Here is a 57,671-nt window from a genome sequence, read left to right on the forward strand (position 1 = left end):
CGACCGTTAAGCCCTCCAGCGCCGATGGTACTTGGACCGCAGGGTCCTGGGAGAGTAGGACGTTGCCAAGCAGATAAAGAAGCTGTCCCAAAAGGTCTGAATAGGCCCGAGGGAAGCTTCTTTTTTATTTGAAGAGTTATTTTATTATTAAATAAAGTGTCTAAGTTATGTTTTAGTAGGTGTTTTTTAACTCTTGCAGCTATCCATTTACAATTTCCCCACCATTAATATGGAGAATTTGACCGCTCATATAGGAAGAATCTTCACTTGCCAAATATACATAACCGGCTGCGAGTTCAATAGGTTGGCCAGGGCGCTGCATCGGAGTATTTGCCCCAAACTCACTTACCTTTTGCTCATCGAAAGTGGAAGGAATAAGAGGTGTCCAAATTGGGCCAGGTGCTACTCCATTTACCCGAATGCCATGTTTAGCTAGATTTGCAGATAAGGAACGAGTAAACGATACGACGGCTCCTTTTGTAGAAGAGTAATCAAGCAATTCTGCGCTGCCACGATACGCTGTGACAGAGGTCGTGTTAATGATAGTGTCTCCTTTTTTCAAATGAGGCATTGCTGCCTTTGTTAAATGAAACATGGAAAAGATATTAGTTTTAAATGTTTTCTCCAGCTGTTGGGTAGAAATATCCGTAATATTAGCTTGTGGATGTTGTTCTGCAGCGTTATTTACAAGTATGTTTAACCCACCAAGCTTTGTTATGGTTTGCTTAATGACTTCTAAACAGAACGATTCATCGCCAATATCCCCAGGTATAAGCAGACAATGAACACCTTCGGACTCAATTTCATTTTGGGTTAGTAAAGCATCTTCATGTTCATTTAGGTATACAACAGCGATACTTGCACCTTCCTTGGCAAACGCAATAGCTACGGCTCTGCCAATTCCACTGTCACCACCGGTAATAAGCGCTACCTTTCCTTTAAGTTTACCTGCTGCTTTGTATGTTGACCCTTCATAATTAGGAAGAGGTTTCATTTCGGATTCAGTTCCCGGTTGTTGATTTTGATGTTGTGGCGGCATTGTATGCGATGGCTGCAGCTGAGATGGCATTTACTTGCACTCCTTTTTAGTTAAATCGTACATAATCTACATTAGTGTGACCAAAATTCAAAAAAATCACCCATTCGCAGAAGAATGGGTGAAGAATAGTATAAATATAGAGGATTATGCTTTATATATTAAGAATAGATTCGTTTCTAATTTAATCAGTTTGTCTTCTGAAACCGACATGGCTGCAATTGTGGTAAACAGACGCGGTCCAATAATCCACAAGTGCCAAAATAGAAATTGCAGCGTAAAGCCAAGTGGCAGCCAAGGGCTTAAGGCACCAATAATAACTATTCCAATTAGCAGGGTAGATAATAATATTTTGCTCCAATAACGAAATCCAATAAACTGCTGCTCAAGAGGAAGGAAACCGATCCATGGTGGCTTCCACTGGAATCCCCAACGCTTGCGATAGGTATACCGATCAATTACGAAGAGTGAACGTGATATGACGTAATGAATCCAAATGAGCGTGCTCCATGCCAGGAAGCTGTATGCTATTCCGAGAATGCCGTCTGCCCAACACGCGGCAGCTGCTGCTAATAGACCAAGAAACATGTAGCTGTAGTTAACGACTTTGGAGAAACGATATTTGCGTAATAACTGATAGTTGTAAAATGTTCGTTCCTGTCTGGCTTGCATGTGGCCACTCCTTTATTCTATGAGTTTCACCAGTACGATATATATCGGTTCAAATGGTGGTAGAATGAAGGCATCATCGCAAAAAGCCGTCATGTCCTGCAAAACGTACATACACCTTTCTAAACGTAGTGCATATGATGCAATAAATATTTGAAAAGTTTCTATGAAATCGGTTTACTGTTCTATTAATCAGGACATACTACATATAAATCATATTAAAGGTGGGATTGTCATGGAGGGCCGGACGGAGCATTGCTGTATCGTATGCGGACAACAAAAAACGGAAGGCATGGTCATCGTCAATCAGTTTATTTGTTCAGGGTGTGAGCAGGAGATGGTGCACACCGATGTTAAGGATGATAAGTATCCATTTTACATTCATCAATTAAAGCGTCTGTGGCTTCAGCTGCAAGCTTAAAGTTAGACGGGTTTATTTGGGCTTATAAGGCAAGGCTTTTATTTATGTACTGGGATAGTTTATCTCGTAAAGTTCATTTTTATTTACATGACAAGAGTCCGGGTGCGGGCTCTTTTTTTGATAATGATGCAAATTATAGCACTAATGACAAAAGAGTTTCTGATAGGGGATAAACACAGGAATTGATTTGCGTTACAATAGAATTATTATGTCTTAAAAAAGGTGCAGCAAATGAATGAAATGACTCGAGAACAGATGCCGCTAGTAGAGGCACTGCTAAAATATGAACAGGCTAAGCACGTATCCATGCACGTGCCCGGTCATAAGAATGGGGCGGCGTACGAGCGTGCCGCCGCAGAGACGAACGATGCTGCGCATGCATCGTTATATCGCCGCTATGCGGCGCTGCTCGGGCAGGACGTGACCGAGGTAGAGGGCACGGATGATCTGCATGAGCCGACTGGCGCCATAAGAGAGGCGCAGCAGCTGGCCGCGCAGTGCTTTGGGGCGGAGGAGACGTACTTCCTCGTTAGTGGAAGTACGAGCGGGAACATTGCCGCTATTTTGTCCTGCTGCACTAAGCCTGGTGATATCGTCATTGTGCAGCGTAATGTACATAAGTCTGTCCTTCACGGGCTTATGTTGGCGGGTGCTCGTGCTATCTTTGTCAGTCCTTGTGCGGATAAAGACAGCGGATTACTCACTGCCCCATCGAAGGAGACTATAGCGGCGGCCGTACAACGCTACCCGGAAGCAAAGGCAGTTGTGCTGTGCAATCCAAATTACTACGGATTGGGCGTAGACCTAACTCCAATAGCGGATTTCGTTCATGCGCACGGGCTGCCGCTGATCGTGGATGAAGCCCATGGGGCTCACTACGGGCTTCATCCGAAGCTCCCTAAGTCTGCGCTGCAAGCAGGCGCAGATTTAGTAGTACAGTCCACGCATAAGATGCTGCTTGGCATGACAATGAGCGCCATGCTCCATGTTCAAGGAGCTCGTATATGCCGCAAACGTCTTGCGAAGGCGTTGACCATGATTCAAAGCTCTAGTCCCTCGTATCCTTTGATGGCATCTTTGGATATGAGTCGACATTATGTACAAACACGTGGTCCGGCAGCCTTTACAGAGGGTTTAGCAGCAGTTGAATATTTGCGTTCATGGATCGGGAGATCCAATACGTTCAGTTGTATATCACCTAAGGAATCAGTTCGCAGCGTTGATAAGGATAATGATCAATCGTCTACTCATCCATTGGTTGATCCATTTAAAGTGGTCATATATGAGCGATACGGCAATTGCACAGGATATGATTTGCTTGACCGTTTGCGGGAGAACGGTATTGTAGCGGAAATGGCTGATATAAACTATGTTGTGTTATTGTGTACGCTCGGCACAACGTTAGCAGAAGTGGAAAGAGTGGCTGCAGCCCTGGTGGATTTGGAGGATCAGCTTAAGATTGAGAGGGAGGTAGAGACAAGGTCTCATAAAGATAGTAGACACAAGGATAGAGAGTCAGCCTCGATTCGAAAATTGTCTCTCCAAGCTACTCAAATGGAAGATTTAATAGCTGAACCGATCGCTTTTTCCATTTTTGACCTTGATCAGCGTCAGGTTCGATTTATTGACACAAGTGAAGCAGCAGGTTATGATGCGGCAGAGGCTGTTGTCCCATATCCCCCAGGTATACCGCTTTTATATGCCGGGGAAACGATATCAGCTGCGCATATTAAGTTATTACAGCAATTATCTGAGGCGGGAGCGAAGTGTCAGGATGCCTCGGATAAGACGCTGCGGACACTGCTGGTGTACGAGAAATAAGAAGGGATTGTTGATTATAATGGCCTACCCAGGCTTGTTTATATCTTTAGAGGGCGGCGAAGGTGCCGGAAAGTCGACTTCGATTGTTTTGCTGCAGCGTGAGTTGGAAGCAAAAGGGTACAAGGTGCTGGTCACACGTGAACCAGGCGGTATTCGAATTGCAGAGCGTATCCGCGAAGTTATTCTGAATACTGAGTATACGGAGATGGACCCCCATACAGAAGCGCTCTTATATGCAGCAGCGCGAAGGCAGCATTTGGTCGAGAAGGTGATACCTGCATTGGAAAATGGGGTAATCGTTATTAGTGACCGCTTTGTAGATAGCAGTTTAGCGTATCAAGGCTATGCCCGCGGCTTAGGAATTGATGCCGTCTGGAAAATTAATCAGTTTGCAGTACAGACTGTGATGCCAGATGTTACTTATTGGTTGGACATTGCTCCTGATGTAGGCTTACGACGTATCGAAGCAAACCAATTACGGGAAGTAAATCGATTGGATCAAGAGGCATTGTCCTTTCACTATAAAGTGCAGGAAGGGTATCAAATCATTGCTCAGCATCATCCAGATCGCATTGTTCGTATCGATGCTGCACAGGCACCAGAGGCCATTGTCTTGCATATGATGGAGAATTTACAGCAACGCACGAGGATGATGAGGAAATGATGTATAATTAGATTAATACCGCTTTTCATTATATTATGAGGAGGATGACAGCATGAAGTTAATTGTGGCCATTGTACAAGACAAGGATAGCAATCGGCTAAGTCATGCCCTGGTCAAAGCCGATTACCGCGCAACGAAGCTTGCAAGCACGGGCGGCTTTCTACGAGCGGGTAATACGACATTTATGATAGGTGTCGAGGATGAACAGGTCGAGGATGTGCTCGAAGTCATTCGCACCAATTGTAAGGTACGAGATCAATTGGTTACTCCCGTTACACCAATGAGTGGAACAACGGATTCGTATATGCCGCTTCCCGTTGAGGTGCAGGTTGGCGGAGCAACAGTGTTTGTAATGCCGGTAGATCGTTTTGAACATTTCTAAGTTAGGGTGATGAAAGGTGAAGATTAACCCGGGCTTTCGCCCTTTTGGTAAAGATGTACGTCTTGGCGACCCTGTGGCTAAGCCTGTCACCACGAAGTCATTCGCGGATATGATGCAGCAGCAGGATGGACGTTCCTCTAATGAAGAGATGCAGCAGAGGTTGCAGGATATATACAAACAAGGCGAGCGGTTATCGAAGTCAATGACCGTACGTGAATTACGTTTATACAAGACGATGGTTAAGCGATTTTTGGAGGATACCGTTCGACGTGGTGTCGCAATCCGGGATGCAAGAGGATGGGACAGACGCGGTCGCAGTAAACGATATCGACTGGTGGAAGAGATAGATACCGCTTTGTTGGAATTAGCTGACGAATTACTCCAGAGCGAAGAGGGTAAGATTGACATGCTAAACAAAGTCGGTGAAATACGTGGCATGTTGATAAACTTGACATTTTAACAACCTATGCTGAGAGGTAGCAGGTTATTAGAAAGGATCATACCAGATGTCATTTGAGCATATCCTTGGTCAGGAAAGGGCTAAGGCGATCTTGCAGCATGGCCTTCGAGCCGACAAAGTCTCACATGCTTACTTATTCAGCGGGCCTCGGGGTACAGGACGTGTTCAGACGGCAATAACTTTGGCAAAAGCTATGTTCTGTGAGCGTATGAAGGATGATTCCTGTGATGAATGTTTGTCCTGCCGCAAGATTGATCACGGCAACCATCCGGACGTGCATATGATTGTGCCGGAAGGGCAATCGATCAAGATTGATCAGATTCGTGATCTGCAGCGCGAATTTTCATATCGTACTCACCCGTCGGGACGGAAAATATACATTATGGAGCAGGCTGACAAAATGACGGTGCAAGCGGCAAACAGTCTGCTTAAATTTTTGGAAGAGCCAACGAGCCCCTCAATTGCGATTCTAATTGCAGATAATGGACAAGCTATGCTTCCGACGATTATTTCACGTTCACAGTGGGTGCCATTTACGCCTACGAATCCTGAGCAAATTTATCATAAGCTGGTTGAAGAAGGTAGTGTGTCTACACTTGCACGTGTTGCCGTTCAATTGGTAAACGGATTGGATGCCAGCAGGCATTTATGCCAACAGAATTGGTTTGCAGAATTGAGAAACGTAATGTTACAATTAGGGAAGGAGTGCGGGGTACGACTGTCCTCAGCACTCCTACTAGCACAGCAGAAAGTATTCAAGACGGAGCTTGCGGAACATTCGGACATGTTGTTCCGATTGTTTCATCTCTGGTTTCGAGATATGTTGTATTACCAATTGAACCGACAGGACAGCCTCGTATTTCAAGATCAGCTCGAACTAATGGGCAAGATTGCGTGGACGAGAACAGCCGATGGATGGATTCGGTGCATGGAAGCTGCGGCGGAAGCGCAGAAGCGGGTACGCGCTAACGTAAACCCGCAGCTAGTGTTTGAGCAGTTTCTGGTTGGGATGCAAGGAGGTACTTGATTGTATAATGTGGTCGGCGTCCGTTTTAAAAGAGCGGGCAAAATTTATTATTTCGACCCGGTCGAATGGCCGGTCCAGAAGGACCAGCATGTGATCGTCGAAACGGCGCGCGGCATCGAGTACGGCAAAGTCGTCATCGGTCCGAAGACGGTCGGCGAGAACGATGTGGTACTTCCATTAAAGAAGGTCATCCGGGTAGCGACGGATGTAGATGGGCAACTGGTGGAGTCGAACCGCCAGGCAGCAAAGGATGCATTTGGTACATGCTTAGAGAAGATTAAAACACACCAGTTAAGGATGAAGTTGGTTGATGTCGAATATACGTTTGATCGGAACAAGATCATTTTCTACTTTACTGCGGAAGGCAGAGTTGACTTCCGGGAATTGGTTAAGGACCTAGCGAGCGTATTCCGTACCCGCATTGAGCTAAGACAGATCGGTGTACGTGATGAGGCAAAGATGCTTGGCGGAATAGGGCCTTGTGGACGTGTGCTCTGCTGTTCCTCATGGTTAGGTGATTTTGAACCGGTATCCATCAAAATGGCAAAAGACCAGAACTTATCATTAAATCCTACCAAGATTTCCGGTTTGTGTGGTCGTCTCATGTGTTGCTTGAAGTATGAGCATGATAACTATGAAAGTGCGAAGGAAGAACTACCTGCTGTCGGCAGATTGGTTGTAACCTCGTTAGGAGAAGGTAAAGTAGTCGGCTTGAATGCTGGTGAACGAAAAGTACATGTGCAGCTGTTCGAAGTTGGGAAAGTGAAGGAACTATTATTTGACGATGTGGTCGTGAAGTAATGTTGTAGGACATCTGTATGATACTCTGGGGTGGGAACTTGGAGAAGAGAGATATTTTTACACAAATTCATGGTCTAGAAACGAATATGGGTAACCTTCATCAAGAAGTCGGTGCACTGAAGCTGATCGTGAAGGAGCTGCTGGAAGAGAACCAGCGTCTGTTGATGGAGAATCAGCAACTGCGCAAAGTTCTGCAGCTTGAGCATCATGAGCAAGACCAGACAGCTTCCGTTCCAACCGGGGAATCTGCACCCGCAGCTGATATTCCTTTGGACGAAGCGGAGGCAAAAGCCAATTTAGTTGGTGAAGGCTACGACAATTTGGCACGCTTGTACCATGAAGGATTTCATATTTGCAACGTATATTATGGTCATTTGCGTACGGAAGGCGACTGCTTATTCTGTTTGTCCTTCCTCAATAAATAACCGGTGCCGTAGGTGATGGAATCTTACATTCCTCCCTACGGCTTTCTCATATACACATATTGATATCGGAACAAAGGAGATACCTGCACACATGAATGTAACCTTACATCCTTCCGAGCGTCTGGATGATTTGTTAACGCATGATTTACGTATTATTCAGAGCGACGAAGTATTCAGCTTCTCTTTGGATGCTGTTCTATTAGCCCGATTTGCTGCAGTACCTGTTAGGGGGCGTATTCTTGATTTATGTACAGGAAATGGAGCTATCCCGTTATTGCTAACGACTCGGACGAAAGCACACATTGACGGCATTGAAATACAGCCCAGACTAGCTGATATGGCTCAACGTAGTGTAGAAATAAACGGACTTACTGGACAGATTAAGATTATGGAGGGGGACCTCAAGACCTTAAGGCTTGTTGGGGATCAAAATCTTTATGATGCGATAACCGTTAATCCTCCATATATGTCAGTTGCGTCAGGTGATTTGAAGGAGAACGAACATAAAGCAATGGCTCGTCATGAGATAGGATGTACGTTGGAAGATGTAATAGCCGCATGCGCGAGATTGTTAAAGGTTGGTGGTAAGCTGTCAATGGTACATCGTCCGTCACGACTGGTAGATATGATGGCGTTAATGAGAACCTATCGACTCGAACCGAAACGTATTCGTTTTGTACATCCGAAGGCTGGATCAGAGGCAAATATGGTACTTATTGAAGCCGCACGGAATGGAAAGCCTGAAGTACGTTTGATGCCGCCTTTAATCGTTTATAATGAAGACAACACCTACTGTGAAGAACTCATGCATATTTACTACGGCGCGAAGTCGGAATTGAGGAATGAATAACATGATGGAATTTCATATACAGAACAGCTATGCGAATTCAGATGATGGTCGAGGCTGTCTTTATCTAGTCGCGACACCTATTGGAAATTTAGAGGATATGACTTTTCGTGCGGTACGTATTCTTAAAGAGGTAGATATTATTGCCGCAGAGGATACGAGAGAATCAAGAAAGCTGTTGAGCCATTTTGATATTCAAGGAAAGAAGCTGTTCAGTTACCATGAACACAATAAGCGTGCAAGCGGACCGGAGCTTGTCCGTTTTATGCTGGAAGGGCAGCGTATCGCAATTGTTAGTGATGCAGGTCTACCAGCTATATCCGATCCGGGTATGGACTTAGTCCAACTTGCCATTGAAGCAGGCCTGAACGTAATACCGATCCCTGGTGCCAATGCAGCGTTAAGTGCATTGATTGCATCCGGGCTGGCGACAGATCGTTTTATGTTTATAGGTTTCTTGCCGCGTGAACGTAAAAGAATTGATGAAGTACTCCTTCAACTTCGACATGAACGCTGCACCCTTATGTTCTACGAGTCTCCGCATCGCGTCATTAAGACATTAGAGCGGATTGAGGAAGTTCTGGGAGATAGACAGATTGTCTTAGCCCGAGAATTAACTAAACGTTATGAGCAATTTCTTCGTGGAAGCGTCGAGGATTGTCTGCGGCATTTGAATGATCAGGCACCGCTAGGGGAATGTTGTATTCTTGTAGAGGGGGTAACAGAAGATAGACTACTGGCTAACCCAGATATGGCGTGGTGGCAGTCGTTAACGATCGAGGAACATGTTAGTCATTACGAAGAAAGTGAAGGAGCTGCACGTAAAGAAGCCATGAAACTGGCAGCTAAAGATCGAGGTATATCCAAACGTGATATCTATCAAGCTTTGCTAGCAACAGAAGCTGATGTGTAGGCGAGTCCTAGAACTTATTAATTTGGCTAAAGTTTGTGCAGATTTGACGCGTAAGGGATTGATTTTACTGTAGCAGCACCTGTCAGGTGAACCAAATGAATAATTTGGGGCAAAAAAATACCTTCATGGTTGGGTTCAGTAACCATGAAGGCGTCAAGGAAGATATGAAAAAGGTTAGAATTAACATATGTAAGTAAGCCTATTATAACCTACTTTTCTTATTTTGTCACAGGTTGTGGAATTTCTGAGATACATTCGTGACAAACAATTTTTCCTTTGAAGTATGTAACGTTCTCAGCGTTGCCGCAGAAAATACATGCTGGCTCGTATTTTTTAAGCATAATGCGTTCGCCATCTACATAGATCTCAAGCGCGTCTTTTTCTCCGATGCCAAGTGTACGGCGAAGTTCAATCGGAATCACGACACGGCCTAGCTCGTCGACTTTACGAACGATACCTGTGGACTTCATCATAATTAATCGCTCCTCTTTAAACTTATAATATGTCATGTTTCGACAATATTCTATGTTCGTTGTTTTATATCGTACCAACCATTCCCATATTAGTCAACTAGAAATATTGCTAGTTTTGATGCTAATTTATGGTTTATCTTATAGTTTTAGCTGTTTTTTGTTAGATATCAACGATTTTTATCTCATTTTTGGTCAGAGAAGGAATTTTTTATTAAACACAGTTGTCAGAATAATCAATAATACCCCATTACTAGGTAGGTCTAAAAGAGCATATAATTTGTCGAAATGACAGAGTAAAACTAACAGTTACTAACTGAAATGAAAAAAGGAGGTAGGAATATGCTGCGAGAAGAAAAGGTGTTTAAAGATCCAGTGCATAATTATGTACACGTACAGGATCGAACGATCTGGGATCTCATCAATACAAAGGAATTTCAACGATTACGGCGCATCAGGCAGCTGGGCACGTCATATCTGACCTTCCATGGCGCCGAGCACAGCAGGTTCTCACACTCCTTGGGCGTTTATGAGATTACGAGACGAATCATCTCTCAATTTGAACGCAATCAGTTTGAAGACTGGCCTGAGGAGGAAGGGCTTGTCGCCTTATGTGCTGCACTGCTTCATGATGTTGGACACGGACCATTTTCACATTCCATTGAAGAGGCTTTCAATGTTCATCATGAAGACTGGACATGCCGAATTATATTGGGGGATTCCGACATCAATCGGGTACTAACACGCAGAGACCCAACGCTGCCAGAACGTATTGCTTCTATTATACGCAAAACTTATGAAAAGAAAATAGTCGTAAATTTAGTTTCGGGACCTCTCGATGCTGATCGAATGGATTATTTGCTGCGGGATGCATATTATACTGGAGTTCACTACGGCACTTTTGATATTGATCGGATATTACGCGTACTTCGCCCTTATAAAGGTCGGATTGTCGTAAAAGAAAGTGGTATGCACGCTGTAGAGCATTATTTAATGTCGAGATATCAAATGTATTGGCAAGTATACTTTCATCCGGTGACACGAAGTTCGGAATTGCTGCTGCGACTTATTTTTAAGCGTGCTACTGAACTATATCACTCGGGATATGTATTTTCTTACTTTCTGGCGCCGCTAGATTCCTTATTTGAAGGGACTATTACTTCTGCACAATATGTTCAATTGGATGAGGCCTTTGTCCAAACCGTATTTACTCAGTGGATGGGGGAGCAGGATGAGCGGCTTTCAGAATTATGTCAGCGATTCATGGAACGAAAGTTGTATAAATATGTAGAGGTCGATCAGTTAAATACGGAGCTAATGGAAGAACTTTGTCAGCAATGGAAGGCTGCAGGACTTGATCCCGCTTATGATCTATGGTTTGATTCCCCTACTGATATGCCTTATGATGTGTATCGTTCTGGAGAAGAACCGACACAAATGCACATTTTATTGCTCGATCGTGACCAACAATTGGTCGAGCTGTCAAAAAAGTCGGATATTGTTCGCTCTATCAGTGGATTGCATCGTGGTAAGCATTATATATATTTTCCGATTGATAAAATCAGACAGGCAGCCCCGCGACTTTCTGAATCAGTTGTCCGACTACTTCAACTACAAGAGGATCGAGCGTCACAGTAGGAACCTACTAGAGGATACAAGGAGAGTAATTCGACATGATATTTGACACACATACCCATTTGGATAATGAAGCCTTTAATGAAGATCGTGAGGAAGTAATTGCTCGCGCTTTAGAACAAGGCGTGACACGAATGGTAAACGTAGGCTTTAACCGGGAAACGATCCCGACGACCATGGAGTTGGCGGAGAAGTACCCCTTTATTTATGCGGCTGTGGGATGGCACCCAGTTGATGCAATTACGATGCAGAAGACGGATATCGATTGGATCGCCAAGTTGACTGAGCATAAAAAAGTAGTAGCTATTGGTGAAATTGGACTCGATTATCATTGGGATACATCACCGAAGGATGTACAGCAACGTGTATTCAGAGAGCAAATCGGACTCGCACGTGAATTGGATATGCCAATTATCATACACAATCGTGATGCACATGAAGATGTAGTTCGTATTTTGAGAGAAGAAAATGCAAAAGAGGTTGGAGGCATTATGCATTCGTTCTCAGGAAGCTGGGAGACCGCTAAAATGTGTCTGGATATGGGCTTTTATATTTCGTTCGGCGGCCCAGTCACGTTTAAGAATGCTAAACAGCCAAAAGAGGTACTTAAACAGGTTCCAATGGACCGTTTATTGGTGGAAACGGATGCTCCTTATTTGACTCCTCATCCTTATCGGGGGAAACGGAATGAAACCGGATACGTTCGGTTAGTGGCAGAGGTAGCAGCTGGATTAAAGGATATGGATTTAGAAGAATTTTGCAGAAAAACAACCGAAAATGCTCTTACATGTTTTGACATACGTTGAAAATCAACGAAAAACTAACGAAAAAAAGTTCTACACCAACATATACATGGATTTGTTTGATAAAACGAGTAAATTTGGCTTTATTTTTGTTGTTTTTAACGAAAAACGTGATTGCGGCAGTCTTTACAACTTTGTCATAAACACGATATGATTTCTCACAGAAGTTCGATTGAACTTGAATATTGTTCCAACCAACCAGTAACGCTGAATTTCCATTGATTTGGAGAGCGGGGGAACCAGAAGCATGCTGCAAGTGCCAGCAGGTGCGGAGTGTATCCTTGGGGTGAATTAAGAGCTGTCGAGCCGTGAGCCGATATGTTCTTATAGGGCGACTCTCATAGCCCGAACCCGACAGCTAACCTCGCAAGCGTACGGAGAGAGGTCCTCGTGTGAGCCCTAGACTGTTGTTTTGTTTGGGTCTTGATGAAGAAGCCACGAAAGAGAGTCCTCTTGAGACAGGCTTCTTTTGTTTTTGCATCTTACGAGACTCGCATCCTTGCATATTTTGTGGAGCGGGTTCATAGGTTGTAAGAACAAGGAGGAAGAGACGACCGTTACTGGAGTTGGTGTGAGAGATAGGCAGGCACAAGCTTATTTTTCGCAAAAATATCCAATAGTCGCGTCAGATGTATCATGCATAACTTCTCGACGGCGGGACTATGTAAGGAGGACCGAGAAATGGGCAACTTCGTGAACAACGATCCCCATGATCCCCGATCATCCAGCAAGTCACTCGCAATGCGATGGAAGCATGAAAATGTGCGTGTTGTTTCTGTAATTGCTGTAGTTGCAATCGCTATAACTTTAGTTAGTGTGCTGGTGGGATTCAGTTATTCCAAAAAGACGGTCGCCATTGTCGTAGATGGACAAGAGCGTCGTTTGGAAACTCGCCAGGAAACGCTTCGTGATGTTTTGGATGAGCACACGATAGCGGTAGGAAGTCATGACGAAGTATCTGTAGCGTTAGATACTGAAGTCAAAGATGGGGCTCAAATCACCATAGAACGTGCTAAGCCAATTCAGATTACGGTGGATGGGCTAACGAAGACGTTGTATACAACTAAGGACAATGTCAAACAAGCACTTACTCAATTAAATATTAACCTGAAAGCGCAAGATAAAATTTTCCCAAGCAAGTTGACCTCGATTGCGTCTAACATGAACATCAAAGTTGTGCGTGTGACCAAAGGGGTTGAGGAGCGTAAGGTGAAGGTGCCTTATCAAGTCGTCAAACAGGCAAACCCGGATATGAAGAAGGGTACCAAAAAGACAGTGCAGCAGGGCCAGTCAGGTCTGGTCGTACAAAAGATCGAAAAGACCTTCGAAGATGGGAAGCTTGTCACTGCCCGTATGGTAGACAAAAAAGTGCAGACCAAACAAGTCAATAAGGTTATCGCTTACGGTACGAAAAAAGAACCTGAATTAGTGGTACTGTCTGCGGATAGCGATGACGTTGGTCAGTCTTCTGGCGGCAACTCAGATTTTGATTACAAGAAAAAAATTACGAATGTGCAATTAACAGCATACACGGAAACTCCAGGTTCTGTGGGGGCCAAAACAGCCTCCGGAACAAAAGTAACCGAAGGTCGTACGATTGCGGTAGATCCGAAGGTCATTCCACTTGGCTGGTGGGTATACATCGAAGGCATTGGCTTCCGCCGTGCTGAAGACACAGGTGGAGCCGTCAAAGGCAACATCATTGATGTATATTACGACTCCTCCAAGCAAGTGCAGCGTTTCGGACGCAAGAAGGGATATACGGTTTATGTTATCGGTCCTGTGAAGCCGGAGGCGAGTTAGGAAGTCTCTAGTGTAGTGTTAGCTGTGTGGATTGCAGCTGTGTATTTATGATATAGTAATTCATATTCAAATATGTCATGCTAAGAAGAGGGGATTCCCTCTTCTTTTGTATTTTAGTTGTACTTTTTTTGGGAAAGGGGCAATTGCCTGTGATACGTGAGGTTATTGTCGTTGAAGGAAGAGACGACACCGTAGCGATAAAACGAGCGGTAGATGCAGATACTATTGAGACTGGCGGATCGGCTCTAAATGAGATGACGTTTAAGAAGATCGCGCTGGCGCATGAGCGCCGGGGCGTTATTATATTTACGGACCCTGACTTCGCTGGTGAACGGATTCGCAAAGCGATTGCAGCTCGTGTCCCTGGATGCAAGCATGCATTCCTAACCAAGCAGGAGGCGCTCGCCAAAGGCGACATTGGGGTGGAGAATGCTTCGCCCGCAGCGATTCGCCATGCACTTGATCATCTGCGAACAGAGATGCCTGCCTATGAAGGCACAGTGCTTACCTGGACTGATCTGGTCCAGGCAGGACTTACTGCTTATGAGGGATCGGCCGATAGACGCATGAGACTAGGTGAAATACTAGGCATAGGGTATTGTAATGCCAAGCAATTATTAAAGCGTTGTACGACCTTTCAGATTAGTCGAGAAGAATTTGAAGATGCTCTGCGACGTCTAGACACCAATTAAATGTAAGTGTCAATAGGACGACAGCATATATTTCGATGCTTATGATCATTAGATTTTATCGTACTAACTGAGGTATCGGGATACGAATTGGAGCATTTAAGGCCCACATTAGGTGAAAATTTGCGAATGTGTGTAAATTTATGGAAGGCGGGTAAAGAATGACGCAAGTAAGACCGGACATTGCCACACCAACACGAACCAAAGATATTATACGAAAGCACGGTTTTTCATTTAAGAAGAGCCTAGGCCAAAATTTTCTTATTGATATGAATGTTATGCGCCGTATCGTCCAAGCAGCAGATCTGGATGAGCATACAGGTGCGCTTGAGATTGGACCTGGGATCGGAGCATTGACAGAGCAGCTGGCGAAGCAGGCAAGCAAGGTCGCAGCAGTAGAAATCGACCAGCGTTTGATTCCTATTTTAGCGGAGGTCATGGAGCCGTATAACAATGTTAGCGTTGTACATGGCGATGTGCTAAAAGTCGATTTGCCGGCACTGTTTCAAGAACAATTTGCGGAGATGGATAAGGTGAGTGTTGTGGCGAATCTGCCATATTACGTGACTACTCCCATTATGATGAAGTTGCTGGAAGAGCGTCTTCCACTCAAAAATATTGTCGTTATGATTCAGAAGGAAGTAGCTGAACGCATGGCGGCCTCACCTGGCGGCAAAGAATTTGGCAGTCTGAGTGTTGCAGTCCAATACTACAGCGAACCCGAGATTGTGTGCACGGTTCCCCATACTGTATTTATTCCACAGCCTAATGTAGAATCTGCGGTTATCCGCTTAAAGGTAAGAGACAAGCCTCCTGTGGAAGTAAATGACGAATCCCGATTTTTTGAAGTCGTTCAAGCGAGCTTCACGCAGCGACGCAAGACGATTTGGAATAACTTAAAGGCACGTTATAGTGGTGATATTGGCATAGACCAGCTGCAAACCGCTTTGGAGACGGCTGGAATCAATCCTACACGCAGAGGCGAGACTTTGTCACTTGAAGAGTTTGCGCGCCTTAGTGAGGCTATAGGGTCTTCATATGACGCTTTGTAATTAGTTACATAATTTTAGCGCCTCTATTTATAACCAGCTAGCCCCCAAAAGGGGCTTTTTTTGTTTAGGCACCAATCCTGACTTCCGCCCATACGATAGGTAAGAGGTGATAAGGGCATGAAGGTGGGAGATCTGGTCATACGCAAATCTTATGGTGGGGATATTACATTCCGGATAGAAGGGATTTATGAGCACATATCGTTGTTAAAAGGAACGGATTATCGACTAGTGGCCGATGCTCCGACATCAGATCTGGTCAATGTGCCTGAGACAACGATGAAACGGCGTAAACAGCAAGCACAAATTAAAATGATTGAATCCGTGGAAGCACTGGAACGCCACAGACAGCGCCAATCAGAGCGCCGTCAAACAGAATTTCAATTTGCTGATGCTCCGAACCAGGCGGCCCATTTCGAAATGCCAGGCAAGGTGCTTCATCTGGACGGAGACCCGAACTATTTACAAAAAAGCATGACCTTGTATAACCAACTGCGGGTTCCCGCAGAAGGGCACTACGTGTCGGAGGCCAAGATGTCTGACGCTGTTTACACACTGTTGCCTCGATCGCGTCCAGATATTATCGTGATTACAGGGCATGACGGCGTGTTAAAAGGTTTAAAGCATCGAGACTTATATAGTCTGCAGAGTTATAAAAATTCACAAAACTTCGTAAATGCAGTCAAGACGGCTAGGCAGTATGAACGGAACCTGGATATGTTAACGGTTATAGCAGGTGCCTGTCAGTCTCACTTTGAGGCGCTGCTACAAAACGGCGCAAACTTTGCCAGCTCCCCGGGCCGTATTATGATTCATGCACTTGATCCGGCATACGTGGCGGCCAAAGCAGCCTACACCTCCATTCGCGACACTATTCATATTGCGGACATTGCTCCGCATACGATAACAGGTACGGAAGGGTTAGGTGGCATTGAAACTCGGGGGAGCCATCGACTAGGAATGCCGAAGTGGAAAGACCTGTCCACGCTGAACGTTACACCATCCGTTACTTAATTTTTTTAGGTCATTATGCATAAATATAGGTCTTGAATCACATCCTACAAAATTGGGTATAAAAATGAATTGACATGGTTTTAATAATATTGTTATAATTATCTGTTTATTTGACACCTCCCCTTTAATTGTTTATAATGGACAAGGAAAGAGGTGGTAGTTGAAATGGCTAAAAATGCGCTGTTTGAAATACGACGCTGTCTTGAAGCCCATGTTGGACAGAAGATTCTGCTTCGTGCGAATGGAGGCCGTCGCAAGACGATTGAACGCACGGGCGTATTGGAAGAAACCTACCCTTCTGTTTTTGTTGTAAGTTTGGATCAGGAGCAGCAGAATGCCAAGCGTGTCTCCTACAGCTATGCAGATATATTGACCGAGTCGGTAGAAGTTACCGTCTGCGCAGATAACGGCGAGTTGAAGATTGAGTATATTCGCAGTTAATGATGTGATGTAAAGCAGTCCGAGAGGGCTGCTTTTTTGTATTTCTATATTTCTTATGTCAAGCAGGCTTGGAGTGTGATGGAGTCGGCTTTTGTAATGAACTATTGTATTGGGATAGGCAAAGGGTGAATTATAATCTTTTAATCCTCCCATTTTTTTGGCTGTTTGCCTTTGCATGAAGCTCGACATATTGACTAACACTATAATTGCAATGCAATCTCTTCTAACTCTGTCTCCAACTCGATTTGTTAAGCACTATAAGGAGGTACTTATATGAGCCGCAGAAGAAGAAGTGTCATGTCAGAAGAACTAAAGTATGAGTTAGCTAAAGACCTTGGATTCTACGATACGGTTCAAAAAGAGGGTTGGGGATCCATTAAGGCAAAGGATGCCGGCAATATGGTAAAACGCGCGATTCAATTGGCCGAGGAAGCAGCCTCTCGTAAAAATTAAGGATACAGCATGACTTATAAGCGGACCTTTTGACGCCACGCAGGCGCGAGGTTCGCTTTTTATGTTAACGAAGGGAATACAAGCGTGAGCAAAGGGAAATAGCTGATATAACGCCTTTCTTACAGGGCTGCCTTTACAAACCATTCACGAATGACTTGCATGTCATAGTCTGTTATAATAACGAAAGCGATCCGAAGGGTGAGAATAACCTCTATATGAACTTGTTAGAGTTCACAAGGAGGAGCGATTGATAAAGTTAGCCGAGCAGTTGAGCATTGCAGGCTCTGGTGTTTTTATCGCGAATCAGAATGAAGGCATTTTCCTTTCCATCTGCGGATTCTTATATATTCTGATATCGTAAAGAAGGGTGAAAGCCGGTGAAAGTGTATGAGAAGGCACCAGCAAAGATCAATCTAATGCTGGATGTATTGCGTAAGCGAGAAGACGGATTCCACGAAGTTGAAATGGTTATGACGATGGTTGACCTGGCCGATCGACTAGAGATGGAGGAGCTTCCGCGCGACACGATTATTATTTCCAGCCAAGCTGGTTACATACCGTTAGACGAGAAGAATCTGGCCTTTCAGGCTGCAAAGCTGATAAAGGAAAGATACGAAGTTCGACAAGGCGTCTATATTCACTTGGATAAGAAGATACCGGTCGCAGCAGGACTTGCTGGAGGCAGCAGTGATGCCGCAGCCGCTTTGCGCGGCTTGAACCGCCTATGGAGGCTGAATATTTCGGAACAGGAGCTGCAAGCGTTAGGCTCAGAATTAGGTTCCGACGTGCCCTTCTGTGTAACAGGCGGAACAGCAATTGCGCGTGGTCGCGGAGAGAAGCTAGAGCACATTTCTAATCCCCCGCAGTGCTGGGTTGTGCTTGCCAAGCCGCCGATTAATGTATCAACGGCCGATGTATACGGGCGTTTCAGAGCTAATCGCATTGAGAAGCATCCATCGCTAGCGAGTATGATAGATGCTATTGAATCTCAATCATTTCATGGGATATGTGAGAACTTAGGGAACGTGCTTGAGGACGTCACGCTGCCGATGCACCCGGAAGTACAGCAATTAAAGGAAGCCATGATTAGACTCGGTGCGGAAGGCGTTTTGATGTCGGGCAGCGGACCGACAGTATTTGGTCTTGTATCTAAGGAGTCGAAGATTGCGCGGATATATAATGGACTGCGCGGCTTCTGCAAAGAAGTGTATGCAGTTCGAATATTGACATAATATAGAAATAATATGGCTAATTACGAAATATATCGGATATAACAGTCATAATCGTATGGTTCGCCTTGATAATCGACGTACATTGATGTATTATATCCATGATAATATTCGGATTTGAGCGAGGAATAATAGATGAAAAAATTAAAGCGAAGCGCGCGTTTGGTTGAAATGACACAATATCTGATGTCTAAGCCTCACACGCTTATTCCGCTTACCACATTTGCAGAACGTTACGGAGCAGCCAAGTCTTCTATTAGTGAGGATTTGGCTATTATTAAAGAGGTGTGCGAGAGTGAAGAGACGGGTGAGCTGCTGACGCTGGCGGGAGCTGCAGGCGGAGTAAAGTATATTCCGAAGAGCAGTCCGGACAAGGCATTGCCACTTGTGCAAACATTGTGCGCCCAACTAGAACAACCGGATCGGATGCTGCCCGGAGGTTATTATTATATTACCGATATATTAGGGCAGCCAGGTTTGATGAACGATATTGGTCGTATGTTTGCTTCGGCATTTGCCAATCATGATATCGATGTGGTAATGACTGTAGAGACCAAAGGCATTCCAATTGCGTACGCAACTGCAGCACATCTCAATCTGCCTGTTGTATTAGTCAGACGTGACCATGTGGTGACAGAGGGATCCGCGGTGAGTATCAATTACGTATCAGGATCACAGAAAAGCATCCATACGATGACATTGGCTCGTCGTGCGCTGAAGGAACGTTCCCGTGTGCTCGTCGTAGACGACTTTATGCGAGCAGGGGGTACCATTAACGGTATGATTGACTTGCTGCATGAATTTAATGCCACCGTAGCGGGCGTGGGTGTTCTTGTGGAGTCTGAGGACGTATCCAATGATGAACGCTTGCTGCATGACTATGTATCGCTTGTGCGTGTCGGTACGATCGACAGCCGCAACAGGCAGATGTCTGTTAAGCCGGGCAATTATTTTGATAAATAAGCAAGAGTAGACTACTTCTGATCGAGGTGCATCTATATGACAAAGTCAATTGATATTGTATCTACAACGTTTGCTCCACAGGCAATCGGCCCCTATTCACAGGCTGTTACCTTTGGCGAGCTGGTATTAACTTCTGGACAGATTCCTCTTACATCTGACGGTTCCCTCGTTGAGGGCGGGATTGAGGAACAGACGCATCAAGTATTCCATAACTTAAAGGCTGTACTAGAGGCAGCAGGATCTTCTTTTGACCGTGTTTTAAAGGCTACGGTATTTCTGCAAGACATGAAGCAGTTTGCTCAGGTAAACACGATTTACGAGACTTACTTCGGAACACATAAGCCTGCTCGATCAACGGTTGAAGTAGCACGATTGCCAAAAGATGTGTTTGTCGAAATTGAGCTAATTGCTACGAAGTAAATCGAACCTTGTCGAAAACGTTTAATTATACAAAAAAGTTCAAAAAAAAGTTGGTTTGTTGGCAAAATAAAGAAGGAATTCAATTGCGCGTGTGGAATTATACACCAAGTCTTGTATGGAAAAAGGTGGTGAACACACGTGCAAATTACTGATGTTAGACTCCGCCGCGTCAACACAGAAGGAAGAATGAAAGCAATCGCATCGATCACAATCGATAACGAATTTGTTGTTCATGATATCCGTGTTATTGACGGCAACAACGGAATGTTTGTGGCTATGCCAAGCAAACGAACGCCAGATGGCGAATTCCGTGACATTGCTCATCCTATTTCTTCCGCAACTCGCGAAAAGATTCAAGCCGCGGTACTGGCTGAATATGAGCGCGCTGCCACAGAAGAGGAAGTTATTGAAGAGGGCGCATAATACGGTAATATTTGGGGTTGCAAAGAAAGAGAGCCAATCATGGGGGGCTCTCTTTTCTTTTTCTCCATAATGAGATATATTCTAGTATGGTAGTAAAGGAAGCAGGAGGTCGGACGCTTTGAAAAGAATGGCCATTGTGCTAGCCGCAGGACAAGGCAAGCGTATGAAGTCAAAACTGTATAAAGTTCTTCATCCCGTTTGCGGAACACCGATGGTTGGACATGTACTGGACGCAGTAGAGCGTGTGGATTCAGAACGCACGGTTGTTGTTGTCGGGCATGGGGCTGAAGCTGTTAAGGGTTACTTGGGAGACCGTGCGGAATTCGTATTACAAGCGGATCAGCTCGGTACCGGACATGCGGTAAAGCAAGCAAAGGCGCTTCTTGGCGGTGAACAAGGTACGACAATTGTGATCTGTGGAGATACGCCTCTCGTGACGTCTGACACCTTGGAACGCCTGATGGAGCTTCATGATCGTGCACAGGCTTCGGCGACGATTTTGACGGCTGAACTGGATAATCCTCATGGGTATGGTCGAATTATTCGAGCAGAAGATGGTTCGGTTTTGAAAATCGTAGAACAGAAAGATGCGACACAAGAAGAACAATTGGTGAGAGAGATCAACACAGGTACTTACTGTTTTGATAATGCGCAATTGTTCGCAGCACTTGAACAAGTGACCAATAACAATGTACAGCAGGAGTACTACCTGACAGATGTTATTGGCATCATGAAAGTGCAGGGAAATGTCGTGCAGGCTTACTGTTCGCCAGACCCTGCTGAATCGATTGGGGTTAATGATCGATTGGCACTGTCTGAAGCAGAGCGATTGATGCGCGAGCGTATTAACAAGCGTCACATGTTAAATGGAGTTACGATTGTCGACCCTATGCAGACCTATATCGAAGCAGCGGTTACGATCGGAGCTGATACAGTGCTTCATCCAGGAACTGTTCTGCGAGGCAGCACAGCGATTGGGGAGGATTGTGTGATCGGACCTCATGTCGAGATTACGGATTCGCGAATCTCGGATCGAGCTGTAATTGCACATTCTGTAGCAAGTAGTGCCAGCGTCGGCCAAGATAGTTCTGTTGGACCATTTGCTTATTTGCGGCCTGGTGCTGATATTGGCCAGGATGTTAAGATCGGCGACTTTGTCGAGATCAAAAATGCGGTCATTGACGATCATTCCAAAGTATCGCATCTAAGTTATATTGGCGATGCGAAAGTGGGCAAGAATGTCAACATTGGCTGCGGTGCGATAACCGTGAACTATGACGGATATAATAAATCCGTTACAGAAATCGGTGATGATGCTTTTATTGGCAGCAACGTAAACCTCATTGCTCCTATTAGCGTTGGTAAGGGAGCTTATGTAGTGGCTGGCTCCACGATTACACATCATGTCGCAGACAACGACCTTGCGATAGCTCGCGAGCGCCAGGTGATCAAGCCTGGTTATGCCGAGAAGCTTCGTGGTCGTGCCAAAGCAAAAAAGGAACGTGAAACGCAGCAAGGCGAGCAATAAGCTGCGCGGCTTTATGAATAAAGGATATTAGCTTTACGAGCACGTCGAATCATACAAATAAGAGATGAACTTGAACCAGCACGGAGGGTTAACAACTATTATGACGTATTGTGATTCCAAGCTGAAAATATTCACTTGTAACTCCAATCCGAAGTTAGCACAGCAAATTGCAGACTACATTGGCATTCCTTTGGGTGAATCCAGCACAAAGAGCTTTAGCGACGGAGAAATTCAAATCAACCTGTCTGAAAGCGTACGTGGTTGTGACGTTTACGTCGTGCAATCCACATGTGATCCAGTTAATGACAATCTGATGGAGCTTCTTGTTATGGTCGATGCATTAAAACGTGCATCCGCCAAGAGCATTAATGTCGTTATTCCATACTACGGTTACGCTCGTCAAGACCGCAAAGCGCGTTCCCGTGATCCAATTACGGCTAAGCTTGTGGCTAATTTGATTGAGACAGCGGGTGCACATCGTGTTATCACGATGGACTTGCATGCCACGCAGATTCAAGGTTTCTTTGATATTCCGGTTGACCATATGCTCGGTGTGCCGATCTTGGCACAATATTTCCGATCCAAGAAGATGGAAGATGTTGTTGTTGTATCGCCTGACCACGGTGGCGTGGTACGCGCTCGTAAGTTAGCGGACTTCTTGAATGCACCGCTTGCCATTATCGATAAGCGTCGTCCTGAGCCTAACGTAAGTGAGGTTATGAATATTATCGGTGATATTAAAGGCAAGACGGCTATTATTATTGACGATATTATTGATACAGCGGGCACAATCGTCCTAGGTGCAAATGCATTGGTGGAAGCAGGCGTTAAGGAAGTGTACGCTTGTTGTACGCATCCTGTATTGTCGGGGCCAGCCATGCAACGCTTGGAAGATTCTCCGTTCAAGGAAGTTATCGTTACAGATACGATTCCAGTGAAACATCCGAACCCTTCAAGCAAGCTACGTACGTTGTCTGTCGCTCCACTTATGGGCGAGGCGATTATCCGTGTACATGAAGAGTTGTCTATCAGCAAATTGTTTGAAATTGAGTAATAGATGAACAGCGAGGAGCAAGAAGCTTTTAAGCTCCCATACAGACGAGGGTTACATCGGCAAGCAAGCGTGCTGCAGATGTAACCCTTATCGGCATTCAGCTTTATTCGGGCTACCGGATGGATGAGGAAGGAGAGAATAACGTTGAAATGGATTGTCGGACTTGGCAACCCAGGTACCAAATACGCGTCAACGCGTCATAATATTGGATTTATGGCTATTGATGCGCTAGCCCACCGATTTGGAATTGATGTGAAAGAAAGCAAATGCAAGGGGCTAATCGGGGAAGGCAAAATAGGTTCGGAAAAAATCGTGCTGATCAAGCCGATGACATATATGAACTTGTCAGGTGAAACGGTTCGCGGTTATATGGACTACTACAAGGCAAGCCTAGAGGACTTTATCGTATTGTATGACGATATGGACACTGAGCTGGGCAAGGTGCGCCTGCGTTACCAAGGAAGCGCAGGTGGCCACAATGGCATTAAGTCAATTATTCAGCATGTGGGAACCCAATCGTTTAATCGTATGCGGATGGGCGTATCGCGGCCAGCTCCTGGCCGTGATATTGTAGATTATGTACTGCAGACGTTTGCCAAGAAGGAGCAAGAAGCTGTTGCACAGACGATTGAACGTACTTGTGATGCAGTTGAATTTGCGCTAAGTCATACGTTTGAACAGACAATGGCTAAATTTAACGGATAACAGGCTATGGTTGAATGCTAGCGGGCATACTAGACGGTATATTACTTCGTGAGGAGGCATATACATGTCTGTGAATTATGTCTGCAAGCACTGTCACACGTTAATTGGACGCATTGAAGGAGCCGCTATCGACCAGTCGAGACTCGGTTTTCATATGCTTACGCCAGAAGAACATCGGCATTATGTACGTGTTCATGACAATGGTGACGTGACGGTACGAATGACTTGTGATTATTGTGCAGAGGCATATGATCATAATCCAGAATTAAGCACGTTGACATCACCATTGCAATAGCACGAGTTGAGTTTGCTAGTATATAAGAGGGATCAGCCTTGGCATTTGTGCCGAGGCTGATTTGTGGTCGCGTTATAAAGTTGAAGTGATGTACAGCAATATATTTTTGTAGGACCGAGTCTATTTATCGTGTTCATACATTACTTTTTATACAATCGACTTCAATAGAAGTTCTTGTTATGATATCAGACTAGTTATGGATCAATAGAGCGTGTTCATCCTTTGTTGGCCAGAAAGAGGTGCCTGTCCTTGTTAAATGCACTTATGCAAGCTTTATCAGCAGAACGTGATATAGATTCTATCGTAGCGGGCATACGCACCGGTATGAAAGAGCAGCTTGTATCCGGTCTATCGGGTTCTTCCCGACAAGTTATGATGGCCGCGCTGGCGCAAGAGCTGAATCGCCCTGTGCTCGTTGTGACACATAATATGTTTTCAGCACAGAAAGTGACAGAGGACTTGCAGGAATGTCTATCGCCTGATCAGGTGCTGCTGTATCCTGCCAATGAGTTGGTGGCTGCAGAAGCAGCAATATCAAGCCCTGAAGTTATTGCACAGCGAATAGATGCCTTAATCCGGCTAGCAAAGGGCTTTCGTGGTGTTGTCGTGACGCCTTATGCAGGACTACGGCGGTATTTGCCAGCCAGAGAGATTATGGCGGAAGCAGAATATGATGTAGTAGTGGATACCGAGCAGCCTCTTGAAGCGTTTCTCGGGCGTATGGTCGCGCTCGGTTATGAGCGTACGGACCGAGTAGAGTCGCGCGGCGAGATGAGTGTTCGAGGCGGGATTGTCGACATTTTCCCTTACACATCCAGTGTACCTTACCGTATTGAGTGGTTTGATGATATGGTAGATTCCATTCGCACCTTTGATCCGACGGATCAACGCTCGATGGATAAGTTGGATCGGCTAACGATTACGCCAGCTAGAGAAATGGTTGCAAATGCAGCCCGATTTGCAAATGCAGCTGATGAAGCGGGCCTTCGCTTAGAGGAGCAGCTAAGCAAAATGAGCGACAGCCAAATCAAAGAGAAGCTGCGCCAAGAGATTCACCAAGAAATTGACCGCCTTCGGGGGCAGGTGTACTTTAACGATATGTACAAGTACGTAACTTTGCTGCACCCTGAAAAGCATACTTTATACGAATATATGCCCATTGATGCGCTTATGATCGTGGATGAGCCTGCCCGCGTGCTGGAAACAGCGAAGCAGCTTGAACGAGACGAGGCAGAATGGAACACTCATTTGCTGCAGCATGGTAAGACTTTGCCTTCTTTGCCACTTGGTAAGACGTCGGAAGACACTTTGGGCAAGCGTCCGTTCCAGACAGTATTTATGGCATTATTTCTTCGGCAAGTACCGCATACGCAGCCACAGAACATTGTTAATGTAATGTGCAGGACAATGCAGAATTTCCATGGACAAATGAATGTGCTTAAGGCCGAGATGGAACGATGGAAGAAAACAAATGCAAACGTCATCATTCTGGCAAATGGCGAGGAGCGTATTGATCGTGTGCGCCGGGTACTGCAAGATTATCAAATCCCGGAGCCAACCATCATGAAGGGGAACCTTCAAAGTGGGTTTGAGCTGCCTTCCATTCATCTGGTCGTCATTACTGAAGGTGAGATGTTCTCGCAGAAACAGCGTAAAACGGCTCGTCGTTCGGATGCCAAAGTGGACAACGCAGAGCGAATTCGCAGTTATTCAGAGCTTAAAGTGGGCGATTACGTCGTTCATCAAAATCATGGTATTGGGAAGTACATGGGTATTGGCACGCTAGAGATCAATGGTATTCATAAAGACTACCTGCACATCTTGTATGCAGGTGGAGATAAACTGTCTGTACCAGTAGATCAGCTCCATTTGATTCAGAAGTACGTCAGTTCTGAGGAGAAAGAGCCTAAAGTATATAAGCTAGGCGGGACTGAGTGGGCAAAAGTTACAAGCAAGGTTCGTTCTTCGGTTAAAGATATCGCTGATGATTTGATCAAGCTGTATGCGGCAAGACAATCATCTCCAGGGTATGCATTTGAGAAAGATACGCCTGAGCAAACGGAATTCGAAACGATGTTTCCTTATGATGAGACACGGGATCAATTGCGTGCAATAGAAGAAATCAAGCAGGACATGGAGCTTCCACGCCCAATGGATCGCCTCTTGTGCGGCGACGTTGGTTATGGGAAGACGGAAGTTGCCATTCGCGCAGCATTCAAAGCGGCTATCGAAGGCAAGCAGGTAGCTGTCCTTGTCCCAACTACGATTTTGGCGCAGCAGCATTATGAGACGTTTAGAGAGCGTTTTGCAGATTATCCGTTTAACATTCAAGTGCTGAGTCGTTTCCGTTCTCGCAAGGAGCAAAATGAGACGATGAAAGGCTTGAAATCGGGTGTGGTGGATGTGGTCATCGGCACGCATCGCCTGTTATCACAAGATATTGTATTTAAGGACCTCGGCATGCTGATTGTGGATGAAGAGCAGCGGTTTGGCGTAACCCACAAAGAGAAGCTCAAGCGTTTGAAGAACAATGTAGATGTGCTGACGCTTACAGCTACTCCGATTCCGCGGACACTCCATATGTCCATGCTTGGCGTACGCGACTTGTCTGTTATTGAGACACCTCCAGAGAACCGTTTTCCTGTACAAACTTATGTGTTGGAGCATAGCGATACGCTCGTACGTGAAGCAGTGGAGCGTGAACTTGCCCGTGGAGGGCAAGTCTATTACTTATACAATCGGGTGCAGGGCATCCATCAGATGGCCGATCATATCAAGATGCTGGCTCCTGATGCGCGTGTAACGGTTGGACATGGACAGATGTCGGAACAAGAGCTGGAGAAGACCATTCTGGACTTCTTGGATGGAGAGTACGACGTGCTGGTCAGTACCAGCATTATTGAGACAGGTGTAGATATTCCTAACGTGAACACACTGATTGTTCATGATGCGGATAAAATGGGCTTGTCTCAGTTGTATCAGTTGCGTGGCCGTGTAGGACGTTCAAACCGTATAGCTTACGCTTACTTTACGTACCAACGTGATAAAGTGTTAAATGAGGTCGCTGAGAAACGACTCCAATCAATTAAGGAATTCACGGAACTTGGATCAGGGTTTAAGATTGCAATGCGGGACTTGTCCATTCGTGGAGCCGGAAATCTGTTAGGTGCAGAGCAGCATGGATTTATTGCGTCAGTTGGTTTTGATTTATACTCGCAAATGTTGTCTGATGAGGTTGCCAAACGCAAGGCAGAGCTTGATGGAGGCGTCATCGAGGATACACAAGAGTGGACGACATTGATAGACTTGAATATTGATGCCTATTTGCCCGCCGATTATATTTATGATAGTATTCAGAAGATTGAAATATATAAGAAAGTGGCGGGTCTATCCTCTCTAGAAGAGGTGGATGAGCTGCGCGACGAACTGGTTGATCGCTTCGGAGAGCCACCACTTGCTGTATTGCAGCTTCTTGCCGTATCACGTCTTAAATGGTACGCGAAGCAATATGGCATTGAGGCGATGACGCAACGCGGAGATGATGTGTCATTGAAGGTCCATCCGCTTGCTGAATCACGCCTTGACCGTAAGAAGCTTGCTACTCTCGCCACCAACATTGACAGACGTTTTGTCGTAGATAAGAATGCCAGCGGAGCAATCAAGCTTAATGCCCGCGGTTATGATGCCTTACAGCTGTTGATGAAGCTGGAGCAGTTTATGCAAGGGGCGAAAGATGCGATTAAATTGAAGGGAGAACTGCAAGATGTTGCAAAATAATACGAAACGTTCCTGGAAAAGAGTGACCATCCTGCTTACACTAGTGCTTGCACTAACGTTTGTAGCTGCGTGTGGCAATAAAAACGCGAGTGACGATACTGTCGTTGCGACATATGAGGGTGGACAAGTGACACAAGCGCAATTCGACAAAGAATTAGCGAACATGCTGTTCTTTTACCCGGATTATGCGCAATTAATTGAGATGGATGATTTCCGTCAATATTTTATTAAGCAGCAGATTGCTTATCTGTACTTGACAGAGAAAGCACCTGACAAGTCAAAACAAGAAGGTGCCAAACGAGCAGATGAACAAATCGCCGGTATTAAAAAACAGGTTGGCGATGATCAGTTTAAGAAGATGCTTGAAGCACAAAAGCTAACAGAAGATGATGTAAAGACGTATATGAATCGTATACTTACTGTAGTAGCGGATTATAACGCAAAAGTAACGGATGAGCAGGTTAAAGCACAGTTCGGAAAAGATAAAACAGACTTTACAACGGCGTCCGTTCGTCATGTACTGATCGGCTTTAAAGATAAGAATCAAAAAGACCGCAAGAAGGAAGATGCTCTGAAGCTTGCCAAAGACGTTCAAGATCGCCTGAAGAAGGGTGAAGACTTTGCCAAGCTGGCGAAAGAGCTCTCTGATGATACAGGTTCAGCTGAGAATGGTGGTTTGTATAAAGACGTTGCTGTAAGCAAATGGGTAAAAGAATTTAAGGAAGCAGCTTTGACACTGCCATTGAACCAGATCTCGGATCCTGTTGAGACGGAATATGGCTACCATGTCATGAAAGTAGAGAACCGTACAGATAAGACTTTCGACAAGCTTACACAAGTCGAAAAGGATACGCTGCGTACGAAAGCAGCAACTGAACTGATGAATACTTTCATGGAAAAGGACTTGGAGAAGATCATCAAGAAGATTGACTTGCCTAAGACCGAGAAGAAGGAAGAAGAGAAGCCGGCAGATAAGAAAGAAACAGACAAGCCTGCAACTCCAAAGGAAGAACCTAAGACGGAAACTGGGAAATAATAGAGAACAATTTAAACAGCCTTCTATCGCGTTGCGGCAGGGGCTGTTTTTTATTTCGAGTTGTGGCAGCAAGAGAGCTGTTAAAGATGGGAAGACATCATCCGTAGCCATAACATCTTCTTAAAAAGGAGGCTTTTAGTCACTGTCAGAGGACTTTCCGTTAATTCGCGGCTGAAACTTACAAGAAAAAGTGTCCATTTTGGGAAAACACAAGAAAAAGGGTGTACAAGCCATCGGAGAATCAGTAATATGCTAGAAGTGGACAGAATGAATTCTTATTTTCTGAGATATTTCAACAAAAGTACTGAAAATTGTGAAAATTTCAAGAAAACATAATCAAATATTGTCGTAAAGTGTCGAAAAATGTGATTTTTTTTGCAACTTGGATGGGTTTACCTGCGTATTATGGTTATGTATAAGAACTTGGGAGCAGATGAATACTATGGTCAGCATAAAAGAATCCATACCGATTCGCTCCTATTTGTAAATAATTCAGTAGTCCTAACAAATTATATTGATGGAAGGCGAGGCAACATACATGAAAGCAACTGGTATTGTTCGTCGTATTGATGATCTTGGTCGTGTCGTAATCCCTAAAGAAATTCGTCGCACTTTGCGAATCCGTGAAGGAGATCCACTCGAAATTTTCGTTGACCGCGATGGTGAAGTGATCTTGAAGAAGTACTCCCCAATTGGTGAACTGGGTGACTTCGCAAAAGAATATGCGGAATCGTTGTATGAAAGCACGGGTCACATTACGTTGATTTCGGACCGCGACACAGTTATCGCTGTCGCTGGCGGCTCCAAGAAAGAGTTTTTGGAGAAACAAATCGGTATGCTGCTTGAGAACTGTATGGAAAACCGCAAGACGATTGTGGAAACAAACACAGGATCTTACGAGATCGTTAAAGACAACATGGAAGCTTTGTCCTCATTTGTTGTTGCTCCAATCATAACTGGCGGAGACCCTATTGGTACTGTTGTTATGTTGAACAAAGACGAGAGCGTGAAAATGGCTCAAATGGAACAAAAAATGTCTGAAACGGCTGCCGGATTCTTAGGTAAGCAAATGGAACAATAATAAAAGTTATCGGAAACTCCTTATACATATTCGGTTTTGCTTAGGCATTAGCGAGATATGAATAAGGAGTTTTTTGCGTGTTTATGGCATGGCAGCAGCAAATTGAATATACACAGCCAGAAAAGGACAAGTTGATACCAAAGACCAGACGGTATGCCGCACAGGTGTATCCCTGTAGGCGATGAATCAGCGCGCCTGTCCTGCATGTTGAGCTTAACGTTGCTCCTTCGCCTTATGATATAATACAGGACGAAAAGGCTGTAAAGGGATAGGCGTGATCGAATATGACAGAACAGAACTTGCGTGCAGCCAAACAAGTTGTACACGGAGCTCTATGGCTTGGCCTAGCCACGGCGATGTCTAAGCTAATCGGAACGTTGCAGAAGATTCCGCTGCAAAATATCGGTGGCGACGGTGTGTTTGGCATTTACAATGCAGTATACCCGTTCTATGTCTTGCTGACAGCTATCGCTACAGCGGGTATACCAATTGCTGTTTCTAGGCTTGTAGCAGATTGTGAGGCTGTAGGTGATCAGCTGGGCTCTCGTCACATCATACGTGCCTCAGCACTTTTGATGGGTACAACAGGTATTGCCGGATGGATTTTGATGTACAGCGGAGCAGAGCTAATAGCGGGTTGGATTGATAATTTACATACAATTGAGGCGATAAAGGCCTCATCTTACGCGCTTCTGGTTGTGCCACTGGCAGCTGTATTGCGGGGATATGATCAAGGCAAGGGTCGAACGACGCTTAGTGCGATATCACAAGTTGCAGAACAAGTTGTTCGTGTAGCTGTTATGATAACGCTGCTGCTGATCTTTACCGGGCAGCAGGCAGCGGATGATGTTATTGCAGCAGGTGCCACATTTGGTTCATTTGCAGGAGGTTTGTGCGGGCTTGTGCTCTTGGTAGTGGTGAGGGGAGTTGAGCTGCGCAACGAGCGGCGACAAGCGTTGACAGCGAGCGTAGTCAGCTGTGAGGAGAAGCCAGCTGTCTTGGACACACATGTAGGACTGATACCTGCAGTTCATTCATCAAGCGGGAATATAAATGCGCTAGCCGTCGCTTCTGGAGAACAAGAGGACTGGCGTAATCACGGAGCTGAGCGTGCAGAAGGCTTGGCTTCTCCATCGAGAGAAAGCAATCCTTCCTTCGGCACATGGATGAAGCGAATGGCATGGACAGCCCTTCCGATATGCCTTGGAGCCATCGTTGTGCCTGTGGTGAATGTGGTGGATGTGTTCACTGTTCCACGGCTGTTGAATGCTGAAGGATATACAGGCACTGCTGCCATGATACAGTATGGATTATACTCGCGTGCATTGCCGCTGACCCAGCTTGTTACGATGGTCGCAGGCTCTTTGGCCGTAGGTTTAGTACCGGCGCTCGCTGAGGCAAAACGTAAGGGTTCCATGAGGGAGCAAGCCAAGCTTATCAAAGGAGCCATGAGAGCTGCACTAATAATAGGTGCGGCAGCGACAGTAGGGTTAGTTGTGCTGACGAGACCAATCAATATTGCTTTGTACATGGACAATCGGGCTGAGCTTGCTTTTGCTCTTGTATCAAGCACGGCATTGGCAGGAGTGCTGCAGGTCGTATCAGCTACGCTGCTGCAGGGTATTGGCGCGCTGCGCGCACCTGCTGTGCACCTGCTAGCGGCTGCCGGCGCAAAGATCGGCCTGAACATCGTGCTGGTGCCGATGTTCGGCATCGAAGGTGCCGCGCTGTCAGCGCTTGTGTCGCTGACGCTTGCAGCCGCACTGAATGTGCGCTCGCTCGCGCGACACGGCGGCGTAGCGCCTGCGGCTTGGGCCGCAGGCATTGCGCGGCTAGCGCTGGCGCTATTCGTCATGGGCGCCGTGGCGGGACTGTCAGCCGCCGCCGTGGCGCAGGGTATTGGCGGCGGCCGGCTGGCTGCATTGGCCGCCACCGCTATCGGCGTGCCGCTAGGTGCGCTTGTATTCGGCGCCCTAGCGGTCATGCTTGGGCTCGTGCAGCCGCAGGAGTTGGCTGCCGTGCCCCGAATCGGCACGCGGCTTGCTGCGCTGGCCGAGCGTCGCAAGCGTTAGCTGGCGAGGCATATTGGATGGACATTTGGCACATGTATGTCCATTCAATGAGAACTAATCCTAACAAAATCCTCTGCATGCGGATTTTGTTGAGGTGAGATTTTACCCGAATGTATACTTCACTTGGTTGAATATAAGGTAATAGGTTCCAGGAATTATTTACAATATGTGTATTTAATAAATGTATATTTCAAGGAGGCGTTCACCATTAGCGGACAGATTACAGCGGTTGGCCTAGGATCAGGCGATGTGGGTCAGTTGACGCTGGCTATTTGGAACTTATTGCGAGAATCCAAGCACCTTTATGTTCGTACGGAACACCACCCCGTTATGGGATTACTTCGTGACCACGGTGTTCGATATACGACTTTTGACAGTGTTTATGAAGCCCATGACAACTTTCCAGCTGTGTATGACGATATTAGCGGCCAGTTAATTGAACTGGCACTGAAGTCGCCCTCAGAGGAGATTGTATATGCTGTTCCTGGCCACCCGATGGTGGCTGAGTCAACGGTTAGTTTACTGCGCGAACGATGTGAACAGCAGGGGATTGAACTGCGTGTGCTTGGTGGGGAGAGTTTCTTGGATCAGGCGTTTAACCGTCTCGGATTCGATCCGATTGATGGCTTCCAGTTGTTGGACGCGACCATGCTGAATCCGGCTGTTCTGTCGCCTCAGTTGCACATCCTTATCGGACAGGTGTATGATACGTTTACTGCTTCAGACGTGAAGCTGGGCTTAATGGACATTTATCCTGATGATTACGAGGTCGTGGTTGGCCACGCGTTAGGTGTCCAAGGAATGGAACGGATTCAGCGAGTTCCGCTGCATGAACTCGATCGTGTAGAGGGATACGGGAACTTGTCACTTATTTGGGTACCACGCACAACCGATGAATCCGTGCGTAATCGTACTTTTGCAAGATTGCATGAAATAGTAGGCATATTGCGTAGTCCAGAGGGATGCCCTTGGGATCAAGAACAGACTCACCAATCGATTCGCAAGAACTTGATCGAGGAAACGTATGAGGTACTGGAGACCATCGATGATGACGATCCCGTTGGCATGCAGGAAGAGCTGGGTGATATACTGCTCCAGGTCATGCTTCATTCGCAAATGGAAGAAGAGACAGGTGCCTTCACCGTCTATGATGTTGTTCAAGGTTTAAATGAGAAGCTTCTATATCGACATCCACACGTATTTGGCGAACAGAAAGCCACGGATGCTGCAGCAGCTCTGCAAAACTGGGAACAGATGAAGGCGGAAGAGAAGCGCCTTAAGGGAGTAGATAATGCTCGCAGGTCCGTATTGGACGGTGTTCCACGGGACTTGCCAGCGTTGATGAAGGCCTACAAGATTCAGAAAAAAGCCGCAAAAGTAGGTTTTGACTGGAATCAGGTGGAAGATGTACTTGACAAAGTAGGCGAAGAATTGCAAGAATTGCGAGAGGCGGTCAGCTCTTGCAACGCACAAGGACAGACAGCGGAAGCGATGCATCATGCTCAAGAAGAGCTGGGTGATCTCATATTTGCAGCCGTTAATGTCTCTAGGTTTATCGATTCGGACCCTGAGGAAGCTTTATCTCAGACCAATCGTAAATTTGTGCGCAGATTCCAATATATCGAAGAACAGCTTCGTATAAATGGCAAATCTTTTGACCAGACTGATTTACTAGAAATGGAGCAGTGGTGGCAGGAAGCAAAGCGACTTAAGCCGTAACATCTTAAGCGAGAGGTCCTTTTTATTTCTCTCTTTTTCGTCAAAATCCGAAAAAAAGTCTCGCGCGGGAAGGAATTTACTATTAAAGCAAGAATACATAAGCGTACGTATTCCGTGGCTAGATGGTAAATGTGGCTGTAACGCTGCAGAAGTCACAACACTCTATTAATGATTACGAGGATTGGGAGGCCAATAGAATGAACAAGACAGATTTGATCAACAACATTGCAGAAAAAAGCGGCTTGACTAAGAAAGATGTAGAATCCGTATTAAACGGTTTCTTCGGTGAGGTAACTGACGCATTGGTTAAAGGCGATAAAGTACAATTGATCGGCTTCGGTACTTTTGAAACTCGCAAACGCGCTGGCCGTACAGGTCGCAACCCGCAAACAGGCAAAACAATCGAAATTCCAGAGTCCGTAATTCCTGCATTCAAAGCAGGTAACAAGCTTAAAGAAGCTGTAAAATAATGCGACTCGATAAGTTCTTAAAAGTATCGCGACTCATTAAGCGGCGTACAGTCGCTAAAGATGTGTCCGGTCAGGGACGCGTGGTGTTGAACGGCCGTGAAGCGAAGCCTAGTAGTACCGTTAAGGTTGGCGACGAGATTACGGTTCAGTTCGGTCAGAAGCTTGTGACGGTTCGTGTGGAGCGTCTTCAGGAATCGACCAAGAAGGACGAAGCCGCCGGCATGTACACGCTGCTCCGAGAAGAACCGATTCCAAGGCAAGACGACCTTGGATGGTAATCGACATCCCAGAAGCAACTGTGGAACTGTATTTATACAGACCGCAGTTGCTTTTTTATATTTATCGGACTGGGGAGAATAGCGTCAATTGGTATAGATAAGCCAGAAGTATATTGGGAAATAAAGGACGATAGTCTGTATTCGGTGCTTTGGTATGTGATTGTGCTATAATAATGGGCGTATAACTTCATATATTCCGCGATAGCTCAAGTTCTAATGGACAGTTTCTTGGCGCGCGGGAGAGGTTCGCAATCTCCCTCTATAAAAAACTAAGGCCATCAGCACATAGGACATGCATGCCGTCTGCTTTGTGCTGTATTTGAAGATGCCTAGTCGAGGGGATGTGCTGTGTGCGCATCCCTTTTTTACGTGTCGGCTTCTTCACAATCGGTCTGCCTTTCGCCTCTGAGGGAATAGAAAGGAAGAGACAAAATGATGAAACAAGAAAAGGCCGTTGTTGTATTTAGCGGCGGTCAAGACAGCACCACATGCCTGTTCTGGGCGTTGGAACAATTTAAAGAGGTGGAGACCATCTCGTTTGATTATGGCCAAAGACATCGCTCCGAGCTTGAACATGCTAGTCGGATCGCAGCTGAGCTTGGAGTGCCTCACCGTATTCTTGACATGTCGCTGCTGAATCAACTCGCCCCTAATGCGCTGACGCGCAGTGATATGGCGATTACGCACGAGGAGGGGCAGCTTCCATCGACATTCGTGGAGGGGCGCAATATGGTTTTCTTCACCTTTGCCGCTATTTATGCCAAGCAGATCGGGGCACGCCATTTGGTGGTCGGCGTATGCGAGACCGACTTTAGCGGCTATCCGGATTGCCGCGATGTCTTCGTGAAGTCACTGGACGTGACGCTTAATCTGGCGATGGAGTACCCGTTTGTCATTCATACACCGCTCATGTGGCTGAATAAGGCAGATACATGGCGTCTTGCTGACGAGCTTGGCGCACTGGACTTTGTGCGCGAGAAGACGGTAACCTGCTACAATGGCATTCCGGGCGACGGATGCGGGGAATGTCCCGCTTGTAAGCTGCGTCGCGCAGGGCTGGATACGTACTTGCAGGAACGGGAGGTGCGGCTGTGAAGCAGCCGGGGACGTTCCGCATCGTGGAGAAGCTGCAGCAGTTTGGTATGGATATTAGCAAGGAGCAGCTTCGTTATCATCAGAAGCGGGTGATGGTCAGTAAGGAATTTACTTTTGACGCGGCCCATCATCTGCATGCTTACGAAGGAAAATGTAAAAATTTGCATGGTCACACCTATAAAGTGGTATTTGGCATCAGCGGTAACGTAAATGAAATCGGGCTTGCGCTCGACTTTGGAGATATAAAGCAAATATGGAAGGTTCATATTGAGCCTTTTTTGGATCACCGTTATTTAAATGAGACACTCCCTCTGATGAACACAACAGCTGAAAATATGGTCGTTTGGATTTTCGAGCAGATGGAGCAGGCACTTCAAAGCGAGCCTTATAAGGAAGTATGCCATGAGGGGCGAACAGAGTTTGTACGCCTATACGAAACACCGACGAGTTATGCGGAGGTAAGACGGGAGTGGATGGCGGAATGAACGATGAAGTTCATCATTCAGTTGACTCGTCTAGAGGAGCTGCTTCGGCACGGATTCCAGTGCTTGAAGTATTTGGTCCTACCGTGCAGGGAGAAGGGTTATTAGTCGGACAAAAAACGATGTTTGTCCGCACAGCGGGCTGCGATTATCGCTGCAGCTGGTGTGATTCGGCCTTCACCTGGGACGGCAGTGCTAAACAGGATATAGAGATGCTGCATGCGGAGGAGGTTTGGGAGCGGCTGTACAAGCTCGCTCCAGACCAATTTTCCCATGTGACATTGTCTGGCGGGAATCCGGCACTTTTGCCGCAGATGGGACAGTTAGTAGACTTGCTGCGTGCAAAGGGTATTCGCCTGGCGGTAGAGACACAAGGAACGAAATGGCAGCCATGGCTCGCTCTTATCGATGATGTCACTGTTTCCCCAAAACCCCCGAGTTCAGGGATGATAACAAGCTATGAGCTGCTGGATGATATGGTGAATAAGCTGAGCACAGTGGGTAATGGATTGTGCCTTAAAGTGGTCATTTTTGACGAAGATGACTTTAACTATGCTATCGCTATTCATGAGCGTTATCCGGATATCTCGTTTGTATTACAGACAGGTAATGAGGCAGTTACGGCGACCGATGACGATTCACTTGTAAAGAGCTTATTACGACGTTATGAGTGGTTGATTGACCAAGTGTCAGTTGAATCGCGACTGAATGACGTTCGTGTGCTGCCCCAACTGCATACGTTGGTCTGGGGCAATAAACGTGGGGTTTAAAGCGTAAATTTATTACACATGATTAAAGGGGATGACATATGATGGCGGGACGGAATGAAGCGGAATTGCCGCTGACTCACCTTGGACAGAAGACTGAATATAAATCTACTTATGCACCAGAGGTGCTTGAATCTTTTCCGAATAAACATCCGAATCGAGATTATTTCGTTAAATTTAACTGCCCAGAATTTACTAGCTTATGCCCTATAACGGGGCAGCCTGACTTTGCGACGATTTACATCAGCTATATTCCTGATGCGCTCTGTGTTGAGAGTAAGGCGTTGAAGCTGTATTTGTTCAGCTTCCGTAATCAAGGTGACTTCCATGAGGACTGCGTCAATATTATGATGAATGACCTGATTAAGCTTCTGAATCCGCGATACATTGAAGTATGGGGCAAATTTACCCCGCGTGGAGGTATCTCAATTGATCCTTACTGCAATCACGGCAAGCCTGGAACGTCATTTGAGGATATGGCAAGACAGCGGCTTCTACAGCATGATCTGTACCCTGAAAAGATTGATAACCGTTAGACCGCTCGTATGATTAGGGGGAGATGAAGTTTACACATGTCCTTTCAAAAAAGAGTTGGTGTACGGAGCAGGTTCTATTTGTACCCCTTACCTTCATAATCTAGTGAAGAGAAGGAGGGGTACATGCTATGTATGAAGCAAATAAGCCAGCCAAGCGTCAAGAAGTAAAGATGATGAACCGCAAAATACTGGAACTAAGCGGCGTCATTAGTGTCGAGAGCTTTGACAGCGAGGAATTTCTGTTAGAGACCGAGTGCGGTTTCCTGACGGTTCGTGGCCATAACCTGCATATCAAGAACTTGAGCCTTGAACAGGGCTTGGTAGCTATTGAAGGAATGGTCAACTCCCTGACCTATTTAGATACGAATCAGCAGGAAAAATCCAAGGGCTTTTTTGGGAAGTTATTTAAGTGAGTCCGATCGATCTATACAGCCAGTGGATGACTGTGCTGCTTATGCTGCTGAGTGGATTAACGATGGGTGTGGCGTATGACAGCTATCGTGTTGTAGCGGGGCAGTTACATTTTCCGCGTTGGACATTACCTTGCATCGACATCATCTATTGGCTTGCTGCGACATGGTTCGTATTCCAAATGCTCGTAAAGGGCAATCAGGGAGAGCTTCGATTTTATGTATTTTTAGGCTTGGCGCTTGGCGCGTGGCTTTATTATATACTGCTCAGCAAGCTGACAGTTACTATAGTCAATGGAATTGTCATTGCAGTGAAATCTGTTGTCAAATTCCTCCTTAAAACGCTTTATTTCGTCCTGATATTGCCGCTTAAGACCATAGGACTGTTTTTACTGGCAATCCTCCGTTTTTTAGGTACGGTTGCTATTTTCCTAGGAAAAGTTGTGCTAAAATGTAGTCAGCCGCTCTGGTGGCTTGTAAAATGGGCATTTTCACCGATTGTAATGCCGCTTTGGAACCGATTTGGGATGACAGAACGGATGACTCGATGGTGGACCGGCATGAAGAGAGTGACATGTGCCGTTTCAGGAACTTTTAAGCTGGTTATAAGAAAATGTGCGAATATGCCCGGTACAATCCGAAGATGGCTCCGCATAAAGCACAAATAGCAAGGAGGTTAACAGATGGCAAGGCACTCAACCCGAACACAATCGAATGCATCATCTGCCCGGTCTGTGCGTAAAGGAACTAAGCGCCGGCTACAATTATGGCTTCTTTTTATGCTTGTGTTCATGGGATGGGGTGTATACACCTATGTTAGCCAGATGTTTCAGATGCAGGATTTGAAGCAGGAATATGTCCTTCAAGAGAAGGAGAAGCACGAAGCTGAACAAGCTCGTAATGATCTGTTAGCAGAAGTGAACAGGCTTAATACGACAGAATATATACTTGATTTAGCGAGAATTAGAGGTATGGTGCTGCCTAATGAAAAGCTTATTCGCAAACATGATGAATAAGGCTCTATAATAAGGACAACAGTCAGTTGACCAACCTTGCGCCATTACAGTATAATCACGACATAAGCAGTACTTTGCACTGGAATTTCATAGCTTCGTTTTTAGTTTAGAACTGAAACAATAAGCTGACGCTGATTCAGAGCAACGTGCCGTTTAACATTTTAAGGGAGGAACGTTTTATTCTATGACAATTGAAGTGGGCACCAAGTTAGAAGGCAAAGTGACAGGCATTACGCATTTCGGCGCGTTCGTTGATCTGTCGGGAGGTGTCACAGGACTGGTTCACATCTCTGAGATTGCCGATAACTATGTCAAAGACGTCAATGACCATTTGAAGATTGATGATGTTGTTATGGTCAAAGTTATTAACGTCGACAAGGACGGCAAGATCGGCTTGTCTATTAAGCAAGCAGTTGATAAGCCTGCGTCTGAGCAGAGACCGCCAAGAGCACCGCGCACGGATCGTCCAAGCGGACCACGTCCGGATCGTCCGGCTGGAGGTGGCGGCGGCAGAGACGGAGGAAGACCAGGAGGATTTGGGAATCGGGATCGTGGGGGACGTAGACCGTCTTACAATACCCCTTCTTTTGAGGATAAAATGTCACGTTTCCTTAAAGATAGTGAAGAGCGAATCTCCTCGCTCAAGAAGAACACAGAAGGCAAGCGTGGCGGACGCGGCGCACGTCGAGTGTAAGCACGACCGATAAGGGATTACGAAATGTAAGCACTCTGGCTTGCATTCCATATACGTGATTATTAGAGCCGCAGGGCGGATTGATTCCGCTGCCTGCGGCTTTTCTGCGTGTCTTAGGCATCTTTGATTGTTTAAGTAAGATACCTCAATCCACTTTTTTACTAATCTCACCAATCCGTCATCATTCGCTGAACCGCCCTTCTTGAACAGCATTCGGCAATCCCACTGCGAACAGATGCATCAATTGTCAATGCGGATGCTCCCCAAAACACACATTCACTATTTTTGTCGTCTTAACATAAAGTTGCGACAGTATCCTCCTTCAAAGTGTACACTTCCAGTTCAAAACACAGTTAAACGACTACTAGTTATGACGAAATTGTGACACTGTGAACCAGCTTGCCGATCTCCAAAAGAGAAGCAATCCCTTGATGCTCCTCACATCGCGCGATCCGCGCGGTAATCTCAATACCTGTCGGAAACTTTTTTGCCAGCACGTCCACGTTCTGACAAACGTTTCCTTTTCTACTCCCTATAATAAGAGGCACATGAATCTGAGAATAGGTGGTGCAAGGGCGATGAGTAAAACGAAGATTATCCCTTTTCCAAAACAGTACGGACAGGAACCTTATAATGAGGAGGCGGTTGCGATGGAGAGCGGGGCCAAAAAATGGAGATATGAACGGTTTAAGCAATTAATCGGAACTCGCAAGTGGACAATCTTTATTTTGTGCATCGGGTTTCTATTAGGACGAGCTGTCATTTTAGAAGATTTGTTTCCTTTTGCATCCGCCTTTTTTGCAGTTATGTACTTTACAAGACGCGATCTGGCTGTATGGACGGGTACTTCGCTGCTAGCAGGGAGCCTATTTGCTGCTGAACCTACAACCTTGATGATTGGTATACAACTGCTGCTTATTGTCCTGATGCAGCGAGGTTTGCAAGCCTATGAGCGCTCTGAAATGAACTATGCCCCGTTTATGGTGCTGGCAGCTAACTTTATGGTTCATTTTTTTATGACGATGATGACCTCCCAACTGACATGGTATCCAGTCATGATGGATATAACGGATGCGGTGCTCGGATTTATGTTGACGCTGGTATTCGTTCAGGCGCTGCCTGTGCTGACGCTAAATAAACGTAATTATACACTTCGTACTGAGGAATTAATTTGTCTCATGATTCTGTTGGCCTCTATGATGGTTGGCGCTGTGGGATGGATGGTGCAGGGCTTACAGTTTGACCATGTACTGTCTCGGTTTCTGGTTATGATTTTCGCCTTTGTAGGAGGAGCTCCGCTAGGTGCTTCGGTTGGTGTTATTCTAGGTCTAATTCTGAGCCTGGCAGAACCCGGATCTATGATGCAGATGAGTCTGTTAGCCTTTGCGGGGCTTATGGCTGGATTGATGCGAGAAGGAAAGCGCTGGGCAGTATCCTTCGGGATGCTGCTAGGAACGGCTATCTTGTCCGTGTACTTGGGGCCCGCAAATAATGTGCTGGCTTCTACGTGGGAGACTATAGCAGCAGCAGTACTATTTATGCTGGTGCCACGCTCCATTATGGACACGTTGGCAAAGTACATTCCTGGCACGCAGGAACATTTGAACTCTCAACAAGAATATGCAAAGCGTGTCCGCGATATGACCGCGGATAGGGTGAAACAATTCTCAGAGCTCTTCCGTCAATTGTCCCGCAGCTTCGGACAGATGGCTGGGACGGGGGAAATCAAACAAAAGGAGGAGGAATTTAATTCATTCATAGAAGCGGTATCGCAGAAAACATGTGCTGTCTGCCCACGTCAACAGGCGTGCTGGAATAACCGCTACTTACAGACTGTTACATGGATGACGGATATGATGACAGCTATCGAAGAAAAACCGGAGATGAAGGATCGTGATATTTTACCGAGGTGGAAGGACGCGTGCCTAAAGACTCCGCAGGTCCTTGCCCAGATGAAATATTTATACGAAAAGTATAGGCATGACCAAGATTGGAGGAAGCAGGTATACGACAGTCGTACTTTTGTCTCGGAGCAGTTGTCTGGGGTATCTCAGGTGATGGATGATTTGGCCAAGGAAATTCAGCGCGAGGGCAGAGAAATGTTTATGCAGGAAGAGCAAATTCGTCAAGCAATGGAGGAGCTTGGATTATCTGTGAATCGTGTTGACATCTTGTCGCTAGACAAAGGGCACGTAGAAATTGAAATGGTGCATTCCTTTACGGACGGATACGATGAATGCCGTAAGTTGATAGCACCATTGCTGTCCGATATATTAGGAGAACTTATTTCAGTTAGAGAGGAGCAGCACACGGACAGATCGGGTCGAGGAGTAGTAACCTTTGTGTCAGCCAAATCATTTGAGGTTCAGATAGGCATGGCAGGCGCCGCTAAGGGAGGGGACATGTTATCCGGAGACAGCTATCATGCACTTGAATTAAGTGGGGGCAAATACGCAATCGCACTGAGCGATGGGATGGGCAATGGGGAGCGCGCACGTATGGAGAGCAGCACGGCGCTTACGGTGCTGTCACAGTTTCTGCAATCAGGTATGGATGAAAAGTTGGCGATACAATCAGTTAATCAAATCTTAATGGTCCGATCTTCAGATGAAGTATATGCGACGGTTGATTTAGCTATTGTTGATCTGTATACCGCGAAAACGACTTTGATGAAGAGCGGTTCTATTCCAAGCTTTATCAAGAGTGGCAAGGATGTGCAGCCTCTATCTGCAGGAAACCTGCCATTAGGCATACTTCAAGATATTGATGTAGACGCAATTCATATGCATATGAAGCCGGGTGATCTGCTTATTATGATGACAGATGGTGTCTATGATGCTCCGGGGCCGGCAATTAACAAGGATCTATGGTTACGACGGTTGATCAGCGAATTGGAGACGGACGATCCACAGGAGATCGCCGACATCCTGCTGGATACGGTTATCCACTATTCCCAAGGTCAAATTTATGACGATATGTCTGTCGTTGTCACTCGGCTCGATCGTCATATGCCGCAATGGGCGACATTGCATTGGAACCAGCATGACCGTATGGAGCGACCGCTTACGGTTAGTTAAATCAGAGCTAAAAAGGGTATATTGGAGGTGGAACAAGCACCTACACTATCGATTAAACCCTCTTATTTTGGGCAACACTAGAACTAGATTCTAGCTGCTCTAATAGGAGGGTTTTGTGATGTTACGACAGATACTATTAATTACAGATGGCTGCTCCAATGTAGGTGTCCAGCCGGCAGTTGCTGCAGCGCAGGCAAGGGATGCGGGTATTGCTGTTAACGTTGTCGGCATTGTCGACGAAGGCACCATTGGTGAGTATGGCGCTGCAGAGATTACTGATATTGCTAGAGCTGGAGGTGGCATCAGTAGAATTGTAAATCAGAGACAGCTTGCTCAGACGATGCAGATGATGACTCGTAAGACGGTCGTGCAGACCATTCATCAAGCGGTCAATCACGAATTAAAGCATATTCTTGGATGTGAAGAAGAATCAATTCGTGTCGAGGTGCTGCCTCCTGAACAGCGTGCCGAAGTTGTACGGGTTATGGATGAGATGGGAGAGGAAACGCCGCTTCGTGTTGCGCTGTTAATCGATACAAGCGCAAGCATGAAGCCTAAGCTTCCCGCTGTAGAAGACGCCATACATGACCTGATGCTAAGTCTGCAAGCTAGAAGAGGAAAAAGTGAGCTGAGTGTATTTCATTTTCCAGGATCTCACGGGAACGAACATGCGGTAATGGATATGGATTGGGCAGCCGATATGAATAGAGTAAGGCGGTTGTTTCAACGGCTAAATATAAGGGGTACAACTCCTACAGGGCCTGCCCTCTTGCATGTAGTAGACTTTTACCAATATGATAGTAGGGCAAGAGCGGAGAATATTCCTTATTATTCAAGTTCCTCCAATAGGGAGGGAACTGGAACGGACGGGGTGTGGAGTGACTACATCGTATAAGCGACAGCGGACATTGGAGCGAATGCGTGAGATGCGTGCTGCTGTACTCAAGTCCGGTGAGAAAATAACAGGATTATGGAATAAACGGACCTATCGAATCGTACGTTTGTTAGGACAGGGTGCGAACGGGGTAGTCTATTATGTGGAGCGAGTTCGCAACAATGAGTCTCATTCAAGACCTATAGAAGGCTACGCACTTAAGGTTGGTGGAGACGCCATTGAGTTTCAATCCGAGATTAATGCACTTAAGGCTTTGGAAAAGATAAAACGACAGCAGGCAGGCGGGAATAGGGTTGGGCGCGATGAAGCCCGGCCTTTTCTTGTCGAAGCGGACGATGCTGAAATAGCTGGACAGAAGCTGCCGTTTTATGTAATGCGCTATGTACCAGGGATGACGCTATCTGTCTATATGAGGAAGCGAGGCTCGGATTGGTTCGGATTTATCGGAGGCAAGCTGTTATTGAGGTTAGAATGGCTGCATGAGAACGGCTGGGTATTCGGGGATATTAAAGCGGATAATGTGTTGGTACGTCAAGATGGTGATGTTGAATTAGTCGATTATGGGGGTCTGACTCCAACTGGAAGCAGTATTCGTCAATTTACAGAGTGGTATGATAGAGGGTCTTGGAATGCAGGATCACGAGTGGCAGAGTTCAGCTACGATTTGTTTTCATTTGCGGTGCTGACCGTCCATTTATTTAATGAAGAGAAGCTTAAGCAGCGAATATCTGGTGTTCTGCCACAAATACGTCAGCGTGAAGACTTAATGACGATCATACGAGAGTGTCCCGTGTTGAACCCTTACGAATCGTGGTTGTTCCGTGCCATCTACGGCAAATTTCATTCCACCAAGCAGGCAAAGGAGGAGTGGATGAGGATCAGCAAACAGGTGTATCGCACACCGCGTCGTCCACATCGCCCGACGCCTGCGTGGCTAAAAATGTCATTTGCAGGGTCGGCGATTCTTTTGCTCATGAGTGTGCTGTATTGGGCATGGAGAGAGCAGTGGTGGTTAGGCTAGCAGAATAGGTGTAAGTATACATAAAAAGCAGGTAATTGCAGTTTTAATTTAGAATTAAGTATGGAATAGGGTAAGTAATGATAGACGGGTTAAAAGGTTGGAGGAATATAGCATGTCTGCACGCGAAGATGTTGACCATTATGACTGGCAGAGATGGATACAAGATCGGCATGAACAGGCCATAAAGCGCAAACTGTGGGATGTGGGCGATCGTGTTGTTGTGGCGGTGTCCGGTGGACCTGACTCGATGCTTCTGATGCATATGCTTGCACACATGGAAATAAGCGTCTCGAACGAAAGGCTCCAATTGGTCATTGCGCATGTACATCATGGATTTCGTCAAGAGGAATCCGATGAAGAGGCGTTGCTTGTTGCGGAGCAAGCGGCACTTCTCGGATTGCCATTTGAGATGACTCGAGTTGATGCCCCTGATCACGCGCAGCGGTACGGGATGAACGCTCAGGCGGCTGCCCGCGAGCTGCGATATGCATTTCTCCGTGAAGTTGCGGTTAAGCACAAAGCTGCGCTTGTTGCACTCGCACATCATGCAGATGATCAAGCGGAGACGGTGCTTATGCGCTTTTTGCGCGGAACTGGCACCGCAGGGCTGAGCGGGATGGTGTGGAAGCGTTCAGAGGCAGGCATTAACTACATTCGTCCGCTTCTTGACATGCGTAAGCATGATATTGTGCAGCGCTGCGCATCACGAGGTATTATTTATGCGAATGACAGCAGTAACAGTAAGCGGAGTTATCTTCGCAATCGTCTTCGCCTTGATGTACTGCCGATGTTGGAGCAGGAGAATCCCCGCTTGGTTGAGTCGCTAGGTCAGATGGCTGAAATGATGCAGGGTGATCATGACTGGCTTGAAAGCGAGACAAGACTCTTTTTTGAAAGTCATGTGAAGGCGTGGAATGATGGTAATAGCATGGACATAGAGCCTTGTATTTCCAAACTGACCAGGGACGATGAGCTAATTTCTTATTATGCCGCGACATATAGGGGCGGATGCCTTCTGGATCGCAACTTGTTTCTTAAGGTACATGTTGCTTTACAACGCAGGTTGATTAAACTAATATTAAATTATCTCTTACGGGAAGCGGAACAGGTCAATTACGACGCCGTTGAACGGTTGCGGCTTATGGCGATTCAAGAAGATCCGACGACTTTAAAGGCTGACGTCGGAGGCGGGGTGCATTTCCATAGAGAATATAATCGTTTGATCTGGCTATTGGACCCTGAAACAGTGCATCCTGATTTGTCGGAAAGTCGACAGAGAAAATTATGGATTGAACGCACAGCGACTGAAGGAATCCTGCAGCTACCGACTCATACAGGAACGATTACTTGGACAATCGCAAGCCATAAGACGGACTCGAATCATACATACTCATTGAAGAATAGCAGTGAAGCTGCGTTTGACGCGGATAAGCTGCAATGGCCAATTAAGATTAGAACGCGCATGCCGGGAGACCGGATGCGAGTTCAAGGACTAAATGGAAGCAAAAAAGTGCAAGATATGTTCGTCGACATGAAAGTGCCGCCAACGCTGCGTGACTCTCTGCCAGTCATTACGGACGGGCAAGAGAATATTATCTGGATTCCCGGAGTCCGGAGATCTGATATGGCACTTGTTCAGCCGGCAACACGCTCCATTTTACATATCGGATTCGCATCGTCACTTCGCAAATGAGATGTAACCATTCGTGTTGCCGCTTCGTATATAAGTGTGTTTCGTAAATGGATACTTGGTTTTGCGAGGGGGATATTGGTTTGCCGTTCAATGACCGACCGTACGCCTGCCGCAACAAGCCAAGATTTACAGCAGCATTCATTTTCCTAGCGGTTCATGGATGAAGAGATGAAGTCATAAGTATTAGTATTCACTCTAGGAGGGGCCCATCATTGCATAACGACATTGAGAAAGTAGTATTCAGCGAAGAACAGATTCAAACGCGGGTGAAAGAGCTGGGTGAACAGCTAAGCCGTGATTACGCAGGTAAGCAGCCTCTTGCTATTTGTATTTTGAAGGGTGCTTTTATCTTTATGGCGGATCTGGTCAAGCGCGTTGATGTTCCAGTTGAAATGGACTTCATGGCGGTATCCAGCTACGGTGCATCCACTAAGTCCTCCGGCGTAGTCCGTATTATTAAAGATTTGGATGTGTCGGTTGAAGGTCGAGATGTGTTGATTGTGGAGGACATCATAGATACTGGGCTTACGCTTAGTTATCTAATTGAAGTTCTGCAAGGCCGCAAAGCGAACAGCATTAAAGTGGTTACGTTGTTCGATAAGCCAGCTCGACGGTCGGTGAATATGGAGGCTGATTACAAGGGATTTGTATTGCCGGATGAATTTATCGTCGGGTACGGTCTGGATTATGCCGAACAATACCGTAATCTGCCATATATCGGAGTGCTGAAGCCCGAGATCTATACCGATAAGAAATAAAGCACAAACCTGCCATTATACGGTTTAAGCAAGTTGAGATGGTAAGACGTGCTATGATACAATAACTTCGTGTCTTTGAGAGGAGGTAGGGGATGAATCGGTTCATCAAGAATTCTGGTTTTTATCTGATTCTTTTTTTAGTCGTGGTGGGCATTGTTCAATTCATCGGAAGCGGCAACGAAGCCACAGACACCCCGAGATATGACCAGTTTCGCAAAGAGCTTTCGGCCAACAATATAGAAACACTTACTATGCAGTACGAAGGTCGAGCTTACTTGGTCATCGGTAAATATAAAAAAGTGCCAGAGGGCTCCAAGAGCCAATCCTTAAACTTCGTCACGTACATACCGGATAGTACTCCGGCTGTGCAAGAAGTAATGGATGCAAGTACCAAGCAGGGGGACTTGAAGTTCGAAATGAAGAAGATGGAAGAGCAAAGCCTGTGGCTGACGCTTCTAACATCCTTTGTTCCATTCATTATTATGTTCATCCTGTTCTTCTTCTTCTTTAATCAAGCTCAGGGCGGCGGCGGCAAAGTAATGAACTTTGGCAAGAGCCGTGCTCGTCTCTATAATGAAGAGAAGAAACGTGTCACCTTTGAAGATGTAGCAGGTGCAGATGAAGAAAAGCAAGAGCTTGTTGAAGTGGTTGAGTTCCTCAAAGACCCACGCAAGTTTGCTGCACTTGGCGCTCGTATTCCGAAGGGCGTTCTGTTGAACGGACCTCCAGGTACAGGTAAGACGTTGCTGGCCCGTGCAGTTGCGGGTGAAGCAGGCGTGCCATTCTTCAGCATTTCTGGTTCCGACTTTGTGGAGATGTTTGTTGGTGTTGGTGCGTCGCGTGTTCGTGATTTGTTTGAAAATGCGAAGAAAAATGCTCCATGTATTATTTTTATCGACGAAATTGATGCTGTTGGTCGTCAACGTGGTGCCGGATTAGGCGGCGGCCATGATGAGCGGGAACAGACGCTCAATCAATTGCTGGTTGAGATGGATGGATTCGGCGCCAATGAAGGTATTATTATCGTGGCAGCAACCAACCGTCCAGATATTTTGGACCCTGCCTTGCTGCGTCCGGGCCGTTTTGACCGTCAAATTACGGTTGACCGCCCAGATGTGAAAGGCCGTGAAGCGGTGTTGAAGGTGCATGCACGCAACAAGCCGCTGAACAAGAACGTGAAGCTAGAAACGATTGCGAAACGTACAACTGGCTTTACAGGCGCTGACCTGGAGAACTTGTTGAACGAAGCAGCTTTACTTGCTGCCCGCAAAAACCATAAAGATATTACGATGCAAGACGTGGATGAAGCGATCGACCGTGTCGTTATTGGTACGGAGAAGCGCAGCCGCGTAGTCAGCGACAAAGAGAAACGCGTAGTTGCTTATCATGAGTCAGGCCATGCGATTATTGGCTACTTCCTGGAAGCGGCGGATCAAGTGCATAAGATTACGATCGTGCCGCGTGGACGCGCTGGCGGTTACGTTGCTATGGTACCGAAGGAAGACCGGATGCTGCTGACGAAGCAGGAATTACTGGATCGCGTAACTGGGATGCTCGGGGGCCGTGTCGCAGAAGAAGTATTTATCGGCGAAATTGGTACCGGTGCATATAGTGACTTCCAACAAGCAACACGTATTATTCGCAGCATGATTATGGAATACGGTATGAGTGATAAGCTTGGACCGATGCAATTCGGCTCCCGTCAAGGCGAAGTGTTCTTGGGACGCGACCTTGGCCATGAGCAGAACTACTCTGATGCAATCGCTTATGAGATTGACCAAGAGATGCAGCGTATGATCAATGCTTGTTACGAGCGAGCACGTCAAGTGTTGACGGAACGTTCGAAAGAAGTACATTTGCTGGCGAATGCGTTGCTTGAGCGTGAAACGCTTGAGTTGGAGGACATGAAGCAGTTGATTGAGAATGGTGCGATTGACGATACTGTCAAACCGCAATCTTCTGAAACTGCAGAGACGGTTACAACTGTTGATAATACGGGAGATGTTAAAGTGAATCTGGTGAGCAAGCCAGAGAAGCTTGGACCTTCCTCTTGGGATGCGAAGCCTGAAACTACATCGACGGATACGGATTCCAAATCAGTAGATGCTACTCCTGCTCAGCCGACATCGCCTTCTGAAGCAAAGGATGAATCGAGCTCGGACGATGCTGTTAAAGATGCTGTGGAGCAGCCGGAGAAGAAAGACGAAGACAAATAATCCAACTGGGATACCAGTTGATATAAGAAGAGCGTGCCTTGTAGGTACGCTCTTCTTGACGTATAACTGCACATTTTGCCTAATGCGGCGACAAAAGCTCTAAGCCGATGTATGAGTAAGGATAAGCCAAGGAATACTTCGGATACGGACAACTACTGCGTACGATGCGTGTAATTGTGAATTGACACACGTAATAGCGTTGTGTAAATTAGGTGTTAATGACAAGGCCAAGGGGTGAAGTTTACGTGCAGTTGGAAGCACTAGCATTGGCGCGTAAGGAAGAGCAGAATCGTGAGCTGCGCGAGCGGCTTATGCAGTTGAAGAAAGAACGTAATGCTATCATACTGGCGCATTATTATCAGCGCGATGAGATTCAAGAGGTGGCTGATTTCCGAGGAGATTCGTTCTTGTTGGCTCAGAAGGCAGCAGAGACGGATGCAGATGTTATCGTATTCTGCGGTGTGCACTTTATGGGGGAGAGCGCGAAGATATTAGCGCCGAACAAGACCGTCATTATTCCTGACGAGCGTGCTGGCTGCCCGATGGCCGATATGGTGAATGTAGATGGACTTCGCAAGCTGAAAGCTCAGCATCCCAATGCGAAGGTTGTAACATATATTAACTCCTCAGCAGACATTAAGGCAGAAACTGATATTTGCTGTACCTCCTCTAACGCGGTCAAAGTGATTGAGTCGCTTGATGCCGAAGAGATTATATGGGTACCGGATAAGAACTTAGGTCATTATGTGCAAGATATGACCGGCAAAGAAATGATCATTTGGGAAGGCTACTGCAATACTCATGATATGCTGACCGTTAAAGATGTAGTTGAGATGAAAGCCAAATATCCTAATGCTGCCTTTGTTGTGCACCCGGAGTGCAGACCCGAGGTTGTGGCGATGGGGGATTTTGTCGGAAGTACGACGGCCATACTTCAATACTGCCGGGATTCAGAGTATACAGAATTCATTGTAGGAACAGAAGATGGTACGGGATACCAACTGCGGAAAGACAGTCCTCATAAGTCGTTCCACTTTGCAACGAAATACCTTGTTTGTCCCAACATGAAAGTGAACAACTTGAAAAAACTCGTGAAATGTCTCGAAACGATGCAGCCGCAAATTTATGTTCCGCCGCAAGTTGCCGAGAAAGCACGGTTATCATTGGAGCGCATGTTACAGGTGAAGTAGTAGCATGCGCTACTCTTCTGTAGGAGAGTTATGCACTCAAGAGCGGATAACAAGGAGTGAACGGATATGATACCTCCGTATTTGATCGATTTTTCACTAGATGAACTGCCGCATGAAGAGACCGATGTCATTATTATCGGGGCGGGAATTGCGGGGTTATTTGCGGCGATTCAGGCTAGCCGGAAGCACAGGGTGACCATTATTACCAAGAAGTCGCTCTTCGACAGCAATACTCGGTATGCACAGGGTGGTATTGCAGCTGTTATATCAGATGATGATTCTCCTGCTTATCATCGCCAGGATACATTGGTTGCGGGCGCCGGCTTATGCTCGCCGGAGGCAGTGAATGTACTGGTTCATGAAGGACCGGACGGTGTTAAAGAGCTGATGAAGATGGGCACGGAGTTCGATTTTGAAAATGGTGAGCTGGCCTTGACCAAGGAAGGTGCGCATAGTCATCGCAGAATTTTACATGCCCATGGCGATGCGACAGGCTTTGAAATCGTACGTGCCTTAGCCGAGAAAGTAAAGAACATTCCAAGCATAACCGTTTGGGATGATCATTTTGCTATCGATTTAATTATAAAAGATTGCGAATGTCATGGGGCTGTTGTACAGCGTCCTGATGGTGACCGCGTATATATAACAGGTAAGGCAACGATTTTATGTACGGGCGGCACAGGACAATTGTATCGATATACGACTAATCCGGAAGTAGCAACGGGTGATGGCATCGCTATGGCGTACAGGGCTGGTGCATACATACAGGACATGGAGTTCAACCAATTCCATCCTACTGCCCTCAGCTATCCAGGAGCACCGCGTTTCTTAATTTCTGAGGCGGTACGAGGGGAAGGCGCTGTTCTGCGCAATATTAAGGGCGAACGCTTTATGGAACGATATCACCACCAGCAGGAGCTGGCTCCGCGTGATATTGTGGCTCGTGCAATAGTTAGCGAAATGGAGGCCACCAAGTCCACATTTGTATATTTGGACATTACTCATGAGTCTGAAGAGATGGTGAAGCATCGTTTTCCCACTATATATGAGACCTGTTTGCAGTATGGGCTTGATCTGACAAGTGACTGGATTCCGGTGTCGCCTGCAGCTCATTATATGATGGGTGGGGTTAAGACGGACTTGAACGGCGAGACCAATATCGGCCGCTTGTTTGCCTGCGGGGAGACTTCTTCTACTGGTGTTCATGGTGCAAATCGCCTGGCCAGCAATTCATTGTCCGAGGCCATTGTATTTGGTCGCCGAATTGTGGAGCGCATTCATCAGTTATCTCAGCCAACCAATCGAGTCAAAGGGCTGTCCGTTCAGACCGGTCGTCATGACATACCGATGCAGGCAGTAGTCGAACGACGCCTCAAGTTGCAAAAAATAATGGTCCGGTATGCTGGCTTGCGTCGTGACGCGGAAGGTATGATAAAAGGACTTGATGAATTGAAGCGCCAGCTTGGCTTCTTCCAATCCCGTTTGACGAGACGAGAAGAGTATGAATTTGCGAACTTGCTTACCTGCGCACTGCTTGTAACGGAATCGGCATATTGGCGGCAGGAGAGCCGTGGGGCTCATTATCGGGAGGATTTTTCTGATCGTGACGATGGGCATTGGCGCAAGCACACCCTGATTCATCGCGAACGCGGTATTACAGAGGAGAGAATCAACGATGTTTAATATAGAACGTCTGGCCCTGCGTGAACAGATTGCAGCATGGCTGAAGGAAGATATCGGTACAGGTGATGTTACAACAGCGTTTACCGTGCCCCAGGGTCAACAATCCAAAGGTATTATCCATGCCAAAGAAGACGGTATTATTGCGGGGCTTCCCGTTGCAGAAGCTGTGTTCGAAGTGGTAGACCCCCATTTGACTTTTCATGCCTTGGTGCAGGAAGGTGAACGGGTTCAGAAAGGCACGATACTAGCTGAGGTTGTAGGCAGTACACATAGTATATTAACGGGCGAGCGCTTGGCACTTAACTTGATGCAGCGTATGTCTGGCATTGCCACGAAGACAGCTGTATTTGTGCAGGCACTTGAGGGACTTCCAGTACGGCTAGTGGATACACGCAAGACAACTCCCGGACACCGTGCGTTGGAGAAATATGCGGTTCGTGTTGGGGGCGGAGCCAACCATCGGTTTGGCTTGTACGATGCTGTTATGATTAAAGATAATCATATTAAAGGCGCAGGCAGTATACGCGATGCCGTTTCACGCGCACGTGAGCATATACCGTATACGATGAAAATCGAGGTCGAGACGGAATCTATGGATCAAGTACAGCAGGCTATACAAGCGGGCGCAGATATTATTATGTTGGATAATATGAGCTCGAGCAATATGCAGGAAGCGGTTAAAGTGATCCGTGAACAAGTGCCGCATGTATTAATCGAAGCTTCCGGAGGTGTAACCTTGGAGACCATTCGTGAAAAAGCTTTGTCTGGTGTTGATGTTATCTCTGTAGGTGCGCTTACCTATTCCTTTAATGCATTGGACATTAGTTTGGACCTTAATGAGAAGAAAGTGGGGTAAAGCTGTGGTTCTCGTCATAGACGTAGGAAATACCAATATTGTGCTTGGTGTTTATAGAGGGAACAAGCTTCTTCACCATTGGCGCTTAGCGACGAATCGTCAGGCCACATCTGATGAATATGGTGTGATGATTCACAATTTATTGTCCATGTCGCAGCTATCGGTACAAGATATCGATGGTGTTATCATATCATCTGTTGTTCCGCCCATAATGCGAACGATGGAGCAGTTATGTGATACTTATCTGGGGAAAGACCCCCTTATCGTAGGACCGGGCATTAAGACGGGCCTTAATATTCGTTATGAGAATCCACGTGAAGTAGGGGCTGATCGCATCGTAAATGCGGTCGCGGCCATTGAGATCTATGGTATCGGCCAGCCGCTTGTTATTGTGGATTTTGGAACAGCAACAACGTTTGATGTGATCGATCCAAAGGGAAACTATATGGGAGGCGCAATCGTCCCCGGCATCGGAATTTCGACAGAAGCGTTGTACCAGAGAGCTGCCAAGCTGCCCCGAATTGAGCTGACAAAGCCGAAGTCAGTCATTGGCCGCAACACGATACATTCGATGCAGGCTGGTATTATTTTTGGATACGCAGGTCAGGTAGATGGCATTATAGGACGTATTGAGTCAGAGCTCGGGACGAAGCCCCGTGTTATTGGGACGGGTGGGCTTGCTGAGTTGATCAGCAGCGAATCAGTTACGATGCAAGAGACCAATCCGCTGCTTACATTAGAAGGTCTTCGTATTATTTATCAGAGAAATATGGTGTAACTATTTCATACGTTAGCGCGTCTAACATTTTACAGGCAACAGGAGGCAATTAAGAATGACTACAAGCAATGAATCAACATCTGCTCAGGAAGAACGTATGGATATGCTGGTACGTGGTACGGCGCTAAATGGCAAGGTACGTGTGTTTGCAGTACGCACAACCCATCTTGTAGATGAGCTTCAACATCGTCATCAGACTTATCCCACAGCAACTGCAGCACTTGGACGGACAGTGACGGCAGCAGCTATGATGGGTGCGATGATGAAGGGGGAAGAGAAGCTTACCGTGCAGGTTAAAGGCGAAGGGCCGCTTGGACAGATCGTAGCGGATGCCAATGCCAAGGGTGAAGTGCGAGGTTATGTTACTCATCCACAAGTACATCTGGCGAGCAACGATCAAGGCAAGCTGGATGTTGCAGGGGCAGTAGGACGTGATGGCTTTATCCACGTGACGAAGGACTTGGGACTGAAAGAACCTTATCGCGGAAGCTCGCCTATCATCTCGGGGGAGTTAGGTGAGGACTTTACGTATTACTTCGCTACCTCAGAACAGACGCCATCTGCTGTTGGATTGGGTGTGCTTGTTGATGTAGATAACACAGTCATCCATGCAGGCGGATTTATCATTCAATTGCTGCCAGGCCTAAGCAATGAGGAAATTGATAAGATTGAACAGTCGCTTAGTGCTTTACCACCTATTACAGCGCTGTTGAGTCAAGGGTTGGAACTGGAAGAGATGTTGGGCTGGGTCGTAGAAGATGTGCAGATCATGGAGCATATGCCGATTGTCTTCCGCTGCCAGTGTTCACAGGAACGGGTTGAACAAACACTGATTAGCTTGGGCAAGCAAGAGCTGCAAGCTATTATTGAAGAAGAGGGACAGGCAGAAGTTATGTGCCACTTCTGTAATGAAGCGTATACGTTTAATAGAGAGAAGCTGCAGGAGCTCGTCGAACAAGTCAACAAGTAAGTCATAAAGAACCGATTGAAGACTTGGATGTCGCATGTCTTGAGCATTAAGCCGCTTTGTATGTGCGAAGCAAGCAATGAGGATAAGGAAATTAAGCCATATGACCAAAGTAGTCAAGAGCTTATGGGGTTGTATCTTTATACTGTTTACCTGTGTCCTTGTGCTTGGAGGAATTCTTATATTTCGAGCAGATTCTTCTGGAAGTAGGTCTAACCTAGAAAGCGGCCCTTCCTCAGCACCTCCAATACTTGCTACTGTGGGTGGCAATCCGATAACAAAAGAGGAATGGATCGGGGAGCTACAACGGCAGTATGGCATGCTGGTGCTGGATCAAATGATGACATTGAAGGCGGTACGGCTGGAAGCAGAAGCATTAGCCATTGATGTTGCGGATGAGGAAGTAGCTGCGGAGCTGCGTCTTCAGATGGCTGGCTATGAAAGTGAGGAAGCCTACTATACAGCGATGCGGGAGCAGTTGGGTATGAACCCGGCGCAGATTCGAGATGATGCGATCAATCATCTTCGATTAGAGAAAATAGCGATTCATGGAATTCAGGTAACAGATGAAGAGATAGATATGTATTTAACCGAACACAGGGATCAATTCGAGTCTACTATTGCATATGAGATGTCGCATATTGTAACAGACACGCTGGCTAATGCGAGGAAGGTGTCAGATAGGCTGGCTGAGGGGGAGGCATTCTCTGAATTGGCGCGCCAATATTCAATAGATGCCTTTAGCTCCGCCGCTGGCGGGAGCTTGGGATGGATCGATGATGATGATCCATTTATAGCTGCAAACGAGCTGATGACCGCCGCCCAGTTGGATGTCGGACAGTGGTCGGAGCCGGTTAAGATTACGGATGGGTATGCAATCGTAATGTTAAGCGGACGCAAGCAGGATGATCCGCTTGGGCGCAGCTCGGTTCGACAGCGAGCTCGGCGGGAGGTAGCACTGTCTAAGGCCGATCCACTTACGGAAGTTGAACGGAAGCTGCGGGTGAAGTACGATGCCAAGCTATTAGATCACGAGGCTGATTCCTAATTAACGATAATGACAATGAGATGACAAAGAAGAGGCAATGACGAGAGCAGATACAGGCTCTCATCATTGCTTTTTTTGGGCGACTAAAGTACCACATTTTGCAAAATGTGTATTGACATCGTGATATAACGTTGATAAGATAGGTTGTAATAAAACCAACTGAATTACTCGGAAATAAATAAGATTCATTTTATCATATGGGAGGGCATAATCATGGCAAGAATCGTTAACAGCGTGACGGAATTAATTGGGGATACACCGCTTGTCCGCTTGAATCGAATCGTTCCCGAAGGCAGTGCTGAGGTGTATGTAAAGCTTGAGTATCAGAATCCAGGATCAAGTGTTAAGGATCGTATTGCCATTAGCATGATTGAAGTAGCCGAAGCTGAGGGTCACTTGAAGCCGGGAGCTACAATTGTAGAGCCTACAAGCGGCAACACGGGAATCGGACTTGCCATGGTAGCTGCTGCCAAGGGGTATAGAGCCATATTGGTAATGCCTGAAACGATGAGTCTTGAGCGCCGCAACCTGTTGCGCGCATATGGTGCTGAGCTAGTGCTGACACCAGGCTCGGAAGGTATGAATGGTGCAGTTCGCAAGGCGGAAGAACTTGCCGCTGAGAATCCGAGCTACTTCATTCCGCAGCAATTCAAGAATCAGGCTAACGTTAAGATTCACCGTGAGACGACAGGACCGGAAATTGTTGAAGCGATTAATGCTCTGGACGGCAAATTAGACGGCTTTATCGCAGGAATTGGGACTGGAGGTACGATTTCTGGTGCGGGTGAGGTACTAAAGCAGAACTTCCCAGACGTTCGTATTGTCGCGGTAGAACCTGCCGCTTCACCGATCTTGTCCGGAGGTAAACCAGGACCACACAAGATCCAAGGTATTGGCGCTAACTTTATTCCTGATATTTTGAATCGTGAGGTATATGATCAAGTCATTACGATAGAGAATGAAGATGCTTTCGAGACAGCACGTCGTGTTGCCAAGGAGGAAGGATTACTGGTCGGGATCTCTTCCGGCGCGGCGATTAATGCTGCTCTCCAATTGGCAAAGGAGTTAGGAGTAGGCAAGCGTGTCATCGCTATCGTACCAAGTAACGGCGAGCGCTATCTTAGTACACCGCTCTTTAATTTTGAGGATTAATTTTGAAAGCGACGCAGATATGCTAGCCTGAACAACTGATGATTAACATGTCTGTAGATAAACCCCCCGCTGAATGGTGCAGGAGCTTCCTGTAACTGATCAGCGGGGGGTTCGTTGTCTCGCTTTCGCCTCATTCGTCTTTCTATTATACTAGGTGTATTCAATGGCGGATTGCGTACACAGCAGACTTGTAGTCAGCGCCATATACAACAATGAGGTGAACGAGTGAGTCAGATGAATATGATAACGCCTATGCAATCCTGCTCCTTGGAGCAATGGCGTACTTGGATTGATAAAGGATATACAATTCTGCCGTATATAGAGTCCTATTCTATGGACACACGATATCAGCGTATGCCTTCCTGGTTGGAGGCTTGGAAAGAAGCGGAGCCAAACAGCTTCGTATTAGAAAGCGGCAAGGATGGTAGGTATACATTCCTAGGGCTCAAGCCCGTATCGATTCT

General features: G+C 46.3%; 59 protein-coding genes and 2 riboswitches (1 of these 61 running past the window's edge). Of the genes, 55 read left to right on the plus strand and 4 right to left on the minus strand.

From position 1 onward, the window contains the following. Nucleotides 1–199: 199 nt before the first annotated feature. Nucleotides 200–1,069 (minus strand): SDR family oxidoreductase, encoded by an 870-nt coding sequence (locus tag QP775_RS24770; RefSeq protein WP_285109291.1) that lies wholly within the window; start codon nucleotides 1,067–1,069, stop codon nucleotides 200–202. 114 nt (nucleotides 1,070–1,183) lie between these two features. Beyond that, on the minus strand, nucleotides 1,184–1,708 hold the full coding sequence (locus QP775_RS24775; protein ID WP_285109292.1) for a hypothetical protein: 525 nt from the start codon (nucleotides 1,706–1,708) through the stop codon (nucleotides 1,184–1,186). 232 nt (nucleotides 1,709–1,940) lie between these two features. Between QP775_RS24775 and QP775_RS24780 the strand changes: the two genes are divergently transcribed. From QP775_RS24780 to rsmI, 10 genes are all read left to right on the plus strand, one after another. Continuing rightward, nucleotides 1,941–2,126 carry a sigma factor G inhibitor Gin gene (locus QP775_RS24780; RefSeq protein ID WP_239333874.1) on the plus strand — a complete coding sequence of 62 codons (186 nt, stop codon included), beginning with the start codon at nucleotides 1,941–1,943 and terminating at the stop codon, nucleotides 2,124–2,126. Between the two features lie 240 nt (nucleotides 2,127–2,366). Continuing rightward, nucleotides 2,367–3,947, plus strand: coding sequence for an aminotransferase class I/II-fold pyridoxal phosphate-dependent enzyme (locus QP775_RS24785; RefSeq protein ID WP_285109293.1), 1,581 nt, complete (start codon nucleotides 2,367–2,369; stop codon nucleotides 3,945–3,947). 19 nt (nucleotides 3,948–3,966) lie between these two features. After that, nucleotides 3,967–4,611, plus strand: a complete 645-nt coding sequence (gene tmk, locus QP775_RS24790) for a dTMP kinase (protein ID WP_285109316.1) — start codon at nucleotides 3,967–3,969, stop codon at nucleotides 4,609–4,611. Between the two features lie 52 nt (nucleotides 4,612–4,663). Further along, the gene (locus QP775_RS24795) at nucleotides 4,664–4,993 is read left to right on the plus strand and encodes a cyclic-di-AMP receptor (RefSeq protein WP_239333870.1); all 330 of its coding nucleotides are present in this window, start codon (nucleotides 4,664–4,666) and stop codon (nucleotides 4,991–4,993) included. A gap of 16 nt (nucleotides 4,994–5,009) precedes the next feature. Continuing rightward, nucleotides 5,010–5,453: a YaaR family protein gene (locus tag QP775_RS24800; RefSeq protein WP_028543468.1), complete on the plus strand. Its 444-nt coding sequence runs from the start codon at nucleotides 5,010–5,012 to the stop codon at nucleotides 5,451–5,453. 46 nt (nucleotides 5,454–5,499) lie between these two features. After that, nucleotides 5,500–6,480, plus strand: coding sequence for a DNA polymerase III subunit delta' (holB, locus tag QP775_RS24805; RefSeq protein WP_285109294.1), 981 nt, complete (start codon nucleotides 5,500–5,502; stop codon nucleotides 6,478–6,480). Next, a complete protein-coding gene (locus QP775_RS24810; protein ID WP_028543466.1) occupies nucleotides 6,481–7,281 on the plus strand; it encodes a PSP1 domain-containing protein in 801 nt (266 codons plus the stop codon). Nucleotides 7,282–7,319: 38 nt separating this feature from the next. Continuing rightward, nucleotides 7,320–7,706 (plus strand): initiation-control protein YabA, encoded by a 387-nt coding sequence (locus QP775_RS24815; RefSeq protein ID WP_239333894.1) that lies wholly within the window; start codon nucleotides 7,320–7,322, stop codon nucleotides 7,704–7,706. Between the two features lie 91 nt (nucleotides 7,707–7,797). After that, nucleotides 7,798–8,556 carry a tRNA1(Val) (adenine(37)-N6)-methyltransferase gene (locus tag QP775_RS24820; protein WP_239333866.1) on the plus strand — a complete coding sequence of 253 codons (759 nt, stop codon included), beginning with the start codon at nucleotides 7,798–7,800 and terminating at the stop codon, nucleotides 8,554–8,556. A gap of 4 nt (nucleotides 8,557–8,560) precedes the next feature. Then, the gene (gene rsmI, locus QP775_RS24825; protein ID WP_285109317.1) at nucleotides 8,561–9,466 is read left to right on the plus strand and encodes a 16S rRNA (cytidine(1402)-2'-O)-methyltransferase; all 906 of its coding nucleotides are present in this window, start codon (nucleotides 8,561–8,563) and stop codon (nucleotides 9,464–9,466) included. Between the two features lie 218 nt (nucleotides 9,467–9,684). On the opposite strand, the gene QP775_RS24830 is transcribed toward rsmI, so the two are convergent. Further along, nucleotides 9,685–9,939 carry an AbrB/MazE/SpoVT family DNA-binding domain-containing protein gene (locus QP775_RS24830; protein WP_005545514.1) on the minus strand — a complete coding sequence of 85 codons (255 nt, stop codon included), beginning with the start codon at nucleotides 9,937–9,939 and terminating at the stop codon, nucleotides 9,685–9,687. 339 nt (nucleotides 9,940–10,278) lie between these two features. Here QP775_RS24830 and QP775_RS24835 point away from each other — a divergent pair, with 339 nt between their 5' ends. The 31 genes from QP775_RS24835 to QP775_RS24985 all read left to right on the plus strand — a co-directional run bounded on the left by QP775_RS24835 (nucleotide 10,279) and on the right by QP775_RS24985 (nucleotide 39,873). Next, entirely contained in the window at nucleotides 10,279–11,574 is a 1,296-nt protein-coding gene (locus QP775_RS24835) for an HD domain-containing protein (RefSeq protein WP_239333864.1), read from the plus strand. Nucleotides 11,575–11,609: 35 nt separating this feature from the next. Then, a complete protein-coding gene (locus QP775_RS24840; RefSeq protein WP_239333862.1) occupies nucleotides 11,610–12,377 on the plus strand; it encodes a TatD family hydrolase in 768 nt (255 codons plus the stop codon). 192 nt (nucleotides 12,378–12,569) lie between these two features. Continuing rightward, nucleotides 12,570–12,763: riboswitch (cyclic di-AMP (ydaO/yuaA leader) on the plus strand. 292 nt (nucleotides 12,764–13,055) lie between these two features. Continuing rightward, on the plus strand, nucleotides 13,056–14,177 hold the full coding sequence (locus tag QP775_RS24845; protein ID WP_285109295.1) for a resuscitation-promoting factor: 1,122 nt from the start codon (nucleotides 13,056–13,058) through the stop codon (nucleotides 14,175–14,177). Nucleotides 14,178–14,326: 149 nt separating this feature from the next. Further along, nucleotides 14,327–14,869: a ribonuclease M5 gene (gene rnmV / locus QP775_RS24850; RefSeq protein WP_239333858.1), complete on the plus strand. Its 543-nt coding sequence runs from the start codon at nucleotides 14,327–14,329 to the stop codon at nucleotides 14,867–14,869. Between the two features lie 158 nt (nucleotides 14,870–15,027). Further along, on the plus strand, nucleotides 15,028–15,918 hold the full coding sequence (rsmA, locus tag QP775_RS24855; protein ID WP_239333856.1) for a 16S rRNA (adenine(1518)-N(6)/adenine(1519)-N(6))-dimethyltransferase RsmA: 891 nt from the start codon (nucleotides 15,028–15,030) through the stop codon (nucleotides 15,916–15,918). 117 nt (nucleotides 15,919–16,035) lie between these two features. Further along, entirely contained in the window at nucleotides 16,036–16,929 is an 894-nt protein-coding gene (yabG, locus tag QP775_RS24860; RefSeq protein ID WP_239333854.1) for a sporulation peptidase YabG, read from the plus strand. 165 nt (nucleotides 16,930–17,094) lie between these two features. Next, nucleotides 17,095–17,370: a biofilm formation stimulator Veg gene (veg, locus tag QP775_RS24865; RefSeq protein WP_028543456.1), complete on the plus strand. Its 276-nt coding sequence runs from the start codon at nucleotides 17,095–17,097 to the stop codon at nucleotides 17,368–17,370. A gap of 273 nt (nucleotides 17,371–17,643) precedes the next feature. Beyond that, nucleotides 17,644–17,823, plus strand: a complete 180-nt coding sequence (locus tag QP775_RS24870; RefSeq protein WP_285109296.1) for a small, acid-soluble spore protein, alpha/beta type — start codon at nucleotides 17,644–17,646, stop codon at nucleotides 17,821–17,823. Between the two features lie 377 nt (nucleotides 17,824–18,200). After that, nucleotides 18,201–19,055 (plus strand): 4-(cytidine 5'-diphospho)-2-C-methyl-D-erythritol kinase, encoded by an 855-nt coding sequence (ispE, locus tag QP775_RS24875; protein WP_239333850.1) that lies wholly within the window; start codon nucleotides 18,201–18,203, stop codon nucleotides 19,053–19,055. A gap of 132 nt (nucleotides 19,056–19,187) precedes the next feature. Further along, on the plus strand, nucleotides 19,188–20,015 hold the full coding sequence (gene purR, locus QP775_RS24880) for a pur operon repressor (protein ID WP_239333848.1): 828 nt from the start codon (nucleotides 19,188–19,190) through the stop codon (nucleotides 20,013–20,015). 36 nt (nucleotides 20,016–20,051) lie between these two features. Next, complete coding sequence (locus QP775_RS24885; protein WP_285109297.1) at nucleotides 20,052–20,435, plus strand: RidA family protein; 384 nt, start codon at nucleotides 20,052–20,054, stop codon at nucleotides 20,433–20,435. 138 nt (nucleotides 20,436–20,573) lie between these two features. Then, on the plus strand, nucleotides 20,574–20,858 hold the full coding sequence (gene spoVG, locus QP775_RS24890; protein WP_005545528.1) for a septation regulator SpoVG: 285 nt from the start codon (nucleotides 20,574–20,576) through the stop codon (nucleotides 20,856–20,858). Nucleotides 20,859–20,976: 118 nt separating this feature from the next. After that, complete coding sequence (glmU, locus tag QP775_RS24895) at nucleotides 20,977–22,386, plus strand: bifunctional UDP-N-acetylglucosamine diphosphorylase/glucosamine-1-phosphate N-acetyltransferase GlmU (protein ID WP_285109298.1); 1,410 nt, start codon at nucleotides 20,977–20,979, stop codon at nucleotides 22,384–22,386. 100 nt (nucleotides 22,387–22,486) lie between these two features. Beyond that, nucleotides 22,487–23,440: a ribose-phosphate diphosphokinase gene (locus QP775_RS24900; RefSeq protein WP_028543450.1), complete on the plus strand. Its 954-nt coding sequence runs from the start codon at nucleotides 22,487–22,489 to the stop codon at nucleotides 23,438–23,440. 144 nt (nucleotides 23,441–23,584) lie between these two features. Beyond that, nucleotides 23,585–24,145: an aminoacyl-tRNA hydrolase gene (gene pth, locus QP775_RS24905; RefSeq protein ID WP_285109299.1), complete on the plus strand. Its 561-nt coding sequence runs from the start codon at nucleotides 23,585–23,587 to the stop codon at nucleotides 24,143–24,145. 64 nt (nucleotides 24,146–24,209) lie between these two features. Continuing rightward, nucleotides 24,210–24,440: an anti-sigma-F factor Fin gene (locus QP775_RS24910; protein WP_239333842.1), complete on the plus strand. Its 231-nt coding sequence runs from the start codon at nucleotides 24,210–24,212 to the stop codon at nucleotides 24,438–24,440. A 249-nt stretch (nucleotides 24,441–24,689) separates the two neighbouring features. Further along, complete coding sequence (gene mfd / locus QP775_RS24915; RefSeq protein ID WP_285109300.1) at nucleotides 24,690–28,217, plus strand: transcription-repair coupling factor; 3,528 nt, start codon at nucleotides 24,690–24,692, stop codon at nucleotides 28,215–28,217. Then, the gene (locus QP775_RS24920) at nucleotides 28,204–29,253 is read left to right on the plus strand and encodes a peptidylprolyl isomerase (protein WP_285109301.1); all 1,050 of its coding nucleotides are present in this window, start codon (nucleotides 28,204–28,206) and stop codon (nucleotides 29,251–29,253) included. Before mfd ends, QP775_RS24920 begins: the two co-directional genes overlap by 14 nt. Nucleotides 29,254–29,791: 538 nt before the next feature. Then, on the plus strand, nucleotides 29,792–30,334 hold the full coding sequence (spoVT, locus tag QP775_RS24925) for a stage V sporulation protein T (protein WP_275444851.1): 543 nt from the start codon (nucleotides 29,792–29,794) through the stop codon (nucleotides 30,332–30,334). Between the two features lie 284 nt (nucleotides 30,335–30,618). Beyond that, nucleotides 30,619–32,406: a putative polysaccharide biosynthesis protein gene (locus QP775_RS24930; protein ID WP_285109302.1), complete on the plus strand. Its 1,788-nt coding sequence runs from the start codon at nucleotides 30,619–30,621 to the stop codon at nucleotides 32,404–32,406. A gap of 207 nt (nucleotides 32,407–32,613) precedes the next feature. Further along, nucleotides 32,614–34,125, plus strand: a complete 1,512-nt coding sequence (gene yabN / locus QP775_RS24935; RefSeq protein WP_285109318.1) for a bifunctional methyltransferase/pyrophosphohydrolase YabN — start codon at nucleotides 32,614–32,616, stop codon at nucleotides 34,123–34,125. A 197-nt stretch (nucleotides 34,126–34,322) separates the two neighbouring features. Continuing rightward, entirely contained in the window at nucleotides 34,323–34,595 is a 273-nt protein-coding gene (locus QP775_RS24940; protein WP_028543442.1) for an HU family DNA-binding protein, read from the plus strand. Next, nucleotides 34,595–34,873: an RNA-binding S4 domain-containing protein gene (locus tag QP775_RS24945; protein WP_028543441.1), complete on the plus strand. Its 279-nt coding sequence runs from the start codon at nucleotides 34,595–34,597 to the stop codon at nucleotides 34,871–34,873. Before QP775_RS24940 ends, QP775_RS24945 begins: the two co-directional genes overlap by 1 nt. Nucleotides 34,874–35,108: 235 nt before the next feature. Continuing rightward, a riboswitch (PreQ1 riboswitch) is annotated at nucleotides 35,109–35,152 on the plus strand. Between the two features lie 156 nt (nucleotides 35,153–35,308). Further along, a complete protein-coding gene (gene queC / locus QP775_RS24950) occupies nucleotides 35,309–35,968 on the plus strand; it encodes a 7-cyano-7-deazaguanine synthase QueC (protein ID WP_285109303.1) in 660 nt (219 codons plus the stop codon). Continuing rightward, the gene (queD, locus tag QP775_RS24955) at nucleotides 35,965–36,453 is read left to right on the plus strand and encodes a 6-carboxytetrahydropterin synthase QueD (RefSeq protein WP_239333830.1); all 489 of its coding nucleotides are present in this window, start codon (nucleotides 35,965–35,967) and stop codon (nucleotides 36,451–36,453) included. Before queC ends, queD begins: the two co-directional genes overlap by 4 nt. Further along, complete coding sequence (gene queE / locus QP775_RS24960; RefSeq protein ID WP_285109304.1) at nucleotides 36,450–37,220, plus strand: 7-carboxy-7-deazaguanine synthase QueE; 771 nt, start codon at nucleotides 36,450–36,452, stop codon at nucleotides 37,218–37,220. Before queD ends, queE begins: the two co-directional genes overlap by 4 nt. 41 nt (nucleotides 37,221–37,261) lie before the next feature. Continuing rightward, nucleotides 37,262–37,753: a preQ(1) synthase gene (gene queF / locus QP775_RS24965; protein ID WP_285109305.1), complete on the plus strand. Its 492-nt coding sequence runs from the start codon at nucleotides 37,262–37,264 to the stop codon at nucleotides 37,751–37,753. Nucleotides 37,754–37,881: 128 nt separating this feature from the next. Continuing rightward, nucleotides 37,882–38,166, plus strand: a complete 285-nt coding sequence (yabP, locus tag QP775_RS24970) for a sporulation protein YabP (protein WP_239333824.1) — start codon at nucleotides 37,882–37,884, stop codon at nucleotides 38,164–38,166. Further along, nucleotides 38,163–38,831, plus strand: coding sequence for a spore cortex biosynthesis protein YabQ (gene yabQ, locus QP775_RS24975; protein WP_285109306.1), 669 nt, complete (start codon nucleotides 38,163–38,165; stop codon nucleotides 38,829–38,831). The genes yabP and yabQ overlap by 4 nt, the downstream gene beginning before the upstream one ends. Nucleotides 38,832–38,846: 15 nt before the next feature. Continuing rightward, nucleotides 38,847–39,179, plus strand: a complete 333-nt coding sequence (locus tag QP775_RS24980; protein ID WP_239333820.1) for an FtsB family cell division protein — start codon at nucleotides 38,847–38,849, stop codon at nucleotides 39,177–39,179. Between the two features lie 184 nt (nucleotides 39,180–39,363). Beyond that, nucleotides 39,364–39,873 (plus strand): S1 domain-containing RNA-binding protein, encoded by a 510-nt coding sequence (locus QP775_RS24985; RefSeq protein WP_239333818.1) that lies wholly within the window; start codon nucleotides 39,364–39,366, stop codon nucleotides 39,871–39,873. 368 nt (nucleotides 39,874–40,241) lie between these two features. On the opposite strand, the gene QP775_RS24990 is transcribed toward QP775_RS24985, so the two are convergent. Continuing rightward, nucleotides 40,242–40,376, minus strand: coding sequence for a hypothetical protein (locus QP775_RS24990; RefSeq protein ID WP_275444850.1), 135 nt, complete (start codon nucleotides 40,374–40,376; stop codon nucleotides 40,242–40,244). A 75-nt stretch (nucleotides 40,377–40,451) separates the two neighbouring features. Here QP775_RS24990 and spoIIE point away from each other — a divergent pair, with 75 nt between their 5' ends. From spoIIE to QP775_RS25060, 14 genes are all read left to right on the plus strand, one after another. Next, nucleotides 40,452–42,950, plus strand: coding sequence for a stage II sporulation protein E (gene spoIIE, locus QP775_RS24995; RefSeq protein ID WP_285109307.1), 2,499 nt, complete (start codon nucleotides 40,452–40,454; stop codon nucleotides 42,948–42,950). Nucleotides 42,951–43,068: 118 nt separating this feature from the next. Next, nucleotides 43,069–43,845, plus strand: a complete 777-nt coding sequence (locus tag QP775_RS25000) for a vWA domain-containing protein (protein ID WP_285109308.1) — start codon at nucleotides 43,069–43,071, stop codon at nucleotides 43,843–43,845. Beyond that, entirely contained in the window at nucleotides 43,829–44,866 is a 1,038-nt protein-coding gene (locus QP775_RS25005) for a protein kinase domain-containing protein (RefSeq protein ID WP_285109309.1), read from the plus strand. The genes QP775_RS25000 and QP775_RS25005 overlap by 17 nt, the downstream gene beginning before the upstream one ends. Before the next feature lie 112 nt (nucleotides 44,867–44,978). Next, nucleotides 44,979–46,559 (plus strand): tRNA lysidine(34) synthetase TilS, encoded by a 1,581-nt coding sequence (gene tilS / locus QP775_RS25010; protein WP_285109310.1) that lies wholly within the window; start codon nucleotides 44,979–44,981, stop codon nucleotides 46,557–46,559. A 212-nt stretch (nucleotides 46,560–46,771) separates the two neighbouring features. Continuing rightward, entirely contained in the window at nucleotides 46,772–47,317 is a 546-nt protein-coding gene (gene hpt / locus QP775_RS25015; RefSeq protein WP_028543429.1) for a hypoxanthine phosphoribosyltransferase, read from the plus strand. 92 nt (nucleotides 47,318–47,409) lie between these two features. Next, a complete protein-coding gene (gene ftsH, locus QP775_RS25020) occupies nucleotides 47,410–49,533 on the plus strand; it encodes an ATP-dependent zinc metalloprotease FtsH (RefSeq protein WP_239333808.1) in 2,124 nt (707 codons plus the stop codon). 251 nt (nucleotides 49,534–49,784) lie between these two features. After that, nucleotides 49,785–50,723: a quinolinate synthase NadA gene (gene nadA / locus QP775_RS25025; RefSeq protein WP_239333886.1), complete on the plus strand. Its 939-nt coding sequence runs from the start codon at nucleotides 49,785–49,787 to the stop codon at nucleotides 50,721–50,723. 66 nt (nucleotides 50,724–50,789) lie between these two features. Continuing rightward, nucleotides 50,790–52,406 carry an L-aspartate oxidase gene (nadB, locus tag QP775_RS25030; protein WP_239333806.1) on the plus strand — a complete coding sequence of 539 codons (1,617 nt, stop codon included), beginning with the start codon at nucleotides 50,790–50,792 and terminating at the stop codon, nucleotides 52,404–52,406. Next, nucleotides 52,399–53,262, plus strand: a complete 864-nt coding sequence (nadC, locus tag QP775_RS25035; RefSeq protein WP_285109311.1) for a carboxylating nicotinate-nucleotide diphosphorylase — start codon at nucleotides 52,399–52,401, stop codon at nucleotides 53,260–53,262. Before nadB ends, nadC begins: the two co-directional genes overlap by 8 nt. A gap of 4 nt (nucleotides 53,263–53,266) precedes the next feature. Continuing rightward, nucleotides 53,267–54,040 carry a type III pantothenate kinase gene (locus tag QP775_RS25040; RefSeq protein ID WP_285109319.1) on the plus strand — a complete coding sequence of 258 codons (774 nt, stop codon included), beginning with the start codon at nucleotides 53,267–53,269 and terminating at the stop codon, nucleotides 54,038–54,040. A 55-nt stretch (nucleotides 54,041–54,095) separates the two neighbouring features. Continuing rightward, a complete protein-coding gene (gene hslO, locus QP775_RS25045; protein WP_275444848.1) occupies nucleotides 54,096–55,010 on the plus strand; it encodes an Hsp33 family molecular chaperone HslO in 915 nt (304 codons plus the stop codon). Between the two features lie 100 nt (nucleotides 55,011–55,110). Beyond that, a complete protein-coding gene (locus QP775_RS25050) occupies nucleotides 55,111–56,055 on the plus strand; it encodes a peptidylprolyl isomerase (protein WP_239333802.1) in 945 nt (314 codons plus the stop codon). Between the two features lie 213 nt (nucleotides 56,056–56,268). After that, nucleotides 56,269–57,207, plus strand: a complete 939-nt coding sequence (gene cysK, locus QP775_RS25055; RefSeq protein WP_285109312.1) for a cysteine synthase A — start codon at nucleotides 56,269–56,271, stop codon at nucleotides 57,205–57,207. A gap of 234 nt (nucleotides 57,208–57,441) precedes the next feature. After that, nucleotides 57,442–57,671, plus strand: partial view of an anthranilate synthase component I family protein gene (locus QP775_RS25060; protein WP_285109320.1) — the 5' end (the start) only. Its footprint extends 1,345 nt past the window's final position; only the first 230 of its 1,575 coding nucleotides appear in the window; it begins with the start codon at nucleotides 57,442–57,444; its stop codon lies beyond the right edge, outside the window.

It is taken from the genome of Paenibacillus sp. UMB4589-SE434 (assembly GCF_030226685.1).
In the GTDB taxonomy this organism is placed as follows: Bacteria; Bacillota; Bacilli; order Paenibacillales; family Paenibacillaceae; genus Paenibacillus_B.

Excerpts from the sequence above, each read along its gene's own strand:
- QP775_RS24840 (WP_239333862.1), top strand. The coding sequence starts at position 11,610 with ATGATATTTGACACACATACCCATTTGGATAATGAAGCCTTTAATGAA.
- cysK (WP_285109312.1), top strand. The coding sequence starts at position 56,269 with ATGGCAAGAATCGTTAACAGCGTGACGGAATTAATTGGGGATACACCG.
- queF (WP_285109305.1), top strand. The coding sequence starts at position 37,262 with ATGGCGGGACGGAATGAAGCGGAATTGCCGCTGACTCACCTTGGACAG.
- ftsH (WP_239333808.1), top strand. The coding sequence starts at position 47,410 with ATGAATCGGTTCATCAAGAATTCTGGTTTTTATCTGATTCTTTTTTTA.
- nadC (WP_285109311.1), top strand. The coding sequence starts at position 52,399 with ATGTTTAATATAGAACGTCTGGCCCTGCGTGAACAGATTGCAGCATGG.
- QP775_RS24775 (WP_285109292.1), bottom strand. The coding sequence starts at position 1,708 with ATGCAAGCCAGACAGGAACGAACATTTTACAACTATCAGTTATTACGC.
- QP775_RS24920 (WP_285109301.1), top strand. The coding sequence starts at position 28,204 with ATGTTGCAAAATAATACGAAACGTTCCTGGAAAAGAGTGACCATCCTG.
- QP775_RS24910 (WP_239333842.1), top strand. The coding sequence starts at position 24,210 with ATGTCTGTGAATTATGTCTGCAAGCACTGTCACACGTTAATTGGACGC.
- QP775_RS24930 (WP_285109302.1), top strand. The coding sequence starts at position 30,619 with ATGACAGAACAGAACTTGCGTGCAGCCAAACAAGTTGTACACGGAGCT.
- purR (WP_239333848.1), top strand. The coding sequence starts at position 19,188 with ATGAAAAAATTAAAGCGAAGCGCGCGTTTGGTTGAAATGACACAATAT.
- QP775_RS24795 (WP_239333870.1), top strand. The coding sequence starts at position 4,664 with ATGAAGTTAATTGTGGCCATTGTACAAGACAAGGATAGCAATCGGCTA.
- QP775_RS24835 (WP_239333864.1), top strand. The coding sequence starts at position 10,279 with ATGCTGCGAGAAGAAAAGGTGTTTAAAGATCCAGTGCATAATTATGTA.
- yabP (WP_239333824.1), top strand. The coding sequence starts at position 37,882 with ATGTATGAAGCAAATAAGCCAGCCAAGCGTCAAGAAGTAAAGATGATG.
- QP775_RS24945 (WP_028543441.1), top strand. The coding sequence starts at position 34,595 with ATGCGACTCGATAAGTTCTTAAAAGTATCGCGACTCATTAAGCGGCGT.
- veg (WP_028543456.1), top strand. The coding sequence starts at position 17,095 with ATGGCTAAAAATGCGCTGTTTGAAATACGACGCTGTCTTGAAGCCCAT.
- rsmA (WP_239333856.1), top strand. The coding sequence starts at position 15,028 with ATGACGCAAGTAAGACCGGACATTGCCACACCAACACGAACCAAAGAT.
- QP775_RS25000 (WP_285109308.1), top strand. The coding sequence starts at position 43,069 with ATGTTACGACAGATACTATTAATTACAGATGGCTGCTCCAATGTAGGT.
- QP775_RS25050 (WP_239333802.1), top strand. The coding sequence starts at position 55,111 with ATGACCAAAGTAGTCAAGAGCTTATGGGGTTGTATCTTTATACTGTTT.
- QP775_RS24785 (WP_285109293.1), top strand. The coding sequence starts at position 2,367 with ATGACTCGAGAACAGATGCCGCTAGTAGAGGCACTGCTAAAATATGAA.
- QP775_RS24900 (WP_028543450.1), top strand. The coding sequence starts at position 22,487 with ATGACGTATTGTGATTCCAAGCTGAAAATATTCACTTGTAACTCCAAT.
- QP775_RS24820 (WP_239333866.1), top strand. The coding sequence starts at position 7,798 with ATGAATGTAACCTTACATCCTTCCGAGCGTCTGGATGATTTGTTAACG.
- hslO (WP_275444848.1), top strand. The coding sequence starts at position 54,096 with ATGACTACAAGCAATGAATCAACATCTGCTCAGGAAGAACGTATGGAT.
- tmk (WP_285109316.1), top strand. The coding sequence starts at position 3,967 with ATGGCCTACCCAGGCTTGTTTATATCTTTAGAGGGCGGCGAAGGTGCC.
- QP775_RS24985 (WP_239333818.1), top strand. The coding sequence starts at position 39,364 with ATGACAATTGAAGTGGGCACCAAGTTAGAAGGCAAAGTGACAGGCATT.
- spoIIE (WP_285109307.1), top strand. The coding sequence starts at position 40,452 with ATGAGTAAAACGAAGATTATCCCTTTTCCAAAACAGTACGGACAGGAA.
- QP775_RS24830 (WP_005545514.1), bottom strand. The coding sequence starts at position 9,939 with ATGATGAAGTCCACAGGTATCGTTCGTAAAGTCGACGAGCTAGGCCGT.
- QP775_RS24845 (WP_285109295.1), top strand. The coding sequence starts at position 13,056 with ATGGGCAACTTCGTGAACAACGATCCCCATGATCCCCGATCATCCAGC.
- QP775_RS24770 (WP_285109291.1), bottom strand. The coding sequence starts at position 1,069 with ATGCCATCTCAGCTGCAGCCATCGCATACAATGCCGCCACAACATCAA.
- yabG (WP_239333854.1), top strand. The coding sequence starts at position 16,036 with ATGAAGGTGGGAGATCTGGTCATACGCAAATCTTATGGTGGGGATATT.
- QP775_RS24885 (WP_285109297.1), top strand. The coding sequence starts at position 20,052 with ATGACAAAGTCAATTGATATTGTATCTACAACGTTTGCTCCACAGGCA.
- holB (WP_285109294.1), top strand. The coding sequence starts at position 5,500 with ATGTCATTTGAGCATATCCTTGGTCAGGAAAGGGCTAAGGCGATCTTG.
- tilS (WP_285109310.1), top strand. The coding sequence starts at position 44,979 with ATGTCTGCACGCGAAGATGTTGACCATTATGACTGGCAGAGATGGATA.
- nadB (WP_239333806.1), top strand. The coding sequence starts at position 50,790 with ATGATACCTCCGTATTTGATCGATTTTTCACTAGATGAACTGCCGCAT.
- rsmI (WP_285109317.1), top strand. The coding sequence starts at position 8,561 with ATGGAATTTCATATACAGAACAGCTATGCGAATTCAGATGATGGTCGA.
- QP775_RS24870 (WP_285109296.1), top strand. The coding sequence starts at position 17,644 with ATGAGCCGCAGAAGAAGAAGTGTCATGTCAGAAGAACTAAAGTATGAG.
- spoVT (WP_275444851.1), top strand. The coding sequence starts at position 29,792 with ATGAAAGCAACTGGTATTGTTCGTCGTATTGATGATCTTGGTCGTGTC.
- queE (WP_285109304.1), top strand. The coding sequence starts at position 36,450 with ATGAACGATGAAGTTCATCATTCAGTTGACTCGTCTAGAGGAGCTGCT.
- QP775_RS24980 (WP_239333820.1), top strand. The coding sequence starts at position 38,847 with ATGGCAAGGCACTCAACCCGAACACAATCGAATGCATCATCTGCCCGG.
- QP775_RS24940 (WP_028543442.1), top strand. The coding sequence starts at position 34,323 with ATGAACAAGACAGATTTGATCAACAACATTGCAGAAAAAAGCGGCTTG.
- queC (WP_285109303.1), top strand. The coding sequence starts at position 35,309 with ATGAAACAAGAAAAGGCCGTTGTTGTATTTAGCGGCGGTCAAGACAGC.
- QP775_RS24780 (WP_239333874.1), top strand. The coding sequence starts at position 1,941 with ATGGAGGGCCGGACGGAGCATTGCTGTATCGTATGCGGACAACAAAAA.